This window comes from Streptomyces sp. NPDC006385 (assembly GCF_040612485.1).
GTDB lineage: Bacteria > Actinomycetota > Actinomycetes > Streptomycetales > Streptomycetaceae > Streptomyces.
This window is the reverse complement of sequence record NZ_JBEXQG010000060.1, coordinates 1-55,578: the sequence shown is the minus strand read 5'-3', so window position 1 is coordinate 55,578 and position 55,578 is coordinate 1. Positions and strand designations below refer to the sequence as shown.

46 protein-coding genes are annotated in these 55,578 nt (G+C 71.4%); 29 read left to right on the top strand and 17 right to left on the bottom strand.

Features of this window, described 5'->3' with window-relative positions; genetic code table 11:
- Nucleotides 1-25 precede the first annotated feature (25 nt).
- Genes ABZ078_RS33455 through ABZ078_RS33445 form a run of 3 tightly spaced genes read right to left on the bottom strand, consistent with a single transcriptional unit; the run spans nucleotide 26 to nucleotide 3,099 of the window.
- Entirely contained in the window at nucleotides 26-1,159 is a 1,134-nt protein-coding gene (locus ABZ078_RS33455) for an Mrp/NBP35 family ATP-binding protein (protein ID WP_356581600.1), read from the bottom strand.
- Nucleotides 1,160-1,202: 43 nt separating this feature from the next.
- On the bottom strand, nucleotides 1,203-1,814 hold the full coding sequence (locus ABZ078_RS33450) for a DUF1003 domain-containing protein (protein WP_356581598.1): 612 nt from the start codon (nucleotides 1,812-1,814) through the stop codon (nucleotides 1,203-1,205).
- Complete coding sequence (locus ABZ078_RS33445; RefSeq protein WP_356581596.1) at nucleotides 1,804-3,099, bottom strand: CBS domain-containing protein; 1,296 nt, start codon at nucleotides 3,097-3,099, stop codon at nucleotides 1,804-1,806. The genes ABZ078_RS33450 and ABZ078_RS33445 overlap by 11 nt, the downstream gene beginning before the upstream one ends.
- 234 nt (nucleotides 3,100-3,333) lie before the next feature.
- On the opposite strand from ABZ078_RS33445, the gene ABZ078_RS33440 reads away from it, so the two are divergent.
- Nucleotides 3,334-4,080, top strand: a complete 747-nt coding sequence (locus ABZ078_RS33440; protein ID WP_356581594.1) for a hypothetical protein — start codon at nucleotides 3,334-3,336, stop codon at nucleotides 4,078-4,080.
- Between the two features lie 45 nt (nucleotides 4,081-4,125).
- Here ABZ078_RS33440 and ABZ078_RS33435 read toward each other — a convergent pair whose 3' ends face one another.
- On the bottom strand, nucleotides 4,126-4,638 hold the full coding sequence (locus tag ABZ078_RS33435) for a hypothetical protein (protein WP_356581592.1): 513 nt from the start codon (nucleotides 4,636-4,638) through the stop codon (nucleotides 4,126-4,128).
- Nucleotides 4,639-4,670: 32 nt separating this feature from the next.
- On the bottom strand, nucleotides 4,671-5,786 hold the full coding sequence (locus ABZ078_RS33430; protein WP_356581590.1) for a magnesium and cobalt transport protein CorA: 1,116 nt from the start codon (nucleotides 5,784-5,786) through the stop codon (nucleotides 4,671-4,673).
- Nucleotides 5,787-6,292: 506 nt separating this feature from the next.
- Here ABZ078_RS33430 and ABZ078_RS33425 point away from each other — a divergent pair.
- From ABZ078_RS33425 to ABZ078_RS33410, 4 genes are all read left to right on the top strand, one after another.
- Entirely contained in the window at nucleotides 6,293-6,877 is a 585-nt protein-coding gene (locus ABZ078_RS33425) for a suppressor of fused domain protein (RefSeq protein ID WP_356581588.1), read from the top strand.
- Between the two features lie 208 nt (nucleotides 6,878-7,085).
- Nucleotides 7,086-7,727, top strand: a complete 642-nt coding sequence (locus ABZ078_RS33420) for a DUF6758 family protein (RefSeq protein WP_356581586.1) — start codon at nucleotides 7,086-7,088, stop codon at nucleotides 7,725-7,727.
- 191 nt (nucleotides 7,728-7,918) lie between these two features.
- Nucleotides 7,919-8,776: a PHP domain-containing protein gene (locus ABZ078_RS33415; RefSeq protein ID WP_356581584.1), complete on the top strand. Its 858-nt coding sequence runs from the start codon at nucleotides 7,919-7,921 to the stop codon at nucleotides 8,774-8,776.
- An 88-nt stretch (nucleotides 8,777-8,864) separates the two neighbouring features.
- Nucleotides 8,865-9,470, top strand: a complete 606-nt coding sequence (locus ABZ078_RS33410; RefSeq protein ID WP_356581582.1) for a MarC family protein — start codon at nucleotides 8,865-8,867, stop codon at nucleotides 9,468-9,470.
- A 71-nt stretch (nucleotides 9,471-9,541) separates the two neighbouring features.
- Here ABZ078_RS33410 and ABZ078_RS33405 read toward each other — a convergent pair whose 3' ends face one another.
- The gene (locus tag ABZ078_RS33405; protein ID WP_019757098.1) at nucleotides 9,542-9,694 is read right to left on the bottom strand and encodes a hypothetical protein; all 153 of its coding nucleotides are present in this window, start codon (nucleotides 9,692-9,694) and stop codon (nucleotides 9,542-9,544) included.
- 207 nt (nucleotides 9,695-9,901) lie between these two features.
- Here ABZ078_RS33405 and ABZ078_RS33400 point away from each other — a divergent pair, with 207 nt between their 5' ends.
- On the top strand, nucleotides 9,902-10,795 hold the full coding sequence (locus tag ABZ078_RS33400) for an NYN domain-containing protein (RefSeq protein WP_356581580.1): 894 nt from the start codon (nucleotides 9,902-9,904) through the stop codon (nucleotides 10,793-10,795).
- 9 nt (nucleotides 10,796-10,804) lie between these two features.
- On the opposite strand, the gene ABZ078_RS33395 is transcribed toward ABZ078_RS33400, so the two are convergent.
- Both ABZ078_RS33395 and ABZ078_RS33390 read right to left on the bottom strand, forming a co-directional pair.
- On the bottom strand, nucleotides 10,805-11,704 hold the full coding sequence (locus ABZ078_RS33395; protein WP_356581578.1) for an alpha/beta hydrolase: 900 nt from the start codon (nucleotides 11,702-11,704) through the stop codon (nucleotides 10,805-10,807).
- A gap of 101 nt (nucleotides 11,705-11,805) precedes the next feature.
- A complete protein-coding gene (locus ABZ078_RS33390; protein WP_356581577.1) occupies nucleotides 11,806-14,250 on the bottom strand; it encodes a DEAD/DEAH box helicase in 2,445 nt (814 codons plus the stop codon).
- Between the two features lie 476 nt (nucleotides 14,251-14,726).
- Here ABZ078_RS33390 and ABZ078_RS33385 point away from each other — a divergent pair, with 476 nt between their 5' ends.
- Nucleotides 14,727-15,491: a ferritin-like fold-containing protein gene (locus tag ABZ078_RS33385; protein WP_062155028.1), complete on the top strand. Its 765-nt coding sequence runs from the start codon at nucleotides 14,727-14,729 to the stop codon at nucleotides 15,489-15,491.
- Between the two features lie 107 nt (nucleotides 15,492-15,598).
- Here the strand turns inward: ABZ078_RS33385 and ABZ078_RS33380 are convergent, their stop codons facing one another.
- The 4 genes from ABZ078_RS33380 to ABZ078_RS33365 all read right to left on the bottom strand — a co-directional run bounded on the left by ABZ078_RS33380 (nucleotide 15,599) and on the right by ABZ078_RS33365 (nucleotide 17,672).
- A complete protein-coding gene (locus tag ABZ078_RS33380) occupies nucleotides 15,599-15,868 on the bottom strand; it encodes a hypothetical protein (protein WP_356581576.1) in 270 nt (89 codons plus the stop codon).
- A 226-nt stretch (nucleotides 15,869-16,094) separates the two neighbouring features.
- Nucleotides 16,095-16,322, bottom strand: a complete 228-nt coding sequence (locus tag ABZ078_RS33375; RefSeq protein WP_210577227.1) for a DUF3107 domain-containing protein — start codon at nucleotides 16,320-16,322, stop codon at nucleotides 16,095-16,097.
- 195 nt (nucleotides 16,323-16,517) lie between these two features.
- Nucleotides 16,518-17,159 (bottom strand): TetR/AcrR family transcriptional regulator, encoded by a 642-nt coding sequence (locus ABZ078_RS33370; RefSeq protein WP_356581574.1) that lies wholly within the window; start codon nucleotides 17,157-17,159, stop codon nucleotides 16,518-16,520.
- A gap of 288 nt (nucleotides 17,160-17,447) precedes the next feature.
- The gene (locus tag ABZ078_RS33365) at nucleotides 17,448-17,672 is read right to left on the bottom strand and encodes a hypothetical protein (protein WP_356581572.1); all 225 of its coding nucleotides are present in this window, start codon (nucleotides 17,670-17,672) and stop codon (nucleotides 17,448-17,450) included.
- Nucleotides 17,673-17,946: 274 nt separating this feature from the next.
- Between ABZ078_RS33365 and ABZ078_RS33360 the strand changes: the two genes are divergently transcribed.
- From ABZ078_RS33360 to moeZ, 12 genes are all read left to right on the top strand, one after another.
- On the top strand, nucleotides 17,947-18,987 hold the full coding sequence (locus ABZ078_RS33360) for an alpha/beta hydrolase (RefSeq protein WP_356581570.1): 1,041 nt from the start codon (nucleotides 17,947-17,949) through the stop codon (nucleotides 18,985-18,987).
- Between the two features lie 332 nt (nucleotides 18,988-19,319).
- The gene (locus ABZ078_RS33355) at nucleotides 19,320-20,624 is read left to right on the top strand and encodes a DUF3152 domain-containing protein (protein WP_356581568.1); all 1,305 of its coding nucleotides are present in this window, start codon (nucleotides 19,320-19,322) and stop codon (nucleotides 20,622-20,624) included.
- A gap of 56 nt (nucleotides 20,625-20,680) precedes the next feature.
- Nucleotides 20,681-20,773 carry an Ms4533A family Cys-rich leader peptide gene (locus ABZ078_RS33350; RefSeq protein ID WP_356581566.1) on the top strand — a complete coding sequence of 31 codons (93 nt, stop codon included), beginning with the start codon at nucleotides 20,681-20,683 and terminating at the stop codon, nucleotides 20,771-20,773.
- 189 nt (nucleotides 20,774-20,962) lie between these two features.
- A complete protein-coding gene (locus ABZ078_RS33345; RefSeq protein ID WP_356581564.1) occupies nucleotides 20,963-22,681 on the top strand; it encodes an ABC transporter substrate-binding protein in 1,719 nt (572 codons plus the stop codon).
- A gap of 32 nt (nucleotides 22,682-22,713) precedes the next feature.
- Nucleotides 22,714-23,718, top strand: a complete 1,005-nt coding sequence (locus ABZ078_RS33340) for an ABC transporter permease (RefSeq protein WP_356581562.1) — start codon at nucleotides 22,714-22,716, stop codon at nucleotides 23,716-23,718.
- On the top strand, nucleotides 23,715-24,722 hold the full coding sequence (locus ABZ078_RS33335; protein ID WP_356581561.1) for an ABC transporter permease: 1,008 nt from the start codon (nucleotides 23,715-23,717) through the stop codon (nucleotides 24,720-24,722). Before ABZ078_RS33340 ends, ABZ078_RS33335 begins: the two co-directional genes overlap by 4 nt.
- Nucleotides 24,719-26,386, top strand: a complete 1,668-nt coding sequence (locus ABZ078_RS33330; protein WP_356581559.1) for an ABC transporter ATP-binding protein — start codon at nucleotides 24,719-24,721, stop codon at nucleotides 26,384-26,386. The genes ABZ078_RS33335 and ABZ078_RS33330 overlap by 4 nt, the downstream gene beginning before the upstream one ends.
- A 228-nt stretch (nucleotides 26,387-26,614) precedes the next feature.
- On the top strand, nucleotides 26,615-28,324 hold the full coding sequence (locus ABZ078_RS33325) for a DUF3492 domain-containing protein (RefSeq protein WP_356581557.1): 1,710 nt from the start codon (nucleotides 26,615-26,617) through the stop codon (nucleotides 28,322-28,324).
- On the top strand, nucleotides 28,321-29,598 hold the full coding sequence (locus tag ABZ078_RS33320) for a hypothetical protein (protein WP_356581555.1): 1,278 nt from the start codon (nucleotides 28,321-28,323) through the stop codon (nucleotides 29,596-29,598). Before ABZ078_RS33325 ends, ABZ078_RS33320 begins: the two co-directional genes overlap by 4 nt.
- Nucleotides 29,599-29,830: 232 nt before the next feature.
- A complete protein-coding gene (locus ABZ078_RS33315; RefSeq protein ID WP_356581553.1) occupies nucleotides 29,831-30,808 on the top strand; it encodes an NAD-dependent epimerase/dehydratase in 978 nt (325 codons plus the stop codon).
- Complete coding sequence (locus tag ABZ078_RS33310; protein ID WP_356581551.1) at nucleotides 30,796-31,575, top strand: spherulation-specific family 4 protein; 780 nt, start codon at nucleotides 30,796-30,798, stop codon at nucleotides 31,573-31,575. The genes ABZ078_RS33315 and ABZ078_RS33310 overlap by 13 nt, the downstream gene beginning before the upstream one ends.
- A gap of 63 nt (nucleotides 31,576-31,638) precedes the next feature.
- Nucleotides 31,639-32,817: an adenylyltransferase/sulfurtransferase MoeZ gene (gene moeZ / locus ABZ078_RS33305; protein WP_356581549.1), complete on the top strand. Its 1,179-nt coding sequence runs from the start codon at nucleotides 31,639-31,641 to the stop codon at nucleotides 32,815-32,817.
- 102 nt (nucleotides 32,818-32,919) lie between these two features.
- Here the strand turns inward: moeZ and ABZ078_RS33300 are convergent, their stop codons facing one another.
- From ABZ078_RS33300 to ABZ078_RS33285, 4 genes are all read right to left on the bottom strand, one after another.
- Nucleotides 32,920-33,954 carry a cellulase family glycosylhydrolase gene (locus tag ABZ078_RS33300; RefSeq protein ID WP_356581547.1) on the bottom strand — a complete coding sequence of 345 codons (1,035 nt, stop codon included), beginning with the start codon at nucleotides 33,952-33,954 and terminating at the stop codon, nucleotides 32,920-32,922.
- Nucleotides 33,955-34,109: 155 nt separating this feature from the next.
- Nucleotides 34,110-35,657: an alpha/beta hydrolase gene (locus ABZ078_RS33295; protein WP_356581545.1), complete on the bottom strand. Its 1,548-nt coding sequence runs from the start codon at nucleotides 35,655-35,657 to the stop codon at nucleotides 34,110-34,112.
- Nucleotides 35,658-35,789: 132 nt separating this feature from the next.
- Nucleotides 35,790-37,337 carry an alpha/beta fold hydrolase gene (locus ABZ078_RS33290; protein WP_356581543.1) on the bottom strand — a complete coding sequence of 516 codons (1,548 nt, stop codon included), beginning with the start codon at nucleotides 37,335-37,337 and terminating at the stop codon, nucleotides 35,790-35,792.
- A 105-nt stretch (nucleotides 37,338-37,442) separates the two neighbouring features.
- Nucleotides 37,443-40,304 (bottom strand): lysylphosphatidylglycerol synthase domain-containing protein, encoded by a 2,862-nt coding sequence (locus ABZ078_RS33285; RefSeq protein WP_356581541.1) that lies wholly within the window; start codon nucleotides 40,302-40,304, stop codon nucleotides 37,443-37,445.
- A 185-nt stretch (nucleotides 40,305-40,489) separates the two neighbouring features.
- On the opposite strand from ABZ078_RS33285, the gene ABZ078_RS33280 reads away from it, so the two are divergent.
- From ABZ078_RS33280 to ABZ078_RS33255, 6 genes are all read left to right on the top strand, one after another.
- Nucleotides 40,490-40,894 (top strand): MGMT family protein, encoded by a 405-nt coding sequence (locus tag ABZ078_RS33280; RefSeq protein WP_356581538.1) that lies wholly within the window; start codon nucleotides 40,490-40,492, stop codon nucleotides 40,892-40,894.
- A 257-nt stretch (nucleotides 40,895-41,151) separates the two neighbouring features.
- Nucleotides 41,152-44,526, top strand: a complete 3,375-nt coding sequence (locus tag ABZ078_RS33275) for an ATP-dependent DNA helicase (RefSeq protein WP_356581536.1) — start codon at nucleotides 41,152-41,154, stop codon at nucleotides 44,524-44,526.
- A 213-nt stretch (nucleotides 44,527-44,739) separates the two neighbouring features.
- The gene (locus tag ABZ078_RS33270) at nucleotides 44,740-48,339 is read left to right on the top strand and encodes an ATP-dependent DNA helicase (protein ID WP_356581534.1); all 3,600 of its coding nucleotides are present in this window, start codon (nucleotides 44,740-44,742) and stop codon (nucleotides 48,337-48,339) included.
- Nucleotides 48,340-48,349: 10 nt separating this feature from the next.
- Nucleotides 48,350-49,753 (top strand): dipeptidase, encoded by a 1,404-nt coding sequence (locus ABZ078_RS33265; protein WP_356581532.1) that lies wholly within the window; start codon nucleotides 48,350-48,352, stop codon nucleotides 49,751-49,753.
- 156 nt (nucleotides 49,754-49,909) lie between these two features.
- Nucleotides 49,910-50,851, top strand: coding sequence for an NAD(+) diphosphatase (gene nudC, locus ABZ078_RS33260; RefSeq protein ID WP_356581530.1), 942 nt, complete (start codon nucleotides 49,910-49,912; stop codon nucleotides 50,849-50,851).
- Nucleotides 50,852-50,864: 13 nt separating this feature from the next.
- Entirely contained in the window at nucleotides 50,865-51,476 is a 612-nt protein-coding gene (locus ABZ078_RS33255) for a class I SAM-dependent methyltransferase (RefSeq protein WP_356581528.1), read from the top strand.
- A 39-nt stretch (nucleotides 51,477-51,515) separates the two neighbouring features.
- Here ABZ078_RS33255 and ABZ078_RS33250 read toward each other — a convergent pair whose 3' ends face one another.
- Entirely contained in the window at nucleotides 51,516-51,758 is a 243-nt protein-coding gene (locus ABZ078_RS33250; protein WP_356581526.1) for a mycoredoxin, read from the bottom strand.
- Between the two features lie 185 nt (nucleotides 51,759-51,943).
- Here ABZ078_RS33250 and ABZ078_RS33245 point away from each other — a divergent pair, with 185 nt between their 5' ends.
- The 4 genes from ABZ078_RS33245 to ABZ078_RS33230 all read left to right on the top strand — a co-directional run bounded on the left by ABZ078_RS33245 (nucleotide 51,944) and on the right by ABZ078_RS33230 (nucleotide 55,495).
- On the top strand, nucleotides 51,944-54,139 hold the full coding sequence (locus ABZ078_RS33245) for an ATP-dependent DNA helicase UvrD2 (protein ID WP_356581524.1): 2,196 nt from the start codon (nucleotides 51,944-51,946) through the stop codon (nucleotides 54,137-54,139).
- A gap of 165 nt (nucleotides 54,140-54,304) precedes the next feature.
- Nucleotides 54,305-54,631 (top strand): hypothetical protein, encoded by a 327-nt coding sequence (locus ABZ078_RS33240; RefSeq protein ID WP_356581522.1) that lies wholly within the window; start codon nucleotides 54,305-54,307, stop codon nucleotides 54,629-54,631.
- Nucleotides 54,632-54,806: 175 nt separating this feature from the next.
- Complete coding sequence (locus ABZ078_RS33235) at nucleotides 54,807-55,175, top strand: WhiB family transcriptional regulator (RefSeq protein ID WP_356581520.1); 369 nt, start codon at nucleotides 54,807-54,809, stop codon at nucleotides 55,173-55,175.
- Nucleotides 55,172-55,495: a hypothetical protein gene (locus ABZ078_RS33230; protein WP_356581518.1), complete on the top strand. Its 324-nt coding sequence runs from the start codon at nucleotides 55,172-55,174 to the stop codon at nucleotides 55,493-55,495. Before ABZ078_RS33235 ends, ABZ078_RS33230 begins: the two co-directional genes overlap by 4 nt.
- Nucleotides 55,496-55,578 lie beyond the last annotated feature (83 nt).

The window sequence follows — 55,578 nt, the reverse complement described above, 5'->3', positions numbered from 1 at the left end:
CGGCGCCCCCATCGGCGTCGAGCGATCAGAACTTGTTGCGTGGCGTGATCCCCAGCGACATGCCCGACAGGCCCCGCTGCCGGCCGCCGAGCTTGCCGGCGATCGCCCGCAGGGCCGAGCCCGCCGGGGAGTCCGGGTCGGTCAGGACCACGGGCTTGCCCTCGTCGCCGCCCTCGCGCAGGCGGACGTCGATGGGGATGTTGCCGAGGACCGGGACGTTCGTGCCGGTCGTGCGCGTGAGGCCGTCGGCGACGGCCTGGCCGCCGCCCGTGCCGAACACGTCGACCATCTCGCCGCAGTGCGGGCAGGGCAGGCCGGACATGTTCTCGACCACACCGACGATCTTCTGGTGGGTCTGGACGGCGATGGACCCGGCGCGCTCGGCGACCTCGGCCGCCGCCTGCTGCGGGGTCGTGACGACCAGGATCTCGGCGTTCGGGACCAGCTGGGCGACGGAGATCGCGATGTCGCCGGTGCCCGGCGGGAGGTCCAGGAGCAGGACGTCCAGGTCACCCCAGTACACGTCCGCCAGGAACTGCTGGAGGGCGCGGTGCAGCATCGGGCCGCGCCAGACGACCGGGGCGTTGCCCGGCGTGAACATGCCGATGGAGATGACCTTCACGCCGTTCGCGGACGGCGGCATGATCATGTTCTCGACCTGGGTCGGACGGCCGTCGGCGCCCAGCATGCGCGGCACGCTGTGGCCGTAGATGTCGGCGTCGACGACGCCCACCTTCAGACCGTCGGCCGCCATCCCCGCCGCCAGGTTCACCGTCACCGACGACTTGCCGACGCCGCCCTTGCCGGACGCGACCGCGTACACGCGGGTCAGCGAGCCCGGCTTGGCGAACGGGACCTCCCGCTCGGCCTGGCCGCCGCGCAGGGCGTTCGCCAGCTCCTTGCGCTGCTCGTCGCTCATCACGTCGAGCGTGACGTCGACGCGGGTGACGCCCCCGACCCGGGAGACGGCGTCCGTCACGCGCTGCGTGATCGTCTCGCGCATCGGGCAGCCGGAGACGGTCAGGTACACGGTGACCGCGACCGCACCGTCCGCACCGATCTCCACCGACTTGACCATCCCCAGTTCGGTGATGGGGCGGTTGATCTCGGGGTCGTTCACCGTCGCCAGTGCTTCGCGCACCGCGTCTACCGTAGCCATAAGGACGATGGTACGGCCCGGTAGCCATGCCCCGGAAAGTCTGTCAGCGGTCGTCTACGTCACGTCCGCGCGACCGTTCCGCCGGGAATACGCCGGGCTCGTGGTGGCCGTCCGGGCGGTGGCCGTTCTGCCGCTCCTCCAGCTCCTTCACCACGTCCTGGAGCTCCGAGCGCATCCAGTCGCGGGTGGCGACCTCCCCGAGCCCGATGCGCAGCGCGGCGATCTCGCGGGTCAGGTACTCGGTGTCGGCGATCGACCGCTCGTTCTGCTTGCGGTCCTGTTCGAGCTCGACCCGGGAGCGGTCGTCCTGCCGGTTCTGCGCGAGCAGGATCAGCGGGGCGGCGTAGGAGGCCTGCAGGGACAGGGCCAGGGTCAGGAAGATGAACGGGTACTCGTCGAACCGCAGGTCGCGGGGTGCGGAGATGTTCCACAGCACCCACACGATGATCACGACCGTCATCCAGACGAGGAACCGTCCGGTGCCGATGAAACGGGCGATCCGCTCCGACAGCCGACCGAATGCCTCCGGATCCCACTCGGGCAGGAGCCGGCGGCGCGGCGCCCGGGGCTGGTCGAGACGCGCGCGGGGCCCCCGGGTGGCCGCTGTGGCGCCCGACGCCATCCGCTCGCGCGTGCCCTCGCGCTCAGGAGCCATTCGCCGCCACCCCCTCGCCCGCGTCCTCGTCCAGGTGGAACTCCGTCTCCCGCCAGTCCTCGGGCAGCATGTGGTCCAGCACGTCGTCCACGGTGACCACGCCCAGCAGCGAACCGGACTCGTCGACGACGGGTGCCGCGACCATGTCGTACGTCGCGAAGAACCCGGCGACGACCGGCAGCGCGGCGTCCGGCGCCAGGGCCTCCAGGGCCTCGTCGACGAGCGAGCTGACCAGGGTGTACGGAGGGTCGCGCAGCAGGCGCTGGAAGTGGACCGTGCCGAGGTACTTGCCGGTGGGCGTCTCGTCGGGCGGGCGGCAGACGTAGACCTGGGCGGCGAGGGCGGGGGACAGGTCGGGGTTGCGGACGCGGGCGAGGGCGTCGGCGACGGTGGCGTCCGGGCGCAGCACGATGGGTTCGGTGGTCATCAGACCGCCCGCGGTGTGCTCCTCGTACGCCATCAGGCGGCGCATGTCGGCCGCGTCGGCGGGCTGCATCAGGCTGAGCAGCCGCTCCTGGTCGTCCTCCGGGAGCTCACCGAGCAGGTCGGCCGCGTCGTCCGGGTCCATGGCCTCCAGGACGTCGGCGGCGCGCTCCTCCTTCAGCTTGCCGAGGATCTCGATCTGGTCGTCCTCGGGGAGTTCTTCCAGGACGTCGGCGAGGCGGTCGTCGTCGAGGGCGGCGGCGACCTCGGCGCGGCGCTTGGGGGAGAGGTGGTGCAGGACGTTGGCGAGGTCGGCGGGGCGCAGCTGCTCGAAGGTGGCCAGCAGGCTCTCGGCGCCCTGCCCCTTCTCCTCCGCGGAGAACCCGGTGACGGCGGACCACTCGACGGTCAGCGACTCGCCCTTGGCACGCCTGAAGGCGCCGCTCTTGCCGCCCTTGCGTACGAACACCTTGTCGATCTCCCAGTCCCGCCGGGCCGGCAGTTGCTGCACCGACAGGTCGAGTACGGTGACCTCCTCGCCGGTCTCGACGAGCGTGACGCGCCGGTCGAGCAGTTCGCCGAAGACGAGGCGCTCGGTGGGGCGCTGTTCGAAGCGGCGGACGTTGAGCACGCCGGTGGTGATGACCTGGCCGGACTCGATACTGGTCACGCGGGTCATGGGCAGGAAGATGCGGCGCCGGGTGGCGAGTTCGACGACCAGGCCGAGCAGACGCGGGGGACGCCGGCCGACGCGCAGCATGACGACGAGATCGCGGACGCGGCCGACCTGGTCGCCGTTCGGGTCGAAAACGGCGACGCCGGCGAGGTGCGAGACGAAGATCCGGGGGACGCCGGCTGCCATGGCTGCGGCTCCTTTTCGTACGTGGTGTGCCGTGTTGCTGTTGCTGCTTCTCGTGCCGTTCCGCTGACTGTGCCGCTTACCCGAATTGCCCGCTCGGATGGGCTTCAGGCTAGCCCGTCCGGATCCGATACGCCCTGGTGAGGGGTCCGGACGGACTGGCTCCGCCGCGGCCCCGAGGGGCCGGTACGCTGCGGTACGCCGCTGACGTCACTCGACAGAAAGGCAGTCCCGCCTGTGACTGCGATTCCGCAGGGTCGTGCTCGCCGGGCCGCGCTGATGAGCGCCGTGTGCGCCCTGGTCGTGTCGGGAACGGGACTGACGGGATGCAGTGAGGACCCGGACGAGGGCACCAACGGGGTCGGCAGGTTGTCGGCCGCCGAGATCCAGCGCAAGACCCGTACGGCCGCCGACTCCGCCGAGGCGGTGCGGCTCTCCGGGAACGTGGTCACCAGTGGGCGCACTTACAAACTCGACATGCAACTGAAGTCCGACGGTGCGACGGGGTCGGTCACCGCGCAGGGGTCGACCTTCCAGCTGCTGCGGATCGGCGAGCAGCTGTATCTGAAGGCCGACGCCGGCTTCTGGAGCGATGCGGGCAACGACGGCAAGGCGGATGCGGCGGCCGTGGACAAGCTGGGCGGCAAGTACGTGAAGGTGCCGCAGGGCGATCCGTCGTACAAGAAGTTCAGCGGCTTCACGGACAAGGACGTACTCCTGGACGGCCTGTTGACCCTGCACGGCAACCTGGCCAAGGACGGCCACCACGAGCAGGCGGGCACCCGCAGCATCCGCATCACCGGCGACGCCGGCTCCGGCGGTACCCTCGACGTCTCCCTGGAGGGCACCCCGTACCCCCTCCGCCTGACCCGGGCGGGCGGCGCGGGCACGCTGACGTTCTCCTCGTGGGGCAAGGACTTCCCGCTGGAGAAGCCCGCCAAGGACGACACGGTGGACTACGGCAAAGAGCTGCCGACGTCGTAGGCGACGGAGAGCGGCCCCCGCAGGTTCCGGTTGTCCGCCCCGCCCCTACTTCCGCTTGCGCCTCTTCAGCAGCAACCGCGGCAGCCCCGCCGGAATCGGCTGCCGGGTCGTCGCCGGCGTCGGCAGCGGGGCCTCCGACAGCGACCCCTCCGGCAACGGTGCCGTCCCACCCGTCGGCTCCAGCCGCAGCACCCGGCATTCCCGCGCCCAGCGCCGGGGCATCGCCTCGCCGTCGGGGGCGTTCAGGCGCTTGCCCTTGAGTTCGGCGACCGCGGCCTCCCACGGCTCGGAGCCCGGCGCGAGCTCCACGACCTTCGCCGACCACGAGACCAGCCGGCCGCCCTTGTCCTTGCTGCGGACCGTCACCTCGGCCCCGGCCCCGTCGGCCAGCCCCGGAAGCGGCTGCTCGCCCGGACCGTCGCCCACGACACAGGCCGCACCCTCGTGCCACACGTGCCACAGCGCCCGGGCCGGGGCACCGGGCCCCTTGACCCAGATGAGGCCGGACTTCTTCGTGGCCTCCTCGACGAGGGCCTGGTCGAGCAGCTCGCTTGTCATGGCCCAAGCCTATCCAGCGCTGTCCGGGCTGCTCAGAGCCATCCGTTCCGCTTCAGCGTGCGGTGGATACCGAGGCAGATCATCGCCGTGATCCCGAGCACCATCGGGTACCCGAACTTCCAGCGCAGTTCCGGCATGTAGTCGAAGTTCATCCCGTACACCCCGCACACCATCGTCGGTACGGCGATGATCGCGGCCCAGGAGGTGATCTTCCGCATGTCCTCGTTCTGCGCGACGGACGCCTGCGCCAGGTTGGCCTGGAGGATCGAGTTCAGCAGCTCGTCGAAGCCCATGACCTGCTCCTGCACCCGGGCCAGGTGGTCGGCGACGTCCCGGAAGTACTTCTGGATGTCCGGGTCGATCAGCCGCATGGGCCGCTCGCTCAGCAGCTGCATGGGACGCAGGAGCGGCGACACAGCGCGCTTGAACTCCAGCACCTCGCGCTTGAGTTGGTAGATCCGCCCCGCGTCCGTACCGCGGGGCGTGCCCTTGCGTCCCAGCGAGAAGACCTCGGTCTCGACCTCGTCGATGTCGTCCTGCACCGCGTCGGCGACGGCGATGTACCCGTCGACGACATGGTCGGCGATGGCGTGCAGCACGGCCGACGGGCCCTTGGCGAGCAGCTCGGGGTCGTCCTGGAGACGGTGCCTGAGGGCCCGCAGCGAGCCCTGGCCGCCGTGCCGGACGGTGATGAAGAAGTCCCGGCCGGTGAAGCACATGACCTCGCCGGTCTCGACGATCTCGCTGTTGGCGGTGAGCTCGTCGTGGTCGACGTAGTGGATGGTCTTGAAGACGGTGAAGAGGGAGTCGTCGTACCGCTCCAGCTTCGGGCGCTGGTGGGCCTGCACGGCGTCCTCGACCGCCAGCGGGTGCAGTCCGAACTCGTTTGCGATACCGGCGAACTCGGCCTCGGTCGGCTCGTGCAGACCGATCCAGACGAACCCCCCGTCGCGCCGCACCTGGCGCATCGCCTCGTGCGGGGTCAGCGGCTTGGGGCTCTCGACGCGGGCGCCGTCCCGGTAGACGGCGCAGTCGACGACGGCGGAGGGCGTCGCCGGGTCGCGGGTGGTGTCGTACGTGCCGTTGTCCTTGCGCAGCGAGACGCGGGACGGGCGGACCACGGCACGCAGGTCGCGGATCATCGACATGAGCAGGCTCCTTCGCGACGGGCAACGAAGCGTGGAAGGCCGCAGCCCGGTTGGAACTGCCCGGAATGGGGACGTCCTGACCTCAGGATGTTTGGCACGTCCACAAAGCGGGGAGCACCGCACCGTCGCGGTGATGGGCTTCGTTGCTGATACAGATCGGACCGATCAGGCAAAGCGAAACGAAGTGCTCTTCCGCGTGAGGACACGAGCGTGAAAGGCGGCGGTCAGCCGGAGCCGGAACAGCCGAATCAGCTATATCAGTGGCGGGAAGAGCGAGTGGTACTGCACGGTCGACTTCGATCCATAGCAGCCCCACCTCCTCCGGCCGGTCCCTCGTGAGGGACGTTCCATACCCCGTTCGGGGTTCCCCGTAGGGGTCACAATCCGGCGTCGGGACTCGATCGCGACGCTTCTGCGTGCTGCCCCGAACACCGGGCAAGAGTATCAGCCGACTGAAGTGTCAAGGCGCTGCTTTGCCTGGCGCTGACGAGTTCTATGCTCGCCGCATGGCTGATGTTCTTCCTCTGGTCGAGGCCCGGTTGCGTACCGCGCTGGGTGAGCCGGACGCGCGCGCGGCGGTCACCTTCCTCGGTACGGAACGCATCGAGGTGCTCCGTTTCCAGCAGGGCGACATCGTCCGCTACGCCACGCTCGGGATGTCCGCACAGCCCATGAACGACCCCACGGCGATGGTCGCCGACCCGGTCAAGGGCCCCCGCGCCGAGCTGGTCCTCTCGGTCCGATCCGGACTCGCCGACACCGACAAGGTGCTCCGCCCGCTCGCCGTGCTCGCCGCGTCCCCGCAGGTCGAGGGTGTGATCGTGGCCCCCGGCGCCTCCTTGGACGTGGGCGAACCGCTGTGGCCCGGCGCCCCCTTCACCTCGGTGCTGGTCGCCGAGCCGGGCGGCCTGGTCGAGGACCTGGAACTCGACGAGCCCGCCGACCCCGTGCACTTCCTGCCCTTGCTGCCCATGACTCCGAACGAGGCCGCCTGGAAGCGCGTCCACGGCGCCCAGGCCCTCCAGGAGCGCTGGCTGACGAGCGGAACGGACCTTCGGGATCCCGCCCGCACCTCCGTCCCGCTGGCGTGAGCAACCTCACCAACCGCTGGCCGAAACGCGTCAGTTGGCGAACGCGGTGACACCGTCCTCGATCGCGTCCGGGTTCCGGATCGGGTCGACGAGCGTGTTGGCCCATCTGATCAATGTCGGCTACATCTAAAACTGAGTGGTGAAGGGTTCCGTCCGGACGGGTGATCGTCCTTGACGTGACGCGGAAGGGGTAGGACCGTGGAGCCCTATGAGGGGCGAACCCAGTTGCCCGAAGTGTGGTGGCCGGGTCAGGGCTCCCGGACTCTTCGCCGACACCTGGCAGTGTGATGTGCACGGCACCGTGCATCCGGTGCAGCCCGTGATCCCGCCCAGCGTCGAGGCCCTCGGTGTCGTGGTGCACCGCACGCAGGTGCCGGTGTGGATGCCATGGCCGCTGCCGATCGGCTGGCTGTTCACCGGCGTCGCCAGCGCGGGCGACGACCGCAGCGGCGGCCGTGCGGCGGCCGTGGCCTGCTCCGGACCCGGGCCGCTCGGTGGCATGGGCGAGCTGATCCTGGTCGCGGAGGAACTCGGCGTAGGGCTCGGCGCGCGCTATGCGGGCATGGACGGTCCGGACCCGGGTCCGTACATGAACGTCGAGAAGCCACCCCAGGTCAAGGTCCTCGCCGCCGGCCGCCCGACCCCGCTGTGGCATGTCTCCGGCACCCCCGACGACCGTGCCGTCTTCGCGGGGGAGGCGCTCGGGATGTGGCTCTGGGCGGTCGTGTGGCCCGAGCAGTCGGGGCTGCTGATGTACGACGAGCTGGTGCTGACGGATCTGCGGGACGCGGGGGCCGAGGTGGACCTGGTGCCGTGCGGGGCGTTGTCGCCGCGCCTGCTGGAGCCGTAGCGCTCCGCTGGGTGGGCGCAGGCGCCTATGGAGTGCCTATGGAGTGCCGCTTGGGTGCCGCTGGAGTCCCGCGCCCCGGTAGGTCGGTCGGTGTAAGGGGCGCTCGGCGGTACGGGTGTGACAGGGGTCGTTGAAAACCTGGTTATCCTTGAGCGTCCCCTTCCGTGCCGTCATCGACTGGAGTCCGCGTCGTGCGTATCGATCTGCACACCCACTCCACCGCTTCCGACGGCACCGACACCCCCGCCGAGCTGGTGCGGCGCGCCGCCGCGGCCGGACTGGACGTCGTCGCGCTCACCGACCACGACACCACCCGTGGCCACGCCGAGGCGATCGCCGCGCTGCCGGACGGGCTCACCCTCGTCACCGGCGCCGAGCTCTCCTGCCGTATCGACGGCATCAGCATGCACATGCTGGCCTACCTCTTCGATCCCGAGGAGCCGGCGCTGCTCGCCGAGCGGGAGCTGGTGCGCGACGACCGGGTGCCCCGGGCCAAGGGAATGATCGCCAAGCTCAACGCGCTGGGCGTCCCCGTCACCTGGGAACAGGTGCTGCGGATCGCCGGCGACGGCTCGGTCGGCCGGCCGCACGTCGCCTCCGCGCTGGTCGAGCTCGGTGTCGTACCGACCGTGGGCGACGCCTTCACACAGGACTGGCTGGCCGACGGCGGCCGGGCCTTCGTGGAGAAGCACGAGACCGACCCGTTCGAAGCGATCCGGCTGATCAAGGCCGCGGGCGGCGTCGCCGTCTTCGCGCACCCGGCCGCGAGCAAGCGGGGCCGCACGGTGCCGGAGTCCGCGATCGCGGCGATGGCCGCGGCGGGGCTCGACGGCATCGAGGTCGACCACATGGACCACGATCCCGACGCACGCGCGCGACTGCGCGGGCTCGCCAAGGAGCTCGGGCTGCTGACGACCGGGTCCAGCGACTACCACGGCAGCCGGAAGACGTGCGTGCTCGGCGAGTACACGACGGATCCCGAGGTGTACGGCGAGATCACGCGCCGGGCGACCGGGGCGTTCCCCGTGCCCGGGACCGGCGGGGTCTGAGGTTCACACCCTCCACATCCAGCACACCCCCCCGGCACCTCATGCTCCGGGCCCCGTTCCGTTCGTTTCGTTTCTCCGCAAGGCACTCATGTTCGACCTCGCCGTCTTCGGCTCCCTGTTCCTGACCCTCTTCGTCATCATGGATCCCCCCGGGATCACCCCGATCTTCCTCGCGCTCACCGCCGGCCGGCCCGCCAAGGTGCAGAAGCGGATGGCCTTCCAGGCCGTCTGTGTGGCGGGCGGCGTGATCGCGGTCTTCGGGCTCCTCGGCCACCAGATCCTCGATTACCTGCACGTCTCCGTCCCCGCGCTGATGATCGCGGGCGGGCTGCTGCTCCTGCTGATCGCGCTCGACCTGCTCACCGGCAAGACGGACGAGCCGAAGCAGACCAAGGACGTCAACGTCGCCCTCGTACCGCTGGGCATGCCGCTGCTGGCCGGGCCGGGTGCGATCGTGTCGGTCATCCTCGCCGTGGAGAAGGCCGACAGCGTCGGCACGCAGGTGTCGGTGTGGTCGGCGATCCTCGCCATCCATGTCGTGCTGTGGCTCGTGATGCGGTACTCGCTGCTGATCATCCGGGTCATCAAGGACGGCGGTGTGGTCCTGGTGACGAGGCTCGCCGGCATGATGCTGTCGGCGATCGCCGTGCAGCAGATCATCAACGGCGTCACCCAGGTGATCAAGGGAAGCTGAGGTCGCCTCTCTCATGCACAAGGGCCCCGTACGGCGTCGCTGCCGTACGGGGCCCGGAGGCATCAACGAAATTACGAGGCCGTGGGTTCGGTCGGGCGGATCCAAAGTCGCTGGCCGATCGCGGCGGCCTGCTGAACGATCCGGTTGACGGAGGCGGCGTCCACGACGGTGCTGTCCACGGCCGTGCCGTCGACCTCGTCGAGTCGCATGATCTCGAAGCGCATGGGCTTCTCCCTTCGTCTGGTCATCCTCCTGAGGAGAACTACTGCGTTACACACGTATGCAACGGTCTGCCTGTGACAAACATTCCCTACGCTAAAGAAAATTTTCGAACGACTAACTACTGACCGGTAAGCGGTCGTTGAGTTATCAGTCCGAGACCGACCGGGACCGGTTGTGTTCGCAGCGTGACCGCCGGGACAATGGAATCGATGAACGACGACCTCGCGGCGCTCGCCGCCCGCATCGACCGCACCAACGAGCTGCTGCAACGCATGCTCGCCGAGGTGGCGAAGACGCCCTCCACCCATGCGATCTTCGTCGACGCGGGCTATCTGTACGCCGCCGCGGGACGCCTGGTCGCCGGTACGGAGGACCGCCGGGCCTTCGACCTCGATGCCGAGGGGCTGATCGAGGCGCTCATCGACAGGGCGCGCACGATCTTCGCGGACAGCAGGCTGCTGCGGGTCTACTGGTACGACGGCGCCCGCCGCCGCATCCACACGGCGGAACAGCAGTCGATCGCCGAGCTCCCCGACGTGAAGGTGCGGCTGGGGAACCTCAACGCCAACAACCAGCAAAAGGGCGTCGATTCACTGATCCGGACCGACCTGGAGTCCCTGGCCAGACACCGTGCCATCAGCGACGCGGCACTGCTCGGCGGCGACGAGGACCTGGTGTCGGCGGTCGAGGCGGCGCAGGGGTACGGGGCGCGGGTGCACCTGTGGGGCATCGAGGCGCCGGAGGGCCGCAACCAGGCCGAGCCGCTGCTCTGGGAGGTCGACAGCCAGCGCACGTTCGACCTCGACTTCTTCAAGCCGTACGTCTCCCGGCGCACCGCCGCCGCGTACGAGACGGCGGGCGCTCGGCCGACCCGGGAGGACGTCCGGTTCGTCGGCGCGCAGATCGCGGCGAAGTGGCTCGCGGCGCGGGGGCGGGAGTCGCTCGTGGAACTGCTGCCCGGGCACCCGTACCTGCCCGGCTCGGTGGACCAGGATCTGCTGGTGGAGGCGGAGGGGCTGCTGCAGTACTCGCTGCGCGGGCAGGCGGATCTGCGGCGGGCGCTGCGGGACGGGTTCTGGGAGCACTTGCAGGCGCAGTACTAGCGGGGGCCGCTAGGCGTCCGAGGGCTGTGGTCCGTCGTCGGTGCCGTCGACGCCGTCCCAGAAGTCGGCGACGGCCTGGGCCGTGCGCAGGGGCTGATCGGCGTTGGGAGAGTGCTCGGCGCCGGGGATGATCGTCCGGCGGGCGTTCAGTCGTGCGGCCATGTCGTCGAGGACCGGGATCGGCCAGGTGTCGTCGCTGGCGCCCGACAGGACGTGGAACGGGAGCGGGACGGCGGCGAGTTCCTCGACGCGGTCCGGTTCCGTGCACAACTGACGCCCCGTGGCGAGGAGCTGGGCGGGCTTCGTGCCGAGCCAGCGGCGGCGCAGCAGGTCCTGGCCACCGATGCCGCGGGCCGGTCCGCCGACCTCCTCGGGCGGACCCATGGCGCGGATGGCCTCCCACGTCTCCGCCATGCTCATCACCGAGAGCGCGTCCCGCAGCAGCTTCACGCGTTGCTGCTGGGACTCGGAGATCTGGGCGGGGCCCGACGCCATGAGGGTGAGCGAGCGGAACGGGGAGTGGTCGAGGAGAACGGCGGCCCGGGAGATCTGGCCGCCGAGGGAGTGGCCGAGGAGGTGGAGGGGGCCGCCCACGGCTGCCGCCTGAGCGAGGACGTCCCGGGCCAACTCGCCCTGCGCGTACGGGGACTCGTCGTGCTCGGGTCCGTCCGACTCGTGCTGCCCCCGACCGTCCACGGCGATCGTCCGGTACCCGCGCGCCGCGAGCGGCTGGTGCATGAGCGTGAAGTCCTCCTTGCTGCCGGTGAAGCCGGGGAGCAGCAGGGCGACGCCCCGGGGTTCGACGCCGGGGGCGACGGGGCAGTCGACGACCGCGAAGGTGCCGCGGGAGGTGTGGAGCGGGTAGGCGCGGGCGCTAGGGGGCGGCGTGAAGGCGGGTTGGGTGGTCACGGGGGGAGGGTAGCGGGTGCGCTGGGGCGGGCGTCGGGGTGGGCGGGAATGCCGACGGCCCGGTCCCCCCTCGCGTGGGGGACCGGGCCGTCGTACGGGGATCAGCTCTCCGCGGGCTCCGCGGCGGCCGTGGCCTTGCGGGTACGGCGGCGCGGCGCGGGCGCCTGCGTGGCCGTGGGCTCCTGCGCGGCCTGGGCCGGGATGTCCGCGGCAGGAACGGCGACCGGAGCGGCGGACGCTGCGGTCTTGCGGGTGCGGCGCGGCTTGGTTTCCGTGCCTTCGGCCGTGTCGGCGGCGGCTTCGGCGGTGGCCGCGGTCTTGCGGGTGCGGCGTGCCTTGGGCTTGGCCTCGGTGGCCTCCGGCTCGGCGGCGGATGCCGCGGTCTTGCGGGTGCGGCGCGGCTTGGCTTCTGTGCCTTCGGCCGTGTCGGCGGTGGCTTCGGCGGTGGCCGCGGTCTTGCGGGTGCGGCGTGCCTTGGGCTTGGCCTCGGTGGCCTCGGCTGTGTCGACGGCCGTCTCCGCGGCGGCGGTCGCCTTGCGCGTGCGGCGCGTCTTCGGCTTGGCCTCCTCGGCTTCCGGCTCCTGGGCCGGCTGGGCCGGGGCGGCGGCTTCGGCGGACGCCGCGGTCTTGCGGGTGCGGCGCGGCTTGGCTTCTGTGCCTTCGGCCGTGTCGGCGGCGGCTTCGGCGGTGGCCGCGGTCTTGCGGGTGCGGCGTGCCTTGGGCTTGGCCTCGGTGGCCTCGGCCGTGTCGACAGTCGTCTCCGCCGGGGTCGTCGCCTTACGGGTGCGGCGGCGCGGCTTGGTGGCGGGAGCCTCCTCGGGCTCCGAGACCTGCGTGGCCTCGGCCGCAGGCGCCGTCACAACCTCGGGCGCCGTCACAACCTCGGGCGCCGTCACAGCCTCAGGCGCCGCCACCGCCTCGGCCGAAGTCGCCTTCGGCTCCGCCGACTTGCGCGTCCGGCGGCGGCGCGGCTGGGCCGGGGTCTCCCCGGTGGTGTCCAGGTCCGGGCCCTCGGCCGTCGTGACGGCCGCCTCGGCGGCGTCGGCGGGCTCGGGGGACGTGGCCGTCACGGCCGGAGTCGGCTCCGCCGACGCCCCGCCGCGCGTGCGGCGACGGCGGCGCGGGGTGCGCGGTGCGGTGACCGACTCGGCCGTGGTCGCCTCGGCGGTCTCGGTCTCCTGCGGCACGCCGGAACCGGCGGCGGGTGCCGGCGTCGCGTCCAGCGGTGCACCGCCACGCGTACGGCGACGGCGACGCGGCGTACGCGCCGGGCGCTCACGCTCCGAGGACGAGGAGGACGAGCGGGACTCGTCCCGGCCGCCTCGGCCACCGCGACCGCGCGCACCGCGTCCGCCGGTCTCGCCGAGGTCCTCCAGTTCCTCCGCCCCGAGCCCGGCGCGCGTGCGCTCCGAACGCGGCAGGACACCCTTGGTGCCCGCGGGGATGTTCAGCTCCTCGAAGAGGTGCGGGGAGGTGGAGTACGTCTCCGGCGGGTCGTTGAAGTTCAGTTCCAGCGCCTTGTTGATCAGCTGCCAGCGCGGGATGTCGTCCCAGTCGACGAGAGTGATCGCGATGCCCTTGGCGCCCGCGCGGCCGGTGCGGCCGATGCGGTGCAGGTACGTCTTCTCCTCTTCCGGCGACTGGTAGTTGATGACGTGCGTCACGCCCTCGACGTCGATGCCGCGGGCGGCGACGTCGGTGCAGACGAGGACGTCCACCTTGCCGTTGCGGAAGGCACGCAGCGCCTGCTCACGGGCGCCCTGGCCGAGGTCGCCGTGGACCGCGCCGGCGGCGAAACCGCGCTGCTGGAGCTGGTCGGCGAGGTCGGCCGCGGTGCGCTTCGTCCGGCAGAAGACCATGGCCAGTCCCCGGCCGTCGGCCTGCAGTATGCGCGCGACCATCTCCGGCTTGTCCATGTTGTGCGCGCGGTAGACGAACTGCGCGGTGTTCGCGACCGTCGCGCCCTCGTCGTCCGGCGCGGTGGCGCGGATGTGGGTGGGCTGCGACATGTAACGGCGCGCGAGGCCGATGACCGCGCCCGGCATGGTCGCCGAGAACAGCATGGTCTGGCGCCTGGCCGGCAGCATGTCGATGATCTTCTCGACGTCGGGGAGGAAGCCCAGGTCGAGCATCTCGTCGGCCTCGTCGAGGACGAGCGCCTTGATGTGCTTGAGGTTGAGCTTCTTCTGGCCGGCGAGGTCCAGCAGTCGGCCCGGGGTGCCCACGATCACGTCGACGCCCTTCTTGAGGGCCTCGACCTGGGGCTCGTAGGCCCGGCCGCCGTAGATGGCGAGGACGCGGACGTTGCGCACCTTGCCCGCGGTCAGCAGGTCGTTCGTCACCTGCGTGCACAGCTCGCGGGTGGGGACGACGACGAGCGCCTGCGGGGCGTCGGTGAGGTCCTCGGGCTTGGCGCGCCCGGCCTCCACGTCGGCGGGGACGGTGACGCGCTCCAGGAGCGGGAGACCGAAGCCCAGCGTCTTGCCGGTGCCGGTCTTGGCCTGGCCGATGACGTCCGTGCCGGAGAGGGCGACGGGGAGGGTCATCTCCTGGATGGGGAAGGGGTTGACGATGCCGACGGCCTCAAGGGCCTCGGCGGTCTCGGGAAGGATTCCGAGCTCTCGGAAAGTCGTAGTCAGGGTGCTGCCTCTTCTGTGTGCGCGGTGCGAGGCGAGCGCGGGGGTCGTTGACGGACCGTGCCGGGGGACGTCGGCTGCCGTACGGTCGGGGCCGTAAGGCACGGGACCACTGCCGACGCTCTAGCGCTCGTACCGCTGAGGGTGTCCCCCTCCGGGCTCCGTACGCAGAGTGCCGTACGGCCGTGGAGGGCTGTCGGGTCGGAGCCGATCGGGCCACCGACCGGGCATCCTCATAACGTGCGGCCCGTCGAATACGTCAGAGTACTCAGCGGGCGCATTACCACCATACCCCGGAAACGCGCACATGCGATGGCCGAATTGGTCACGTAGTCGGCGTCACACTGATTGACCAGGGCCTTCCGTGACGCGGTGAGCGGGCTATTGTGCGCTTCATGACGACGCCTGACAACACCCCTGACGCCTCCGACACCGCTGACTCCACCGTCGAACACACCGGGGTAGCCGCCCAGGACTGGGCGCAGGCCTCCGCCGATCCGCAGTACCGGGCCGCTGTCGTGGACCTGCTCGGCGCGCTGGCCTACGGGGAGCTCGCGGCGTTCGAGCGGCTGGCGGAGGACGCCAAGCTGGCGCCGACGCTGGCGGACAAGGCGGAGCTGGCGAAGATGGCGTCGGCCGAGTTCCACCACTACGAGAAGCTGCGGGACCGGCTCACCGAGATCGGCGCCGAGCCGACGCAGGCCATGGAGCCGTTCGTCGCCGCGCTGGACGGGTTCCACAAGCAGACGGCGCCGTCGGACTGGCTGGAAGGGCTGGTCAAGGCGTACGTCGGTGACTCGATCGCCAGTGACTTCTACCGGGAGGTCGCGGCTCGGCTCGACTCGGACACCCGGGGACTGGTGCTGGCCGTCCTCGATGACACCGGGCATGCGTCGTTCGCCGTGGAGAAGGTGCGGGCCGCGATCGATGCCGACCCGCGCGTGGGTGGGCGGCTCGCGTTGTGGGCTCGGCGGCTGATGGGGGAGGCGCTGTCCCAGTCGCAGCGGGTGGTCGCCGACCGGGACGCCCTGTCGACGATGCTCGTGGGCGGGGTCGCGGACGGCTTCGATCTCGCGGAGGTCGGGAAGATGTTCTCGCGGATCACCGAGGCTCACACGAAGCGGATGGCTGCGCTGGGGCTGGCGGCTTAGCGCCGCGCCCGGTACTGGGGGCCTGGGTCCGTGGCCCCCGGACTCCGCTTCGGCCGCCTCGCCCGTGCCAGGCGGTCAGGGGTCCGGCGGCCGCTCCTCCTCGGGGTTCACGCGGTCGCCGAGTGGCGGCGGAGTCTTCCCGAGGGGCGTACCAGCAGGGAGAGCGACGCGGCGGAGACGATCGCGGCGCCGACGAGGACCACGAAGAGGTTGCCGAAGTCCAGCGCGGTGTGCGTGATGAAGGCGCCGAAGAGGCCACCGGCGACACCCGTCGGCAGGACCAGGGAACGGGCGGGCAGACGGTGTGGCAGGCGGTGGGCGGCAGCCCACGCCAAGGCCAGGCCGAGGATCGCGGAGCTGAGCGCTTCCATGAGCATGTTGGGGTCCCTCCCACATGGCCGGCCTGCTCGAAACAGTCGTAGCCCGTCATACCCCTGACCTGCGGAATGCAATCCTCCCCCCGTGATCGACCTGTGCTCCATCCGTGGAGGAGATCCAGCGGAGCGCGCCCATGAGGGAGAAGGCCCATGAGGGAGAAGAAGGAGGGGCCCGGCGAACGCAGTCGCCGGGCCCCTCCTGTCACGCCTGTCTGTCGGCGTCTGCCTACAGCGCGCCGAAGCCCACCTTGCGCGGGGCCGGCTCACCGAGCTCCACGTACGCGAGTCGGTCGGCCGGGACCAGGACCTTGCGGCCGTGCTCGTCCACGAGGCTCAGCAGCGCCGACTTCCCGGCCAGCGCGTCGGACACCGCCCGCTCGACCTCCTCGGCACTCTGACCGCTCTCCAGAACGATCTCGCGGGGCGCGTGCTGCACGCCGATCTTGACCTCCACGGCTATGTCCCTCCGACGGTCAGTGAAGTGCGCGACCTTCCGCGCCGTACCCAGCACACATTAGCCCGGTGAGGGGACGTACATGCTCCGCCCGAGAACGCCAGGAGCGAACAGCGGACGGGAACAAACGCCCCGCACACGCGCGTGCGTGCCGGTAAGGCGTGACGCGCGCGAACGTGTCGCGAACGTGTGACGTCAGTGGTGCTCGGAGCCGTGCAGCGGGAAGCCCGCGATGCCACGCCATGCCAGGGAGGTGATCAGCTGCACCGCCTGGTCGCGCGGAACGCTGCGGTCGCTGTGCAGCCAGGAGCGGGCCACGACCTGGGCGAGGCCGCCGAGACCGGAGGCGAGCAGCATCGACTCCGCGCGCGAGAGGCCGGTGTCCTCGGCGATGACGTCGCAGATCGCCTCGGCGCATTCGTTCGTGACCTTGTCGACGCGCTCGCGTACGGCCGGCTCGTTCGTCAGGTCCGACTCGAAGACCAGACGGAAGGCGCCGCCGTCGTCCTCGACGTACGCGAAGTACGCGTCCATCGTCGCCCGGACGCGCTGCTTGTTGTCGGTCGTCGACGCGAGCGCGTTGCGTACGGCCTGGATCAGCGACTCGCAGTGCTGGTCCAGCAGGGCGAGGTAGAGGTCGAGCTTGCCGGGGAAGTGCTGGTAGAGCACCGGCTTGCTGACGCCGGCGCGCTCGGCGATGTCGTCCATCGCGGCAGCGTGGTAGCCCTGCGCGACGAAGACCTCCTGGGCCGCGCCCAGAAGCTGGTTCCGTCGGGCACGGCGCGGCAGGCGAGTGCCCCGCGGGCGCGCCGCCTCTGTCTGCTCGATGGCTGTCACGCCGCCTCCCAAGATCGTCCACATGCGGTGTGCGCCGCGCCGCCATCGTACTTTTCGGTAACCCGGGTGTGCGCGGTGTGAGCGCAGAATTTCACGTACCGGACAGTGATGAAAGTCGCACAGAAGGTTTGAAACCGGGGTGGAACGGGCAAGAAGTGGCCTCTCTCCTGTTCAGTGGCACTCGATTCCGTGCCACTGTGCTTCCGTCCTTGCGCGTTTTCGTGCTTTCGCGCCCGGTTGCACCTTCGTTCGGCTCATCGGCTCATCGGCTCCCTGAGCGGGCCCATGTCACCGGTAGTCGTCCTCGTCGATGGAGACGACGCGTGTCTGTTCGACAAGATCGGCCTCGTTGGCCCGGTCCGGGTTCACGCCCGTCAGCGGGTCATCGCGGTCCGGTCGGACGTCGGCGTGCTGTTCGGCCGCGTCGGCCGCAGGGGCCTCGACGTCGAACTCCTGGGCTTCCTCGGTGTCGTCGTCCGCGAACGTCTCGGGGTCGGTGGGATCGACGGCCATGGCGGGCTCCCTTCCTAGAACGTCCCCCGGGGGCACAACGTCCCTGGGTGAGCAGGGGTCCTCCTACGGGTGCCCTGCGTATGAGCCTAGGGAACACCGGTTCCGGACGCTATGCGATGTGCGGGGGATCCGTGGGTGATTCGGACATGCGCCGGGCGGCTTCTGTGAGCGCGGCGCCCGTGGCCGGTTCCCTGTCCGGATATCTGCCATGTACGTGTCGACTTGTGACGGCGAACACATGAACCATGGCGTGATCGTCTCGTAACATTGCCGCATGTCTTCGACCGAGCTCCCGTCCGCGCCGGCCGCCAATGTGCTCCCCAAGGTGGCGACCGTCAGGGTCGCGGAGGGCGAGCGGCTGCGGTCGGTGGGACTGCCGGGGATCACGCTGACGGTGCGGTCGAGGCCGCCCGCGCGCGAGGGGCTGCCGCCCGCGCTGTACGTCCACGGACTCGGCGGTTCCTCGCAGAACTGGTCGGCGCTGATGGAGCAACTCGAGGGTGACGTCGACTGCGAGGCCGTCGACCTGCCGGGCTTCGGCGACTCGCCACCACCGGACGACGGCGACTACTCGATCACCGCGCACGCACGCGCGGTGATCCGCTATCTCGACGCCTCGGACCGCGGCCCCGTACACCTCTTCGGCAACTCGCTCGGCGGCGCGGTCACCACGCGCGTCGCCGCGGTGCGCCCCGACCTGGTCCGTACCCTCACCCTCGTGTCGCCCGCGCTGCCAGAACTCCGAGTCCAGCGCACCGCCGTGCCCACCGGGCTGCTGGCGGTGCCCGGGGTGACCGCGCTCTTCACACGGATGACCAGGCAGTGGACGGCGGAGCAGCGGGTCCGTGGCGTGATGCACCTGTGCTACGGCGACCCCGAGCGGGTGACTCCGGAAGGATTCCGCAACGCGGTCGAAGAGATGGAGCGCCGGCTCCAACTGCCGTACTTCTGGGACGCGATGACGCGTTCCGCGCGCGGGCTGGTCAACGCCTACACCCTGGGCGGCCAGCACGCGCTGTGGCGCCAGGCCGAGCGGGTGCTGGCGCCGACGCTGCTCATCTACGGCGGCCGGGACCAGCTCGTGGGCTACCGCATGTGCCGGAAGGCCGCGCGCAGCTTCCGTGACTCCCGTCTGCTGACCCTGCCGGAGGCCGGGCACGTGGCGATGATGGAGTACCCCGAGGTGGTCGCCCGCGCGTTCCGTGAACTGGTCGCGGAGGCGGGGGAGCCGGCGACGGCCGGACGCGTTGTCGGCGAGGGCACGACCGGGAGCGCGGGCAAGGGCGAGGCCGTGACCGAGAACGCGGGGAGCTGAGGCGCGACGTGGGACGCCACAGCCGCCGCGGGCCCGCCAAGCGCGACACCGCGGACACAACCGCACGACAGGGTTCCCGCGGAGCGCAGCCCGAGGCGGGCTCCGCCCAACGGGGGCCGTCCGTGCCGGGGCAGGGACCGGGCAGGGCCCCGGCCGCACGTCCGGGGACGGCGCCGGGCGCGGGCCAGAGCGGTTGGCCGCAGTCCGGTGGTCCTGGTGGTCCCGGCGGCCCCGGTGGCCCTGGCGGTGGGGGTCCTGGTGATCCCGGCGGTGACGGTCGCGGTGGTCCCGGTGGTCGCCGGGTGCCGGTGCCGCCGCCTGGCTGGCAGGGGATGCCGACGGGTGGGACGCCGACTTACGGACGACGAGGCCCTTCGGACGGCACGCCCGCGCAGGGGGTCGCGAGGCTCCCCGACGGCACGCCCGCGCACGGCTTCCCGAGGCTCCCCGACGGCACGCCCGCGCACGGCGTCCCCCACACCCGTGCCGGGCACCCCGAGCAGCGGGAAACCGGGGGCGGCTGGGGCGAGTTGAGGGGGCGGCCGGGGGCCGCGTACGGCGCTCCCGGCGCGGCCGGCGCTCCGCCCACCACCGGCGCACCCCTGCCGCGCCCCCGGCGGGCGTCCCCGTCCGAGGGGCCCCGGCAGGACTACCTCGACGCCTTCGACGAGGATGCCGACGTCGTCGCGCCCCACAGGTCCGACTCCGCGCACGCCTCAGGCCCGTACGCCTCCGTCACCGACTGGGACACCGGTTCCGGCAACGGAGTGGGGAACGGCACCGGCCTCGACGGCGACGCCCCGCCGACCGGCGAACCCGTGGCGGGGAAGGGCGGCAAGAGCCGGACGTTCACCGGCATCGCGGCGGCCGCCGTCGTCACCGTGCTGGCCGTCGTCGTCGCCGGACAGGTCGCGCAGGGGCGGGACGACGGCGACGTGCAGTCGCAGTCCGCCGACGATCAGGCGCGGGACGCCCGCGACTCGGCCACGCGCGGGGACGGGCGGCCGACGCCCTCGGGTTCGCCGAGCGTGGCGCCGCTGACGTACGAGCAGAAGATGGACCGGACGTACGCGCTGAGCGCGACGCTCAAGGGCTCGGGGAAGTTCGACGCGATCCCGGGGATCGACAAGGCGCCCGGCACGGGACAGAAGTTCACCTATCGCGTGGACGTGGAGCAGGGGCTCGGGCTCGACGGCGAACTCTTCGCCGAAGCGGTGCAGAAGACGCTCAACGACGACCGGAGCTGGTCCCACAGCGGCGCCCGCACCTTCGAGCGGATCTACACCGGCAAGCCCGACTTCGTCATCACCCTGGCCAGCCCCGGCACCACCGCCGTCTGGTGCGCCAAGTCCGGACTCGACACCACCGAGGACAACGTCTCGTGCGACTCGGCCGCCACCGAGCGCGTGATGATCAACGCGTACAGATGGGCTCAGGGGGCGGAGACCTACGGTGATCGGATGCACGCGTACCGGCAGATGCTGATCAACCACGAGATCGGCCACCGGCTCGGCTTCAACCACGTCACCTGCGACAAGGACGGCGACCTCGCCCCGGTCATGCAGCAGCAGACCAAGTTCCTCGAACACGACGGGATCCGCTGTCGGCCCAACCCCTGGCCGTATCCCGGGAGTTGACGGGTGGGGTATGCGTCACATTGACATGTGCAGCGACTTCGTACATATTTCTGCACATGTCGTCCCGTCACACCTCCTCCCGCGCCGCCATCGAGCTGGCGCTCCTCGGTGTGACCGCTCTGTGCGTGGCCGACATTCACTGTCGCTGACGCCCGCCTTCAGGCGTTCGCGTCGCGATTGCTTTTCCCTTCTTGCGTGAGTCTCCGGGTTTCCGATCCCCGGCCTTCTCATGTGCTTCCGACGACCCGGCGCCGAGGCAGACGTCTGTCCACTTCCGTCTCACTCTGCGTCAAACTGTCTCGCCCTTCGAGACTCATCACTCCGAGAGGTCGTCTCCGATGCGTCAACCGTCCGTCATAGCGCGCCGCCTGGCCGCGGCATCCGTCAGCCTGGTCGTGGCAGCGGGTGCGGCCGCCTGCGGGCCCGAGGACAACGGTGCCAAGGGCGCCGGCGGCGACTCGACGCCCCACAAGGGCGGCACGCTCACGGTCCTGAACTCCCGCCCGCAGCAGGACTTCGACCCGGCCCGCCTGTACACCTCCGGCGGGGGCAACGTCCCCTCCCTCGTCTTCCGCACCCTCACCACCCGCAACCGCGAGAACGGCGAGGCCGGCGCCAAGGTCGTCCCCGACCTCGCCACCGACACCGGGCGCCCCAACAAGGACGCGACCGTGTGGACGTACACGCTGAAGGAGGGCCTCAAGTACGAGGACGGCACCCCGATCACCTCGGCCGACATCAAGTACGGCATCGAGCGCTCCTTCGCCCCGGAACTGTCCGGTGGCGCCCCGTACCTGAGGGACTGGCTGGTCGGCGGCGCCGACTACCAGGGGCCGTACAAGGACAAGGGCGGGCTCGACTCGATCGAGACGCCGGACCAGCGGACCATCGTCTTCCACCTGAACAAGCCCGAGGGCGAGTTCCCGTACCTGGCCACGCAGACACAGTTCACGCCCGTCCCCAAGGGCAAGGACACCGGCACGAAGTACGAGCAGCACCCGATCTCGTCCGGGCCGTACAAGGTCGTCAGGAACGAGAACGACGGGGAGCGGCTCGTCCTGGAGCGCAACCCGCACTGGTCCGCCTCGACGGACGCCGAGCGCAAGGCGTACCCGGACAGGATCGACGTACGGTCCGGGCTCGACTCCTCCGTGATCAACCAGCGGCTGTCCTCGTCCCAGGGAGCGGACGCGGCCGCGGTCACCACGGACACCAACCTCGGCCCTGCCGAACTGGCCAAGGTGACCGGCGACAAGGAACTCGCTGCTCGCGTCGGCACCGGACACTTCGGCTACACCAACTACCTCGCGTTCAACCCGACGATCAAGCCGTTCGACAACGTCAAGGTGCGGCAGGCGATCTCGTACGCCATCGACCGGTCGTCCGTGGTCAACGCGGCCGGCGGTTCCGCGCTGGCCGAGCCCGCCACCACCTTCCTGCCGGACCAGAAGTCCTTCGGCCACACGCCCTACGACCACTTCCCGGCGGGCAAGGCCGGTGACCCGGCCAAGGCCAAGAAGCTGCTGAAGGAGGCCGGTTACGGGAACGGGCTGACCGTCACCCTGACCCACTCCAACGCCAAGGACTTCGAGACCAGCCCCGAGATCGCGACCGCCGTGCAGGACGCGCTGAAGAAGGCGGGCATCACGGTCGAGCTGGAGGGTCTGGAGGAGAACGACTACTCCGACAAGATCCACGACGTGAAGACCGAGCCCGGTTTCTTCCTCGCCCACTGGGGTGCCGACTGGCCCTCCGGAGGCCCGTTCCTCGCCCCCATCTTCGACGGCCGGCAGATCGTCAAGGACGGCGCCAACTTCAACACGGGCCTGCTGGATGACAAGTCGGTCAATGCGGAGATTGACGCGATCAACAAGTTGACCGATCTTGACGCCGCCGCCAAGAGGTGGGGTGCGCTGGACAAGAAGATCGGCGAGCGGGCGCTGACCGTGCCGCTGTTCCACCCGGTCTACAAGCGGCTGTACGGCAAGGACGTCAAGAACATCGTGATCAGTGACTGGACCGGTGTTCTGGACATCTCCCAGGTCGCGGTCAAGTAGTCCAGACAGTCAATGGATCTGGTCAAGTCATCATGAGTGAGACCTTGTTGGCCTCCCGGACCCCCGGGGCGGACACCGCCGTCCCGGGGGCCTCGGGGGCTCGTCAGTTCTGGCGGCGGCTGCGGACGCAGCGTGCCGCCCTCGTCGCGGCGGTCGTCGTCGCGCTGCTCGTCCTGGTCGCGCTCGCCGCACCCCTGCTCACCGCGATCGAGGGCCAGGACCCGACCACGTACCACCCCTCCCTGGTGGACTCCGCGCGCGGGGGCGTGCCCGTCGGTTCGTTCGGCGGAATGAGCGCCGACCACTGGCTCGGCGTCGAGCCGCAGACCGGCCGGGACCTGTTCGCGCGGCTGGTGTACGGCGCGCGCGTGTCGCTCGGCGTCGCGCTCGCGGCCACGGTCGTACAGCTCGTGCTGGGCGTCGTCGTGGGCGTCGCGGCCGGGCTCGGCAACCGCTGGGTGGACCTGCTCCTGACCCGGGTCGCCGACATCTTCGTGGCCATGCCGCTGATGGTCGTCGCGCTCGCCCTGCTCGCCGTCGTGCCCACGGCCTTCCCGCGCCCCGTCCTGGTGGCGCTGGTCGTGGGCCTGGTCTCCGGCTGGGGCACGCTCGCCAAGATGGTGCGCGCGCAGACGCTCACCCTCAAGGAGCTCGACTACGTCGCCGCCGCCCGGCTCAGTGGCTGGAGCACGGTCCGGATCGCCCGCCGCGAGCTGCTTCCCGGGCTCGCGGCCCCCGTCATCACCTTCGCGGCGATCCTCGTACCGACGAACATCACCGTCGAGGCGGCCCTGTCCTTCCTCGGCGTGGGAGTGAAGCCGCCGACGCCCTCCTGGGGGCAGATGCTGACCTCCGCGGACGTCTGGTACCAGGCGGCACCGCAGTATCTGCTGCTGCCCGCGGGCGCGCTGTTCGTGACCGTCCTCGCCCTCACCGTGCTCGGCGACGGCGTGCGCACCGCACTCGACCCGCGCGCGGCCTCCCGGCTGCGCGTCGGGACGGGCCGCAAGCGGGAGACCCAGGGAGGTGCCCTGTGACCGGCCTCAGTGGACTCGGCGGTTTCGTCCTGCGCCGTGCCGTCGGCGCCCTGGTCACCCTGTTCGCCCTCTCGGTGATCATCTACGTCGTCTTCTACGTCACTCCCGGCAACGTCGCCCAGATCACCTGCGGCCCGCGCTGCTCGCCCGCCCAGGTGCAGCAGGTGGCCGAGCAACTGCACCTGAACGACCCCCTGTACGCGCGCTACTGGCACTTCCTGGAGGGCCTCGTCGCCGGTCAGGATCACTCCACCGGCACCTCGGTCCAGCACTGCTCGGCGCCCTGCCTCGGGCTGTCGTACCAGAGCGACCAGGAGGTCACCGCGCTGATCCTCGCGAAGCTGCCGGTCACGGCTTCCCTCGCGCTCGGCGCGATGGCGCTGTGGCTGGTCATCGGCGTCGGCACGGGTGTGCTGTCGGTGTGGCGGCGCGGGCGGCTCACCGAGCGGCTGCTGACCACGCTGACCCTCGCGGGCATGGCCACTCCCGTCTTCGTCATCGGCCTCGTCCTGATGATCGTCGTCTGCGGGCAGTTGGAGCTGCTGCCCTTCCCGCAGTACGTCGCCTTCACCGACGACCCCGAGCAGTGGGCCTGGAACCTGCTGCTGCCCTGGCTGTCGCTCGCGCTCATCGAGTCCGCGACGTACGCCAGGCTGACCCGGGCCTCGATGCTGGAGACGCTCGCCGAGGACCACGTCCGCACCTTCCGGGCCTACGGCGTCGGGGAGCGGGCGATCATCTGGCGGCACGCCCTGCGCGGTGCGGTGGCCCCGCTCATCGCCGTGAACGCCAACAACATCGGCGTCCTGTTCGGCGGTGCCGTGCTCACCGAGACGCTGTTCGGCCTGCCCGGCATCGGCCGGGAGATGGTCGAGGCGGTCAAGGTCGTCGACCTGCCGGTGGTCGTCGGCATGGTCCTGGTGACCGGCTTTTTCGTTGTTCTCGCCAATGCCGTCGCGGACGTCCTGTACGCGGTGGCCGACCGACGGGTGGTGCCGGCGTGAGCGACGCCGAGAAGATCCCCGCACAGGACGCCGGCAAGGGCTCGCCCACCGGCCTCGTCGAAGTGACCGGCCTGACGGTCGAGTTCGGCGACCTGCGCGCCGTCGACGGGCTCTCCTTCCGGCTGGAGCGCGGCGCCGCCCTCGCCCTCGTCGGTGAGTCCGGCTCCGGCAAGTCCACGGTCGCCGCGGCCCTGCTCGGCCTGCACCGCGGCACGGGCGCGCGGGTCGGCGGCGCCGTCGAGGTGGCCGGTGTGGACGTACGGAAGGCGCCGGAGGAGGCACTGCGGCGGCTGCGCGGCGGGAAGGCCGCGATGGTCTTCCAGGACCCGCTGTCGTCCCTGGACCCGTACTACGCCATCGGGGACCAGATCGCCGAGGTGTACCGCGTGCACACGCGTGCCTCGCGACGAGCGGCACGCGCGCGTGCCGTTCAGGTGCTGGACCGGGTCGGCATCCCGGACGCGGTACGGCGGTCCCGTTCGCGCCCGCACGAGTTCAGCGGCGGCATGCGCCAGCGCGCCCTCATCGCCATGGCGCTGGCCTGCGAGCCCGACCTGCTGATCGCCGACGAGCCGACGACCGCGCTCGACGTGACCGTCCAGGCGCAGATCCTCGACCTGCTGCACACACTCCGCGAGGAGACCGGCACGGGGCTCCTCCTCGTCACGCACGACGTCGGCGTCGCCGCCGAGAGCGTCGACGAGGTGCTCGTCATGCGGCACGGGCGTGCCGTCGAACACGGGCCGGTCACCGCCGTACTGGGATCGCCCGCGCAGCCGTACACACGCGAACTTCTCGGTGCGGTCCCGCGGGTGGACGCGCCGCGCGCCACCGCCGAGGCGTCGCCTGAGCCGCCAGGGGACCGGGCGGCGGACGTCGTCCTGGAGGCGAGCGGCCTGCGGCGTGAGTTCGGACGCGGAAAGCGGGCGTTCGCCGCGGTGGACGACGTGTCGCTGACGATCCACAGAGGCGAGACCGTCGGGATCGTGGGCGAGAGCGGCAGCGGCAAGACGACGCTCGGGCGCATGCTGGTCGGCCTCCTGGAACCGACGGCGGGAGAGGTCCGCTACGAGGGGCACGCACGCGTGGGCGTCGATCCGTCCGTGCAGATGGTCTTCCAGGACCCCGTCTCCTCCCTCAACCCCCGCCGCAGCGTCGGCGAGTCGATCGCCGACCCGCTCCGCGCGCGGGGCGAGGGCGACGAGGGCCGCATCCGGGGGCGCGTGCGGGAACTGCTGGAGCGCGTGGGGCTCGAAGCGGCGCACTACGACCGCTACCCGCACGAGTTCAGCGGCGGTCAGCGCCAGCGCGTGGGCATCGCGCGGGCGCTCGCGGCCGATCCGCGCCTCATCGTCTGCGACGAACCCGTCTCCGCGCTCGACGTCACCACCCAGGCCCAGGTGGTCGCCCTGCTCGGCGAGTTGCAGCGCGAACTCGGGCTCGCGCTCGTCTTCGTCGCGCACGACCTCGCCGTCGTCCGCCAGGTCAGCGACCGGGTGGCGGTGATGCGGCGCGGGCGGATCGTCGAGGAGGGCGCCGTCGACGAGGTGTACGACAACCCGCAGGACCCGTACACCAAGCAGCTCCTGGCCGCCGTACCGGCACTCGATCCGCGGGTCGCGGCCCAGCGTCGCGCCGGGCGACGGGAGTTGGCCGCAGTGTGACCGTGACCGCACCGGCCGTCCGAGCCGTTCAGACGTGACGATCCGTGCGCGCTTGATCTCCTAGCGCGACGGAACGCGACCTGCACGGGAAAGTTACGACCGTTCACCCCTTTTGGTGGTGCGATGGACAACCGTCCGTCGCACCACCGCCTTGTCCGCATACGTTCGTCCCGCTGCGAGCCGCCCGGGGAACGGCGGCTCCCCTTAAGGGAGATCGGGGGTGCACACGTGCGCATCGGACTGATTGCGGAGGGTGGCTATCCGTATGTGAGCGGTGACGCCAGGCTCTGGTGCGACCGGCTCGTGCGCGGGCTCGGACAGCACGAGTTCGACATCTACGCGTTCAGCCGCGGCGAGCACCAGGACAACGAGGGCTGGGTGCCACTGCCGCCGCAGGTCAGCCGGGTGCGCACGGCTCCGCTGTGGACGGCCGAGGAGGACGGGGTGGCCTACGGCCGCCGCGCGCGCCGGCGGTTCGCCGAGTGCTACGGCGAGCTGGCGGCCGTGCTCTGTGCGGGGGGCGCCAGGGACTCCTCCGAAGCGTCGGAGGACACGGCCGCCACTGAGGCGGACCGTTTCGGCAACGCGCTGTACGGGCTCGCCGAACTCGCCCGCGAAGAGGGCGGACTCGTGGGCGCGCTCCGCTCCGAGGCCGCCGTACGCACCCTTGAGCGCGCGTGCCGGGCGCGGGGCGCCCTGCGCACGGCGCGTGAGGCGCGCGTACCTGATCTGCTGGCCGTCGCCGCGCACCTCGAACGCGCCCTGCGCCCCCTCTCGCTCGACTGGTACGAGGACGACGGACTGGGCTCGGCCGACGTGTGCCACGCCACGTCCGGCGGCTCTGCTGCCCTGCCCGGCCTGCTCGCCCGCCACTTCTGCGGCGTACCCCTGCTGCTGACCGAGTACGGAGTCCGGCTCCGCACGCACTATCTGGACACCACCGAGCCCTCGCCCGCCGTACGCGCCCTGCTCGCCGCCTTCCACGGCAGGCTCGCCGCCGAGACCTACGCCCGGGCCGCCCTCGTCACGCCCGGCAATTCCCACGCCCGCCGCTGGCAGGAGCGCTGCGGCGCCGACCGCGCCAAGCTCCGCACGGTCTACCCCGGCATGGACGCCACCCGCTTCGCGGAGGTCGGCGAGGCACCAGAGGGCGCGGACCCGGACACGCTCGTCTGGGTCGGCCGTATCGAACCGGCCAGGGACCTGGTGTCGTTGCTGCACGCCTTCGCCGAGGTCCGCAAGGAGCAGCCGAAGACCCGCCTGCGTGTCATCGGCAGCCCCTCGGGGTCCGAGGGCGCCGCCTACCTCGGCCATTGCCAGGCGCTGGCCGCGCAACTCTTCCCCGACGAGGCGGAGGGCCCGCACACGGTCGGCGACAACCCGGTCTCCTTCGAGGAGCTCGGCGGTCCGGAGCTCCCGACCCTCGCCGAGGCGTACGCCTCAGGTGCCGTCGCCGTCCTGTCCAGCGTCGTCGAGGGTTTCCCGATCAGCCTGATCGAGGCCATGTTCTGCGGCCGCGCGACGGTGTCCACGGACGTCGGCGCGGTGGTGGAGGTCATCGGCGGCACCGGTCTCGTCGTCCCGCCACGCAACCCACGGGCGCTCGCGGAAGCCTGTGTCGCGCTGTTGCGCGACCCCGAGCGCCGGGCACGCCTGGGCGCCGCGGCACGCGCGCGTGCGCTCGAACTGTTCACCGTCGAGCAGAACGTCGCAGCATTTCACAGCATTTACCTGGAGATCGTCTCGCGCACACCGGTCCGCCGCGTCGTCCTCGACGAGGCCGGGGACCCGCTGCCCTTCGCCTTCCCCGCCGAGGCCCGTGTCCCCGGCCGCTGGACCGGGCGCACGGCGCACCTGGTGGGCCGCGGCGGCCCGGACCTGCCGACGGCACGCCCCGCGCGCGCCACCGCGCTGCGGGCGACGGAGGCGGCGCGATGAGCGGCCTGGGAGGACTGGACCGCCCAGGGGCCCCCACCACTCCCGGGGCGCGGGACGAGCGGTCGCAGGAGTGGCCCGTGGCAGAGACGGACGTACAGGACGCACCCGAGGAAGAGAGCGCCGACGCGCCTGCGACCGGCAGCGGCGAACGGACCGCCCCCCGCGCCCCCGCCCGCCGACAGCCCTCCCCCCGCCGCGCCGGCGGCGACCCCGTGAAGGCGCTCATGCACCGCCACCGCGACCTGTGCGCACGCGCGGTGGACCCGCTGGAGATCGCCGCCGGCCTGGAAGCCCACGGCGTCACCGACCGCACCGCGGCACGCTTCCTGCACCGGGACGTCTTCTCCCTCGCGGAGGAGATGTACGCCCGAGCACCCCGCGACGAGGACACGCCCCCCAACTCCCCGGCCGTCACGACGCCCCGCGCGCGAGCCGACTGGCTGGTGCTCACCCTCCTGCCCGGAGCGCTCTGCGCGGCGACGGTGACCGGCCTGCACCTCACCCACGGCCAGTCCCGCCTGATCACGGCCACCGCGGGAGCCCTCGCCGTCGCCCTCGCCCTGCGCGCGGCCGTGGCCCGCGGCCCCCTCGCCGCCAAGGACCGCAGGCACCCGACCGCCACCCGGATGTGCTGGCTCATCGCCTACGCCCTCCTCGGCGACGGACTCCTCAGGGAAGCCGTCGCCGCGGGCCCCGACGCCCTCCCCACCGGCACCGCCGACGGCTCCTGGCCGCTCGCCGCCGCCCCCGTCCTGGCCCTCACCCTGTCCGTCGCCCCGGCGGCCTGGTGCGCCCACCTCCTCGCCGCACGAGCGCGCCGCAAACTGTCGGCCAGCCGAGCCCTGGAGGAGTTCGCCGCCGCCGTGAAGCCTCTGCTCCTCGGCATCTTCGCCCTCCACCTCGGCGCCCTGACGGCCCTGCTGCTCCTGACCGCCACGGTCCTGGAGGAGCCCGCCGCCTACCCCCAGACCCTCACCCTCGGCGCCCTCCTGCTCCTCAGCCGCCTCCTGACGACCCACGGCTTCACCCACGCCCCCGCCCTGGTCCTCACCGCCACAGCAACAGCCGAGGCCACGGCCCTGGCCACCGTCTTCGCCTCCCGCCTCCCCGGCTGCGGCTGGCTGGCGACGCCGTTCCAGACCCTCGTCGACACCTGGGGTCCGGGTGCCGTCCCGACAGCGGCCTGCGGCGCGGGCGCCCTGACGCTCCTGCTCCACGCGATGCGCACCCTCACGAGGGCATCGGCACACGCACCGCGGGACCAGCCGTGGTGACCCGGCGGCAACCGGCGCGGCCCGGCACCGCAACGCGCCACAGGCATTCCACGCGCCCCAGCCTGCGGCACCGGCGCCTCCACCCCGCGGCACCGGCTGCCGCAGGCATACCGCGCCCAGAAACCCGCTGAAGCCCTTCTCCCCGAAAGTCCCCCTGTCTGAAGCCCTCCGAAGGAGACCCCCAAATGATCACCTCCCGACCCGACCACCGCTCGGCCCCGGGAGCCGCCCGATGAGAGTCCTGCTGATCGGAGCCAACGGCTACCTCGGCCGCTTCGTGGCGGACCGCCTCCTCGCCGACCCCGCCGTCCAACTCACCGCCCTGGGCCGCGGCGACGACGCCGACGTCCGCTTCGACCTCGCGTCCGGCAGCCCAGGCGCCCTCACCCGCTTCCTGGACGCGGTCCACCCCGGTGTCGTCATCAACTGCGCCGGCGCCACCCGAGGCGGCGCCCGCGAACTCACCCGCCACAACACCGTCGCCGTCGCCACCGTCTGCGAGGCCCTGCGCCGCAGCGGCTGCGGCGCCCGGCTCGTCCAGATCGGCTGCGGCGCCGAGTACGGCCCGAGCCAGCCCGGCTCGTCGACGGCCGAGGACGCCGTCCCCCGCCCCGGCGGCCCCTACGGCGTCAGCAAACTCGCCGCCACCGAACTCGTCCTGGGCTCCGGCCTGGACGCCGTGGTTCTGCGCGTCTTCTCACCCGCGGGCCCCGGCACCCCCGCCGGCTCCCCGCTCGGCCGCCTCGCCGAGGCCATGCGCCGCGCCATGCAGTCGGGCGACGGCGAGCTCAAGCTCACCGGCCTCGGCGCCCAGCGCGACTTCGTCGACGTCCGGGACGTGGCCCGTGCCGTGCACGCCGCCTCCCTCTCCGCGGCGCAGGGCGTGATCAACATCGGCTCCGGCCGCGCCGTCCGCCTCCGCGACGCCGCCGCCGTCCTCGCCCGCGTGGCCGGCTACGGCGGCGCCCTGCACGAACTCGACGGCCCGCCCGGCCCGTTGCGGCCGTCCATCGGCCACCCCCGCGCCGACTCGGACCACGCGGCCCACGCCGGCCACGCCGCCCCGGTCGCCTACCCGTATCCGGACGGTTGCGGAAGCTGGCAGCAGGCCGACGTGCGCACCGCACGCGACCGGCTCGGCTGGCGTCCCCGGATCAACCTCGAAGAGTCCCTCGGCGACATCTGGATGGAGGCCGCATGCCGTATCTGACCGGCACCAAACCGACCACGTCGAGCACGGACCTCCGCACCGGCCTCGGCGTCCCCGGCTACGCCCACCCCCTGCTCGCACCCACCGAATGGGGCGAACTCACCCGCCCGGGCACCCCCGTGCACTGGGTCGTCCTCAACGTCGCCGACGGCCCCGGCACCCGCCCCGACCCGCACTGCCTGGAGGCCGCCGGACGGCTGCGCAACGCGGGGATCCGTGTCCTCGGCCACTTGGACGCGGCACAGGTCGGCACGGCACAGGGCGGCACGGCACAGGGCGGCGGCGGCTTCGGCGAGATGATCTCCGAGGCGCACCGGTACGTCGACTGGTACCGCGTCGACGGCTTCCTCCTGGACCGCTGCCCGAGCGAACGCGCCGCCCTGCCCGGGATCCGCCGCACGGTCACCACGCTCCGTGCGCTGCGTGACAAGGCCCACATCGTCCTCGGTCACGGCACCCATCCCCACCCCGGCTACGCCGAGTGCGCCGACCAGCTGGTCACCTTCCGGGGGTCGTGGAGCGAGTACCGCTGGTCGCAGGTGGCGGAGTGGACGGCCGACTACCCGCCCGACCGCTTCTGCCACTTCGTCCAGGGGGTGCCCCTCGGCCACCTCGACGAGGCACTGCGCATCGCCCGCTGGCAGGGCGCCGCGACGATCTGGTTCACCGACCACACGGACCGCGGCGGCCGCACCGGCCCCTGGGAGACCATGCCCGGCTACTGGGACGAAATCGTCTCGCGGATCGGAACAGGTGTCTCGGAATGAAAAAGCCCATGGCAGTGTTACGGCAAGTACAACCATAGTGATCGACCGACCAACGGAGTCCCCGTGTCGCTGCCACCCCTGGTCGAGCCGGCCCCCGAGCTCACCGTAGACGAGGTTCGCAGGTACTCCCGCCACCTGATCATCCCGGATGTCGGGATGGACGGGCAGAAGCGGCTGAAGAACGCCAAGGTGCTCTGTGTGGGCGCCGGCGGCCTGGGCTCGCCGGCGCTGATGTACCTCGCCGCCGCGGGCGTCGGCACGCTCGGCATCGTGGAGTTCGACGAGGTCGACGAGTCGAACCTGCAGCGCCAGATCATCCACAGCCAGTCCGACATCGGGCGCTCCAAGGCCGAGTCCGCGCGCGACTCCGTCCTCGGCATCAACCCGTACGTGAACGTGGTCCTTCACGAGGAGCGGCTCGAGGCCGACAACGTGATGGACATCTTCAGCCAGTACGACCTGATCGTCGACGGCACGGACAACTTCGCGACCCGCTACCTGGTCAACGACGCCTGTGTGCTGCTGAACAAGCCGTACGTATGGGGCTCGATCTACCGCTTCGACGGTCAGGCCTCGGTCTTCTGGTCCGAGCACGGCCCTTGCTACCGCTGCCTCTACCCGGAGCCCCCGCCCCCCGGCATGGTTCCGTCCTGCGCCGAGGGCGGCGTGCTGGGCGTGCTGTGCGCGTCCATCGGCTCCATCCAGGTCAACGAGGCCATCAAGCTCCTCGCCGGCATCGGTGAGCCGCTGGTCGGCCGCCTGATGATCTACGACGCCCTGGAGATGCAGTACCGCCAGGTCAAGGTCCGCAAGGACCCGAACTGCGCGGTCTGCGGCGAGAACCCGACCGTCACCGAGCTCATCGACTACGAGGCCTTCTGCGGCGTCGTCTCCGAGGAGGCCCAGGAGGCGGCCGCCGGCTCGACGATCACTCCCAAGCAGCTCAAGGAGTGGATCGACGACGGCGAGAACATCGAGATCATCGACGTCCGCGAGATCAACGAGTACGAGATCGTCTCGATCCCCGGCGCCCGGCTGATCCCGAAGAACGAGTTCCTGATGGGCACCGCCCTGGAGACCCTCCCGCAGGACAAGAAGATCGTCTTGCACTGCAAGACGGGTGTCCGCAGTGCGGAAGTCCTCGCGGTCCTGAAGTCCGCGGGCTTCGCCGACGCCGTCCACGTCGGCGGTGGCGTGATCGGCTGGGTCAACCAGATCGAACCGCACAAGCCGGTCTACTAGACGGCCCCTGCGCCGCCCAGCGGAACGAACGCAAGAAGCCCACGGCTCTGACCGGTTCAGACGCCGTGGGCTTCTCGCGTTTCTGGTCGCTTGCTCCTGTCGCTACTTCCGCCAGGCCCAGTGCAGGCGGTCCAGCCCGCTCTGGTTGTTCACCTTCAGGCTGAGGTTGGTGCCCGTGCCCTGCAGCGTGGTGAGGGAGTAGGTGTCCCCGTTGCGCAGGCCGGGCCAGTAGACCGAACCCAGGCCCAGTTCACGGATGGTGTCGGTCGCCGCCTGGATGTAGGCGATCTCGTGGGAACCGTTGATCGGCCCGTTGTAGTTCAGGCCCGACGTCATGGTGGCGCCGAACTCGTCCAGGATGGTGCGCGAGGCGCAGGTGCCTATGCGCTGCCGGAAGTCCTGCTTCCACTGGTCGTAGCTGGTCCAGTCGGTGTGCCAGAAGCCGTAGTTGTGCAGGGCGAGCCGGGTGCCGTTCAGCCGGCTGTCGGCGCACACGGGCTTGACGTCCTCGCTGTACTTGACCCCTCCGATGAGGATCCGGTCGCGGGGGATGGAGCGGTGGGTCGTCAGCCAGCGGGCGGCGATGTCGCGCCACTCCTGGGAGGTGTAGCCGAACGGCTCGTTCATCGGCTCGAAGTACACCCGGGAGTCGCCCACGTAGGCGGAGGTGATCCGCGCCCACATCTGGTCGTAGGCGGCCTGGTTGTCGATCTTGCCGTCCTTGGCGTTGTCGGCCTCCCAGTAGCCCAGGATGACCTTGAACCCCTGGCCGGTGGCGGCGTCGATCGCGCCCCTGTAGGACTTCCAGAACGGGCCGTTGACGGAGGTGGGGTTGACCGGCAGCCGGACGGTGTTGGCGCCCAGCTTGGCGAACCCGGCGATGATCGCCTTGGACTTGGCGTAGGTGGTGTCGTAGCTGTCGGAGGTGGACAGGCCCGAGGGCACGACCGCGTCATCGGCGTAGTTGTCGCGCGGGTCGGCCCAGTTGACCCCTTGGAAGTCGCTGACGGGCGGCACGGCCGCCTTGCCGGGTGCGGGGGAGGCGGATGCGGGGGAGGCGAGTGCTCCCCCGAATGCCGTGACGCAGGCCAGCAATGCGCCGAGGCAAGCTGTCCGGCGATGGTTCTTTCGTGGCACGGCGTCCCCTTCTGAGCGGTTGCGTTCGCGACGAACCGCAGACACGGGGCCGGCGGCTCGATGGCTCCCGCAAACTAGAAGATGATCCGAACAGGGGTCAACACATCTGCACACAAAGTTTCATCCAGGAGTCTGCCCGCCGCCCACGGCCCTCGTCATGAGCAGACCTTGCCGTCCCTGGGCACCGTCCCCTGCAGCAGATACGCGTTCACCGTGGAGTCGACGCAGTCGCTCCCCTTCCCGTACGAGGCGTGTCCCTCGCCCTTCCAGGTGATCATCACGCCGACGCCCTTGCCCAGCTCGTCCGCCATCCGCCGGGTGCCCTCGTAGGGCGTGGCAGGGTCGCCGGTGTTGCCGACCAGCAGGATCGGTGCCGCGCCCGGCGCACTCACCTCCGGAGTGTCGTACTGCCCGGCCACCGGCCAGTCGTGGCACCAGCCGGCCGTGTCCCAGCCCAGCATGGGTCCGAAGACGGGCGAGATCTTCTTGAACCGCGGCAGCAGCTTCTTCGTCTGCGCGACCGTCGGCCGCTGCTTGTCGTCCAGGCACGATATGACCCGCTGCGAGTGGGTCCCCGTCAGGTAGTGCCCCGAGGAGTCGCGGTCGTTGTAGCCGTCGGCGAGTGCCAGCAGTTCTGTGCCGTCTCCCTGCTCGGCCGCCTTCAGGGCGCTGGTCAGGGTGGGCCAGCTCGTCTCGCTGTACAGCGACCCGAGGAGGCCGGTGAGCGCCAGTGTCTCGGTGAGCTTGCGCCCGGAGGACGTCGGCAGCGGATTCGCGTCTGTCCGCTTCAGCAGGCCGACGATCTTCTGGGTGCCGTCCTCGGCGCCCTGGCCGGTGGACTCGAGGTAGTTGTTCAGGGCGCGCTGGAAGCCTCTGGTCTGGTTCTCGGCGTGGCCTTCCGAGTCGGCGCTCGGGTCGGTGACCGCGTCCAGGATCAGCCGGCCCACCTTTCTGGGGAACAAGTGGGCGTAGACGCCGCCGAGTTCGGTGCCGTAGGAGATGCCGAAGTAGTGCATCTTCGTGTCGCCGAGTATCTGGCGCATGAGGTCCATGTCGCGGGCGGTGTCGGTGGTCGACACATGCGCCAGCAACGTCCCGGCGGACTTCTGGCAGCCCTTGCCGAAGGCGGCGGCGTCCCGGAAGTAGGCCGTCTCCTCGGCGGGGGTGTCGGGTGTGATGTCGACGGACTCGGAGTTCTCGATCTCCTTGTCGCTGCGGCAGCGCACCCCCTCACTGGCGCCCACCCCGCGAGGGTCCCAGCTCACCAGGTCGTACCGCTCGCTCAGCTCGGGCGCGGAGGAGGCGTACCACGGCAGCGTGGACACCCCTGAGCTGCCGGGGCCGCCGAAGTTGAACAGGAGTGAGCCGATGCGGTCGTCGCCGCCGGCCTTGGAACGGATCAGCGCGAGGTCGATCGTCTCGCCGTCCGGTTGCGCCCAGTCCAGCGGCGCCTTGAGTGTCGCGCATTGCCATGCGCCGCCCGGTTCGGGGGAGTCGGCCGTGGCCCTGCAACGTCCCCAGTCGAGCTTCTGCGAGGTCAGCGACGATGGCAGTGGGGTCGCCGGGCCGGCGGACGTGGCCGGAGAGCTCGCTCCGTCGGTCTCCCGGCCGGCCTCGCCGCCGTCGGACGAGCCGCCGCCGCAGCCCGTCACCAGCAGCGCGGCGGCGGCCGTCAGGGCCGTCCACTGTACAAAACGTGCCATGTCACTTCCCCCTCGCAGGCCGTCCGCACTGTGCCGCGGATGGCGGTCAGGCCATGGTAGGCATACCGCGAATGGGTTGCGGTGGCCTGTGGATAACTCTCTGACCTGCGGTTTCAGCTTCCCTGCTCGGTCTCAGGAGCAGACGGTCCCCGCCGCCGGTACCTTCCCGTCGAGCAGATAGCCGTTCACCGCGTCCTGCACGCACTTGTTCCCGGTGTTGTACGCGCCGTGCCCCTGACCCTCGTACGTCAGCTCGACACCCACGCCTTTGCCCAACGCCTCCGCCATCCTCCGCGCGCCCTCGTAGGGCGTGGCCGGGTCGCCCGTGTTGCCCACGACGAGGATCGGCCCCGAGCCGGGCGCGCTGACGTCGGGATGTTCGGCGGCGCCCGGTACGGGCCAGTCGGTGCAGGTGAGCATGGCCCAGGCCAGGGAGTCGCCGAAGAGGTTCGAGGCGGCCCGGAACTCGGGCAGCCTTTGCTCCACGTACGCGGCGGTGTAGCGGGGCTTGTCGTCGGCACAGTTGATCGACACGTTGGCCGCGGTGATATTGCTGTACTCGCCGTTCTCGCGGCGTCCGTTCATCGAGTCGGCCAGCAGCAGCAGGAGCCTGCCGTCACCGTCGTATGCCTGGACCAGGCCCTGGGTGAGGTACTCCCAGAAGTCCTTCGAGTACAGCGCCTGCAGGATGCCGGAGGTGGCGGCCGTCTGGGTCAGCTCGCGCGGGAAGACGCCCGGGATCGGCTTGCTGTCGAGGTCCTTCAGCAGCTTGGCGATGCGGTCCTTGATGTCCTGGGCGGTGTTCCCGATCGGGCAGCCCTCGCTCTTGGCGGCGCAGTCCGCGGCGAAGTTGTCGAGCGCGAGCTGAAAGCCCTCGGCCTGCCCCAGCGCGCTCTGCTCGGGGTTCTCCGTCGGGTCGACCACCGCGTCGAAGACCGCGCGGCCCACGTTCTCGGGGAACAAGTGGGCGTAGACGCCGCCGAGTTCGGTGCCGTAGGAGATGCCGAAGTAGTGCAACTTCCGGTCGCCGAGGAGCTGGCGCATCAGGTCCAGGTCGCGGGCCGCGTCGGTGGTGCGCACATGAGGCAGCACCTTCTTGGAGTTCTTCTCGCAGGCCCTGGTGAACTCCTTGTTGGTGTCCAGCAGTTCGGTGCGCTCGGTGGCGTCGTCCGGTGTCGCGTCCTGCTGGAAGTGGGCGTCGAGCTGCTGGTCGTTCTCGCACAGCACGGGCGCGCTGCGGCCGACCCCGCGCGGATCGAAGCTCACCAGGTCGTAGCGGGTGAGCAACGTCCCATAGCGTTCGCCGACGGAAGGCAGGCTGGTGACGCCCGAGCTGCCCGGGCCGCCGAAGTTGAAGATCAACGAGCCGATGCGCCGCCTCTCGTCGCCGGTGCTCTGTGCCCGGATCAGCGCGATGTCGATCGTGTCGCCCTTGGGTTCGTCCCAGTCGAGGGGCGCCTTCATCGTGGCGCACTGCCATGTGCCGCCGTCCGGCAGGGGCGACGGGCTGCCCCCGCCGCCCTGCGCCTGGGAGGGGGGCGGGCAGTCCTCCCAGTTCAGTTCCTGGGCCGTCAGATCCTGTCCCCCGGAGCCGTCGTCGCTGCAGCCCGCCAGCAGGGAGGACAGCAGCAGGGCGGTGGCGGTCAGGGCAGCGACGCGGATCCGGGGAGGGTTCGGCATGGTCCCATCCTGCGGTCGTACGTGGTGGGGCGCTCGGGGCGCGGGCCGTACGAGCTACCGCGACGCACCATCTCTTCCGTGCCCTCCAACGTAGGACGCCGCCCGCTACAGCGCGCCCTTACGCGTCAGGTGGTTGAAGGCCAGCCATCCGGGCAGCACCGGCAGCCACAGCGTCAGCAGTCGGAACAGCAGCACCGCGGGCGCGGCGACCTCGCTTTCCAGGCCGACGGCGATCAGACCGACCGTCAAGGTCGCCTCCACGGCGCCTACGCCGCCCGGGGTCGGTGCCGCCGAGCCGAGCGCGTTGCCCGCGAGGAAGACGACGGCCACGCTGGCGATGCTGATCGACGTTCCCTCGCTGCCGAAGGCCCGGATCGACGCGTCAAGGCACATCACGAAGCAGGCGGTCAGCAGCAGCATGCCGCCGATGCCGGTGACCAGCTTCTGCGGCCGCTGGAGCACGTCCAGCATGCGCGGCACGACCCCCGCGAACAGCGACCTCACGCGCGTGACGACGAATTTCCGCAGGAACGGCACGGAGGTCACCACGAGCACCAGCACCGCCACCGTCAGCAGGCCCGCGATGACCGTCCGGGACGGCGACAGCGACGGAGTCTTCTCGGTGCCGGTCAGATAGCCGAAAGACAGCAGCATCAGGATGTGGCAGCCGAGCCCGAACAGCTGCGAGGCGCCGACGCTCGCCACCGCGAGCCCCGGCCGCACGCCCGCGCGCTGGAGGAAGCGCGTGTTGAGGGCCACACCGCCCACCGCCGGCGGGGCGACGATCTTCACGAACGACCCGGCGACCTGCGCCGCCACCGTCCGGAGGAACGGCACGCGCTCGGGCACGAACCCCAGCAGCGCCATCGCCGCCGCGAAGTAGCTGGCCGCCGAGAACAGCACGGCCGCGGCCACCCAGCCCCACTGCGCGTTGGAGATGAGCGGGCCGAACTCGATGTGCGTGAGCTGCGTCAGCAGGAAGTACGCGCCGATGGCACCGGCGATGAAGCTGATCAGCGTGCGCGGCCGCACCCGCTCCAGCCTGGCCGGCTCGACCGGCGCCTGCGGCCTGATCCGCAGCACCTCGTGGCGGATCTGCGTGAGCAGATCCTCCTCGCGCGCCTCGTCCAGCGCCTCGTCGATGGCCCGCTTCTCGGCCCGCGCCTGCGCCCGTACGGTCTTCTTGTCCAGTTTGTCGGGTACGGCTCCGGCGTCGCCCGTGGCCTCCTCCTCGCCGCGGGCGTGCTTGGCGTGCCGGGACGCCTCCAGTACCGCCTCGCGCTCGCGCTGGGCACGCTCCCGGGCGAGTCTGCGCAGCGTCGCGCGCGTGGAGCGGCTCAGCGCGATCGGCTGCAGCATCGGCAGGCAGTCGGCCACGGCGTCGGGGCCGAGCACGCTCACCGCCGTGGCCACCGCGCGCTCGGCGCCCACCCGCAGGCCCAGCGTCACCAGTAGCTGGGAGATGTCCATGCGCAGCAGCAGGTTGTTGGCCGCGATCTCACCGATGCGCAGATCTGTGATGATCACTTTGCCGGAACGATCCACCAGAATCGCGTCACCGACCAGCCTGCGGTGCGCGATGCGCCGGGACTGGAGCGCCTTGACCTGGTGCCAGGTGCCGCGCAGCAAGTCGTCCGTGATCTCGAAGTCCGGCAGCGAGTCCAAGGTGCGCCCGCCGGTGTGCTCGTAGACGAGCATCACGGCGTCCGGGCCGAGCTCCGAGGTGGCGATCAGCTTGGGCGCGTTGGCGCCGGCGGCGATGGCGGCGTAGGCGAGCAGTGCCTCCTGCTCCAGGGCCTGGCGCAGCGACTGGAGGCTGCTGCGGGTGGCGAACCCGCGCAGCGTCAGATTGCGCCACGCGCGATAGAAGAAGCCCTGCGCCTGCTGCTCGCGGTCGACGACCGTCACGTCCAGCGGTGGGCCGTCCTCAAGGGTGACGAAGTAGCGCCGACCGCGGTCGGTGGTGGTCTCCTGGGTGTCGGAGACCTCCTCGCGGGCCGCGCTCACCGGGCGGAAGCCGACGTGCCTGAGGCCCGCCATCAGGGTCCGTCCGGTGGGACGGACGTTGGGTGAGCCGACCGCGTACAGCGTGCCGTAGGCGACGGTCCAGCCGATCAGCAGCGTCAGGAGGATCGAGAACGGCGTGGTGTAGCCGGTGACCAGCATGGAGAAGGCGTAGAGGACCAGGACGGCCCAGAGGACCGCACGCCAGCGCGGTCTGCGGGACATGCCCACGGCTGTCATGTATGCGATGACCGGCGCGAGATACCCGTGCACCGGGTCGGTGAGGGAGCCGACGTCGCCGGGCGAGGGCTGGGTGAGTGCGTCCCGGATGGACTCCGGGGCTGCCCGCGCGACCCACAGGTCGGTGGCGAGCGTCACACCGTGCGCGAGGACCGCCGCGAGGACGCCGTCGGCGATGCGCAGCCCGTCCCGCTTGATCAGCCGCTCGATCGCGAAGGCGACGGGCACCAGGAGGATCGCGATGCTGGACACGAGCCCGGCCAGCTTGCTGAACACGTCGGGCGCCTGTCCGGTGCCCTTGTTGATGTCCTGTTCGAGACCTGAGGTGGTGCCGTGCGCGAACGCGGCGATCGCGAGGAGCAGGGCGATGCCCAGCACACCCACCAGGAGCCGCATCAGGTCGGACGGACGGTGCACGCGCGCGGGGAGCAGCGGTTCGTCGCCCTCGACCTCGTCGACGTGCGCCTCGTCGTCCAGGTCGTACGCGGCCTTGCCTTCGACGGCCTTCCGGCCGACGTCGTTCAGTCCGGCGTCCTTGTCGACCTCGGCCTTCTCGACCTTGGCCTTCTCCTCGGCCTTCTTGACGTCGTCCTTCTCGTCCTTCTCGTTCTCGACGTCGCTGCTCTCGCCGGCGTCCTTCTTGTCGGCGTTCGCGGTGCCCGGACGCGACGAAGCGTCAGAGGTGCTCTCCGCGTCCTCCGGGTGCACACCCTGTTGCTTCATCGTCTCTTCTTGATCTCGTATCACCAGTCACCGCCCGCACGATGGTGGCATGCCCCACCGACACACTTGGGCGTCAGGGTGCAATGCGGGGGCGGACAGTCTGCCCGAAGCGTCGCCCCGGGGCGAGGGATACGCACAGTGGCGAGCGCGTCACATTGTCGGTGGCGTGGGGCAGGATGGGGCGGATGAGCGAGGAGAGCCTGCCGGACGACGCCCGCCCGGAGTACGACTACGCCCGCTCGGAGTACGCGGACGCGCTGCCGGAGTACGCCGAGCGGGTGCTCGAGGTCGCCGAACTGATCCCGCCGGGGCGCGTCATGACGTACGGGGACGTCGCGGAGTGGCTGGAGGAGGGCGGCCCGCGCCAGGTCGGCCGGGTGATGGCGCTGTATGGGGGAGCCGTGGCGTGGTGGCGCGTGGTCCGCGCGGACGGGGCCCTGCTGCCGGGTCACGAGCTGAGAGCGCTGGACCACTACCGGACGGAGGGCACGCCTCTGAAGGAGGCGAGCAGGGCCGCCGAGGGCCACCTGCCGCGTCTGGACATGAAGCGGGCGCGGTGGGACGGCGAGCGTGCACAGGGTCACACTTGAAAGCTTCCGCCATCGGGCGGCCCTCCGTGTGACCTCTGATCCGTACGAGGGAAAGAGGGCACATCCGTGGCATGACGTACGTTCGTGAGTCGAGGGACCCACGTGCCAGGAGTGTCCTGAGGGATAAATCGGAAGCCCTGCTTCCGCACCATCCGTCGGCGTAGCGTCGGCTGCACGTGTCGCCCTCATCCCGCGGCCACCACCCTCCACACGCGAGGGGCGACCCACCAGCACACCCACCAGGACCGGCGAACCACGTGAGCTCCTCTTCCTCCACCAGGCGCCTGTCGCACCCCCAGGTGCGACAGGGGACCCGTGGCGCTTACCGGCTGGTGCGTACCCCTCCGGTCCAGGTGGCTCCCCCTCGTCTTGACGCCGCACAGCGCGCCGTGGTTGACCATGCGGCCGGCCCGCTGCTCGTTCTCGCAGGCCCGGGCACCGGGAAGACCACCACGCTCGTCGAGTCGGTGGCGGCGCGCATCGCCCGCGGCGGAGACCCCGAGCGCATCCTGGTGCTGACGTTCAGCCGCAAGGCCGCCGTGGAGCTGCGGGACCGCATGGCGCTGCGCATGGGGGCGGCACGCGCGCCCCAGGCGACCACGTTCCACTCGTTCTGTTACGCCCTGGTCCGCGCTCACCAGGACAGCGACCTGTTCGTGGAGCCGCTGCGGCTGCTGTCCGGCCCCGAGCAGGACGTGACCGTACGGGAACTGCTCGCGGGTCAACCGGACCTGGAACGGCTCGGGCTGGCGCACGTACGCTGGCCGGACGAACTGCGCGCCTGCCTGACCACCCGCGGCTTCGCCGACGAGGTCCGCGCGGTCCTCGCCCGCAGCCGCGAACTGGGTCTCGGCCCCGATGCCCTGGACGCCTTCGCGCGCCGCATCGGCCGCCCCGACTGGCGCGCCGCGGCCGCCTTCCTCGCCGAGTACCTCGACGTGCTCGACATGCAGGGCGTGCTCGACTACGCCGAACTCGTCCACCGCGCGGTGCTCCTCGCTCGCCGTTCAGGGGCCGCCGAGCGGCTCGCCGCGCAGTACGACGCCGTGTATGTCGACGAGTACCAGGACACCGATCCTGCCCAGGTACGGCTGCTGCGCGCCCTCGCCGGCGGCGGCCGCACCCTTGTCGCCTTCGGCGACCCCGACCAGTCGATCTACGCCTTCCGGGGCGCCGACGTGAACGGCATCCTGGAGTTCCCCCAGGCATTCCCCCGCGCGGACGGCCGTCCCGCGCGCGTGGAGGTGCTGCGCACCTCCCGCCGCTCCGGCGCCGCCGTGCTGGCCGCGACGCGGCTGCTGACCCAGCGCATGCCGCTCACCCGGCTCCCGGCTGAGAAGGTACGCGCCCACCGAGAGCTGGCCCCGGTCCGCGAGGGCGGCCGCGTCGAAGTCTTCACATTTCCGACACCCGGTACCGAACTGGACAACATCGCCGACATCCTGCGCAGGGCGCACCTGGAGGACGGTGTGCCCTGGAACGAGATGGCCGTCCTGGTGCGTGCGGGGTCGCGCATGATCCCGACGGTGCGCCGGGCGCTGACGGCCGCCGGGGTGCCCTTGGACATCGACGGCGACGACCTGCCGCTGCGCCATGAGCCCGCCGTAGCGCCCTTGCTGACGGCATTGCGGGCGGTGGCCAACGCGGAGGCGGCGGTGCGGGAGGTCTCCTCCGGCGTGGCGGAGGAGGGAGAACCAGTCTCCGACGAGGAGGGAAGGCCGGTCCCCGACGAGCCGGAGCCGGACGGCTGCTGGCTCGACACCGAGACCGCCCTCACTCTGCTCGCCTCCCCCCTCGCCGGCATGGACGCGGCCGACCTGCGCCGCCTGGGGCGAGCCCTGCGCGACGAGGAGCGGGCCGCGGGCAACCCGCTGCCACCGCCCTCGGACGAGCTGCTCGCGCGGGCACTGGCCGAGCCGGAGCGGCTCGCGGTGCACGACCCCACGTACGCGCGGGGAGCCCAGCGTCTCGGCGCGCTGCTCCGCAAGGCCCGTGAGCGCCTCGCGGGCGGCGGTACCGCCGAGGAGGCGCTGTGGGACCTGTGGGAGGGCACGCCGTGGCCCGGGCGGCTGGAGCGGGCTGCCCGGCGCGGCGGCGCGGCAGGACGCAACGCCGACCGTGACCTCGACGCCGTATGCGCCCTGTTCGCGACCGCGGCCCGCGCGGAGGAGCGCACCGGCGGCCGGGGTGCCCTGAACTTCCTGGCGGAGATCGAGGCCGAGGACATCGCCGCCGACACCCTCACGCGGCGTGCCGTACGCCCGGACGCCGTGCGCCTGATGACCGCGCACCGCTCCAAGGGCCTGGAGTGGCGCCTGGTTGTCGTCGCCGGCGTCCAGGAGGGCCTGTGGCCGGATCTGCGCCGCCGCGGCTCCCTCCTGGAGGCCGACCGCATCGGCCGCGACGGCCTCGCCGAACCGCTCACCCCGGGCGCGCTGCTGGCGGAGGAGCGCCGCCTGTTCTACGTGGCCGCCACGCGCGCGTGTGAACGCCTCGTCGTCACGGCCGTGAAGGCCCCGGCCGACGACGGCGACCAGCCCTCCCGCTTCCTGACCGAACTCGGCGTCGAGCCGAAGGACGTGACGGGCCGCCCCCGCCGCCCCCTGTCCGTCGCCGCGCTCGTCGCCGAGCTCCGGGCGACCACGGTCGACCCGCGCGCGTCGGACACCCTCAGGCAGGCCGCCGCCCGCCGACTGGCCCGGCTCGCCGCACTCGCCGACGAGGACGGCCGCCCGCTGGTCCCCTCCGCCCACCCCTACCGCTGGTGGGGCATGTTCGAGCCGACCGCGTCCAAGGTGCCGCTGCGCAACCGCGACCAGCCCGTCGTGCTCTCCGGAAGCGCCCTCGACCAGCTCGCCAACACCTGTGCGCTGCAATGGTTCCTGGGCCGCGAGGTGAAGGCCGACGCACCGGCCACCGCCGCCCAGGGCTTCGGCAACGTGGTGCATGTCCTCGCCGACGAGGTCGCCTCCGGACACACCCCGGCCGACCTCGCCGTCCTCATGGAGCGCCTCGACTCCGTGTGGAACGCGCTCGCCTTCGACGCGCCGTGGAAGTCGGCGCAGGAGAAGGACAACGCGCGCGTGGCGCTCGAACGCTTCCTGAAGTGGCATGTGACGGACCGCTCCGGACGCACACCGGTGACCAGTGAGCACGACTTCGACGTCACCCTCGAAGCGGGCGACTTCGAGGTGCGCATCCGCGGCCAGATGGACCGCGTCGAGGCCGACGGCGAGGGCCGCGCCTACGTCGTCGACTTCAAGACCGGCAAGCAGGCACCGAGCTCGGCCGAGGTGGCCCGCCACCCACAGCTCGCGGTCTACCAGCTCGCCGTCCGCGAGGGCGCCGTCGACGAGGCCTTCGACGGCATACGTCCCGAGCCGGGCGGCGCGGAACTCGTCCAGCTGCGCCAGGGTGCCGCCAAGCGGGACGGCGGCGAGACGCTGCCGAAGGTGCAGGGACAGGAGCCCCTGGCAGGCCCGGAGGGGGAGTGGGTCGGCGAACTGCTCGCCACGGCGGCGGGCAAGGTCCTCGACGAGCGGTTCACGCCAAGCGCGGGCCAGCACTGCACCCACTGTGCGTTCCGGGCGTCCTGCAGCGCCCGGCCCGAGGGACGACACGTGATCGAGTGACGCCTGGCCGAGCGGACGGCGTGATCGCGGACGGCGTGATCGAGCGGACGGCGTGATCGCGGATGGCGTGATCGACCGAACGGCGTGATCGGGCCACCGGGGTGGGCGCGCGACCAGGGTGATCGATCGCACCTCCTGTGCTGACCTGGGCATATCCAGGCCCGGGCGCCGATCCGGCATCCACTGTCAGTGGCCGCCGCTAGCCTCTCTGAGGTGTCCGCCCGTATCACCGATCCCGAGCAGCTCAAGGAGCTCCTCGGCATCCCGTTCACTCCGGAGCAGACGGCCTGCATCACCGCGCCGCCCGCCCCGCAGGTGATCGTGGCCGGAGCCGGATCGGGCAAGACCACGGTGATGGCGGCGCGCGTGGTGTGGCTGGTCGGCACCGGCCAGGTCGCTCCCGAACAGGTCCTCGGCCTGACCTTCACCAACAAGGCCGCCGGTGAACTCGCCGAGCGCGTCCGCAAGGCGCTCATCAAGGCCGGCGTCACCGACCCCGACGTCATCGACCCGGACAACCCGCCGGGCGAGCCGGTGATCTCGACGTACCACGCCTTCGCCGGCCGCCTGCTGACCGACCACGGCCTGCGCATCGGCCTGGAACCGACCTCCCGCCTGCTCGCCGACGCCACCCGCTACCAGCTCGCCGCCCGCGTGCTGCGCGAGGCCCCGGGGCCGTATCCGGCCCTCACCCGCTCCTTCGCCGACCTGGTGAGCGACCTCCTCACCCTCGACGCCGAACTGGCCGAGCACCTCGTACGCCCCGAGGCCCTGCGCGCGTACGACGCCCAGCTCCTGCTCGGCCTCGAGAGCGCCAAGCTCACCAACGCCGAGCTGCGCAAGGTCCCCGAGGCGGCCGCGGCACGCCGCGAACTCGCCGACCTCGTGGTCCGCTACCGGGCCGCCAAGCGGGAGCGGGACCTGCTCGACTTCGGCGACCAGATCGCCCTGTCGGCACAGCTGGCGGGGATCCCCGAGGTGGGCCGCATCCTGCGCGACGAGTTCCGCGTGGTCCTGCTGGACGAGTACCAGGACACGTCCGTCGCCCAACGCGTCCTCCTGGCGGGCCTGTTCGGGGGCGGCACCGGCCACCCCGTGACCGCCGTCGGTGACCCCTGCCAGGCGATCTACGGCTGGCGCGGCGCCTCCGTCGCCAACCTCGACGACTTCCCCGAGCACTTCGCCCGCGCCGACGGCCGCCCCGCGACCCGCCAGGCGCTCAGCGAGAACCGCCGTAGCGGCGGCCGCCTCCTCGACCTCGCCAATGGCCTCGCCGAGCCACTGCGCGCCATGCACGCGGGCGTGGAGGCGCTGCGCCCGGCCCCCGGAGCCGAGCGCGACGGCATGGTCCGCTGTGCGCTCCTGCCCACCCACGCCGAGGAGATCGACTGGATCGCCGACTCCGTCGCCCATCTCGTACGGACGGGTAAGGCGCCCGGCGAGATCGCCGTCCTGTGCCGCACGGCGACCGACTTCGCCGAGATCCAGGGCGCGCTCGTCGCCCGGGACGTCCCCGTCGAGGTCGTCGGCCTGTCCGGGCTGCTCCATCTGCCGGAGATCGCCGACCTGGTCGCCGTCTGCGAGGTCCTCCAGGACCCGGGCGCCAACGCCTCCCTGGTCCGCCTGCTCACCGGCCCGCGTTGGCGCATCGGCCCCCGCGACCTCGCCCTCCTGGGGCGCCGCGCACGGCTGCTGGTGTCCCACACGCGCGTGGACGGCGACGACCCGGACCGCCGGCTCGCCGAGGCCGTCGAGGGCGTCGACCCCGCCGAGGTGATCTCGCTCGCGGACGCCCTCGACACGTTCCTGGAGACGCCGCTGGACGGCGACGGGGACGACGACGGCCTGCCCTTCTCGCCGGACGCGCGCGTGCGGTTCGCGCGCCTGGCCACCGAACTGCGCGACCTGCGCCGCTCCCTGTCCGACCCGCTGATGGACGTCCTCCACCGTGTCCTCGCCGTCACCGGCCTGGAAGTGGAGCTCTCGGCGTCCCCGCACGCCCTGGCCGCGCGTCGCCGCGAGACCCTGTCCAACTTCCTGGACGTCGCCGCCTCGTTCGCGGCCGGTGACAACGAGGCGACCCTGCTCGCCTTCCTCGGCTTCCTGCGCACCGCCGCCCAGTACGAGAAGGGGCTCGACAACGCCCTGCCCGGCGGCGAGAACACCGTCAAGGTGCTCACCGCGCACAAGTCCAAGGGCCTGGAGTGGGACGTCGTGGCCGTTCCCGGCCTGGTCACCGGTACCTTCCCCAGCACCCAGGGCCGCGAGAAGTGGACCGCTCAGGGCAAGGTCCTCCCGCACGAGCTGCGCGGCGACGCCGACACACTCCCCGACGTCGCCTCCTGGGACTCCCGCGGCCTGAAGGCCTTCCACGAGGCCATGAAGGACCACCAGCACACCGAGGAACTCCGCCTCGGCTACGTCACCTTCACCCGCCCCCGTTCCCTGCTCCTCGGCTCCGGCCACTGGTGGGGTCCCACCCAGAAGAAGCCGCGCGGACCCTCCGACTTCCTGCAGGCTCTGTACGACCACTGCGCGGCCGGCTACGGCGAGATCGAGGCGTGGGCGGACGAGCCGGCCGAGGACGAGGAAAACCCGGCCCTGCACCGGGAGAGCGCCGACCAGGTGTGGCCCCTGCCCCTGGACGAGGCCGCCCTGGCCAGACGCCGCGCGGCCGCCGAGACGGTCCTGGCCCACCTGGAGAGCCTCGCCTCCGGCGAGGGCAGCGACCTCGCCGCTACGCACAACGCGGATGCTTACGAGGATCCGGACTGGCCGCTGCCGCCGGAGGACGACGAAGCGCTCTCCGGGGACCCGGCCGCCGAGGACTACTCCTTCGAAGACGATCCCTTCTTCGAGGAGGACTCCGGCGCCTGGGATTCCTGGACCGCGGACCGCCCGACCGTCCCCCACCAGGCGACCGGACCGGAAGCGACCGAGGCGCCCGGCGCGGCTGACGGCGCGCGCGCCCACCCGTCGGAGCCCGGTCCGCCCCCGGCGCACCCTCGCGCCCCTGAACAACCTCCCGCACCCCCGCACCCCCCCGAGCCCGAGCCTGCCCACACCCGCCTCACCCCGGAGGAGGCCCGCACCATCGCCTCCTGGGACCGCGACCTCGACGCGCTCACCGGGGAGCTCCTGCGTGCCCGCGCGAGCGTCACGGACGTACCCCTGCCCGCGTCGCTCACCGCGTCCCAGCTACTGCGTCTGGCCGCCGACCCGGACGGGTTCGCGCAGGAACTCGCGCGCCCCATGCCGCGCCCCCCACAACCCGCCGCGCGCCGAGGCACCCGGTTCCACGCCTGGGTCGAGGCCCGCTTCGAGGAGCTGACGCTGCCCATGCTGGAGCCGGAGGACCTGCCCGGCAGCGAGGCCGAGATCGCCGACGAGCGCGACCTGGAAGCCCTCAAGGACGCCTTCGAGCGCACCGAGTACGCGCACCGCACGCCGTACCGGGTCGAGGCCCCGTTCCAGCTCACGCTCGCCGGCCGCGTCGTACGGGGCCGTATAGACGCCGTCTACAAGGAGGGCGACGGCGACGGGGCGACGTACGAGATCGTCGACTGGAAGACCAACCGCACCCGCACCGCCGATCCGCTCCAGCTCGCCCTGTACCGGCTCGCCTGGGCCGAGCAGCAGGGTGTCCCGCTGGAGTCGGTCGACGCCGCGTTCCTGTACGTCCGCAGCGGCGCGGTCGTACGCCCGGACGACCTGCCGGACCGGGCCGCACTGGAGCGACTGCTGACCGAGGAGCCGGTCGGGCGGGCGGACTGTGAGGAACCGCCCACCGAGGATGTCGGTGCGGGCCGATAGGCTCGTGACCATGAGCCAGACCCCGGACAGCGCCGTCCGTACGTACATCGAGCAGCACCGTGCCGCCTTCCTCGACGACCTCGCCGAGTGGCTGCGCATCCCGTCCGTGTCGGCCCAGCCCGACCACGCGCCCGACGTACACCGCAGCGCCGACTGGCTCGCCGCCAAGCTCAAGGAGACCGGCTTCCCGACCGCCGAGGTCTGGCAGACCCCGGGCGCGCCCGCCGTCTTCGCCGAGTGGCCCTCGGACGACCCGCAGGCGCCCACGGTCCTCGTCTACGGCCACCACGACGTGCAGCCCGCCGCCCGTGAGGACGGCTGGGACAGCGAGCCCTTCGAGCCCGTCATCCGGGAAGGCCGCCTCTACGCCCGCGGGGCGGCCGACGACAAGGGCCAGGTGTTCTTCCACACACTCGGCGTCCGCGCCCACGTCGCCACCACGGGCCGCGCCACCCCGGCCGTCAACCTGAAGCTGCTGGTCGAGGGCGAGGAGGAGTCCGGCTCCCCGCACTTCCGCGCACTCGTCGAGGAACAGGCCCAACGCCTCGCGGCCGACGCCGTGATCGTGTCCGACACCGGCATGTGGTCCGAGGACACCCCCACCGTGTGCACCGGCATGCGCGGCCTCGCCGAGTGCGAGATCCGGCTGTACGGCCCCGACCAGGACATCCACTCCGGCTCCTTCGGCGGCGCCGTACCCAACCCGGCGACCGCCGCCGCCCGCCTGGTCGCCGCCCTGCACGACGAGCACGCGCGCGTGGCGATCCCCGGCTTCTACGACGGAGTCGTCGAACTGACCGATCGCGAGCGCGAGCTCCTCGCCGAGCTGCCCTTCGACGAGCAGCAGTGGCTGCGTACCGCCAAGTCCTACGCCACCCACGGCGAGGCCGGCCACACCACCCTGGAGCGCATCTGGGCCCGCCCCACCGCCGAGGTCAACGGCATCGGCGGTGGCTACCAAGGCCCCGGGAGCAAGACGATCATCCCGTCCTCCGCCATGGTGAAGCTCTCCTTCCGGTTGGTCGCCGGACAGGACCTCGACCACATCGAGAAGGTGGTCCGCGCCTGGGTCACCGAGCAGACACCCGACGGCATCCGATGCGAGATCACGTTCTCGGCGGGCACGCGCCCGTGCCTGACGCCGCTGGACCACCCGGCCTTGCAGTCGGTCGTACGCGCCATGGGCCGCGCCTTCGAGGGGCCCGTCCGTTTCACCCGCGAAGGCGGCTCGGGACCCGCCGCCGACCTCCAGGACGTCCTCGGCGCACCCGTACTCTTCCTCGGCATCTCCGTGCCTTCCGACGGCTGGCACGCCCCGAACGAGAAGGTCGAGCTCGCCCTGCTCCTCAAAGGCGTCGAGACCACCGCCCACCTGTGGGACGACCTCGCCGCGAACTGGCGCCATGCGCCCTGAGCGCCCCCGGCCGTCCGGAGCGGCGTCGCGCGCGGGGCACACTGAAGAGGCCGTCCCGCACCACCGAACCCTGCCGCATCCGGTCCCCGCCCGTCGTACGTCCCGCCGATCCACCCACCGAAGCAGACCGTTCCACTGGGGGAGTTGGAAGCACCCGTGACCACCTGGACCGACCACACCGCCGACCGACCCATCTCGCTCACCGCCCCCAGCGGCATCGATCGCGCGGCCCACCACCGGCTCGACGAGGCATGGCTCGCGGCGGCGTGGAGCCACCCCACGACCCGCTGCTTCGTGGTCTCCGGCGGCCAGGTCCTCATCGACGAGACGGCGGACGGGTGCACCGAACTCGTCATGACCCCCTCCTTCGAGGCACCCCTGACCGAGGCGCACCGCTATTTCCTCGGCATCGACGAGGACGGCGTCAGCTACTTCGCCCTCCAGAAGGACGCGCTGCCCGGCCGCATCGACCAGTCCGCGCGCCCGGCCGGTCTGCGCGAGGCGGGCCTGCTGCTGTCGCCGCGCGACGCCGGCCTGATGGTGCACGCCGTCGGCCTGGAGAACTGGCAGCGCACCCACCGCTTCTGCTCCCGCTGCGGCGAACGCACCGTGATCGCCGCGGCCGGCCACATCCGCCGCTGCCCCGCCTGCGGCGCCGAGCACTACCCGCGCACCGACCCCGCCGTGATCATGGCCGTCACCGACGAGGACGACCGCATCCTCCTCGGCCGCCAGGTCCACTGGCCCGAGGGGCGCTTCTCGACGCTCGCCGGCTTCGTCGAGCCCGGCGAGTCCATCGAGCAGACGGTGCGGCGCGAGGTCTACGAGGAGGCCGGTATCACCGTCGGCCAGGTCGAGTACGTCGCCAGCCAGCCCTGGCCCTTCCCGTCCAGCCTGATGCTGGGCTTCATGGCCCGCGCCACCACCACCGAGGTCGACGTCGACGGCGACGAGATCCACGAGGCTCGCTGGTTCTCCCGCGAGGAACTGCGCGCCGCCTTCGACTCCGGCGATGTCATGCCGCCCTACGGCATCTCGATCGCGGCCCGCCTGATCGAGCTCTGGTACGGCAAGCCGCTGCCCACGAGGAGCGTCTGAGGCAGCCCCGCCCATGCCCGACCCGTACTGGAACCACAACGTCCACTACCACCCGGTGGTGCTGGCCGCCGTCCCCGAAGGCTGCGGCGCGGCCCTGGACGTCGGGTGCGGGGACGGGCTGCTCGCACGGAAGCTGGCGACCAAGGCGGCCTCGGTGACCGGCGTCGACCGTTCGCCGCAGATGATCCGGCTGGCGACCAAGGACCCCGTCGGCAACGTCACGTACCTGGAGGGTGACTACCTTGAGGACGCCACCCTTCCCGACGGCACATACGACTTCGTCAGCGCGGTGGCCGTGGTCCACCACGCGCCGTTCGAGAAGGCCGTCGGCCGCCTGGTACGACTGCTGGCCCCCGGTGGACGCCTGGTGATCGTCGGCATGGCGTACAACAAGACGCCGCTGGACTGGGTGATCAGCGGCTGCGGCGTACCCGCGAGCCTGCTGAACGCCCGTTTCCGCGGCGGCAAGGCAGGCCCGGTCGGCATGCCCGTCGAGGACGCGAGCGTGCACTGGGGCGAAGCCCGGCGGACGGCACTGCGGCTCCTGCCCGGCTGCCGGTTCCGTCGGCGGCTGCTGTGGCGCTACACCGTCGTGTGGGACAAACCACAAGAAGGCGGCCCCTGAGCGCACCCAGGGACCGCCTTCCGCGCAACAGCGGAGCGCTTACGCGCCGATCTTCTGCTTCACCTGAGCCAGCGACGGGTTCGTCAGCGTCGAACCGTCCGCGAACAGCACGGTCGGGACCGTCTGGTTTCCGCCATTCGCCTTCTCGACGAACGCCGCGGACGCGGGGTCCTGCTCGATGTTGATCTCGGTGTACGCGATGCCCTCGCGTTCCAGCTGCTTCTTCAGCCGCTGGCAGTAGCCGCACCAGGTGGTGCTGTACATCGTCACAGTGCCCTGCATGTCTCGCGCGCTCCTCGGGTGGCTCGGGGGAACAGGTCGTCCGGAGAGGGAACGTACGCGACCGGGGCGCCATTCCCGCCCGGGGTATGGCCTGCCACGTGATGCCTGCCGCATTCATATGACTATCGGTGCCTGCCTGTGGACAACCGGCACAGCCGTCTCCGGCGACCTGGCAGCATGGCCGTGTGACAGCAGCAACGCACTCCCCCCTCTTCCCGCAGGCACCGGAATCTGCCGACGCGGTGCTCGAAGGGCTCGACCCCGAGCAGCGCGAGGTCGCCACCGCCCTGCACGGCCCGGTGTGCGTGCTCGCGGGCGCCGGCACGGGCAAGACCCGGGCGATCACCCACCGCATCGCCTACGGGGTACGCGCGGGGATCCTCCAGCCGTCCAGCGTGCTCGCCGTCACCTTCACCAACCGCGCCGCCGGAGAGATGCGCGGCCGGCTGCGCCAGCTCGGAGCCGCCGGCGTCCAGGCCCGCACCTTCCACTCGGCGGCCATCCGTCAGCTCCAGTACTTCTGGCCGAAAGCGATCGGCGGCTCCATGCCCCGGCTCGTCGACCGCAAGATCCAGCTCGTCGCCGACGCGGCCGCCGCCTGCCGCATCCGCCTGGACCGGAACGAGCTGCGGGACGTCACCGCCGAGATCGAGTGGTCCAAGGTCACTCAGACCGTCCCCGCCGACTACGCGTCGGCCGCCGCCAAGGCGGACCGCGTCGCCTCACGCGACCCGGCCGAGATCGCCCAGCTCTACAACGTCTACGAGGACCTCAAGCGGGACCGCTCGCTCATCGACTTCGAGGACGTCCTGCTGCTCACCGTCGGCATCCTCCAGGACCGGCACGACATCGCCGACCAGGTCCGCTCCCAGTACCAGCACTTCGTGGTCGACGAGTACCAGGACGTCAGCCCGCTCCAGCAGCGCCTGTTGGAGCTGTGGCTCGGCGACCGCGACAACCTGTGCGTGGTCGGCGACGCCAGCCAGACGATCTACTCCTTCACGGGAGCAACCCCCGACCACCTGCTCGACTTCCGCACCCGCCACCCCGGTGCCACCGTCGTCAAGCTGGTCCGCGACTACCGCTCCACCCCGCAGGTCGTCCACCTCGCCAACGGCCTGCTGGCCCAGGCCCGGGGCCGGGCCGCCGACCACCGCCTGGAACTGGTCTCCCAGCGAGACCCGGGCCCCGAACCCGTCTACACCGAGTACACCGACGAGCCCGCCGAGGCCGAGGGCGCCGCCCGTCGCATCCGGGAACTCATGGACGCGGGCGTCCCGGCCAGCGAGATCGCCGTCCTGTTCCGCACGAACTCCCAGTCCGAGACCTACGAACAGGCCCTCGCCGACGCGGGCGTCCCCTACCAGCTGCGGGGCGCCGAGCGCTTCTTCGACCGTCCCGAGGTGCGCAAGGCGGGCATCGCCCTGCGCGGCGCGGCCCGCTTCGGCGGCAACGACTCGCTTCTCGACGACGCCGTCGACCTTCCCTCCCAGGTACGTGCCGTGCTGTCGGGGGAGGGCTGGACGACCGAGCCCCCGGCCGGCTCCGGCGCCGTCAGAGAGCGCTGGGAGTCGCTGGCCGCCCTGGTGAACCTCGCCCAGGACTTCGCCGCGGCCAGACCGGGCGCCACCCTCGCCGACCTCGTCGCGGAACTCGACGAACGGGCCAACGCCCAGCACGCCCCGACCGTCCAGGGCGTCACCCTTGCCTCCCTGCACTCGGCCAAGGGCCTGGAGTGGGACGTCGTCTTCCTGGTCGGTGTCGCCGAGGGCATGATGCCGATCACCTACGCGAAGACCGACGAGCAGATCGAGGAGGAACGCCGCCTCCTCTACGTAGGTGTCACCCGTGCCCGGCAGCACCTCCATGTCTCCTGGGCGCTCACCCGCGCACCCGGGGGCCGGCCCCACCGGCGCCCGAGTCGCTTTCTCGACGGCTTGCGGCCCGGTTCGACCGCCACCACCGGTCGCACCGCCTCCGGCGGCGCCGGCGGTGTCGAGCGCGGCTTCACGAGCAGGCCGGACGTCGCCCCGCGACGAACCCAGCGCACCCCGGCCCGCTGCCGCGTCTGCGGGCGCACCCTCACCGACGCCGGCGAGATGAAGCTGATGCGTTGTGAGGACTGCCCCTCCGACATGGACGAAGGTCTCTACGAGCGCCTCCGCGAGTGGCGCGCGGTCCAGGCCCGGCTCAGCGGGCAGCCGGACTTCTGCGTCTTCACGGACAGGACCCTGATGGCCATCGCCGAGGCGGAGCCGACCACTCCGGTCGAGCTGTCCGGCATCCCCGGTGTCCTCAAACGGAAGCTGGACCGCTACGGAGCCGATGTGCTGGCCATCTGCGCAGGCCAGGAGCTTGAGGACCGCGCTGTCGGGGAATGACGCGAACTCGTCGAAAAAATAGTTTGCGCATGCCCCAGCAATCCCCATAGGTTCTTAGCCACGGGAACGGAGGCCTTCTCCAAGGCCCCAATTCCGTGATGTACTTGCATACCCGTCGGACTGGTTCACCCCAGTCCCCCGAGACGCCGAGAGGAGGCGAGTCCAGTGATCAGCATCAACAGCAGCTTCATCAGCACCGTCAAAATGACCGATCGCTCGGTCGTCGCCTCCCTGTGCATGCTCAGCGCCTCGGACCAGGGCACCGGTCTGTCCGGCATTCGTGCCGTCCGTCCGGCGTCCTCCGTGTCCCTCGCGGGCCTTCCCGTCCGTGAGCGCAATGAGCGACCGACCAAGGCACTGGAAGCGGCAGTAGTGGCAAAGGCGCAGGCCTATGCCTTTACGGCGACCGGTGCCGGATTCCGGAAGCAGACGACGCAGCACCACCTGATGTGGGCCTTCCGTGGGCCAGAACCCTGGAGTGATCCAGCCTGATCGTCGATCAGGCCGGCGCCTTCAGGGCCGCGGAACCCCATCCGGGATCCGCGGCCCTTCTGTTTGTCCTCCAACGGGGATGACGGAGCGAAGGGGCCCCGGGACAAAAAAAGACCCGGTACCAGCCGCCACCCGGTCCAACAGGGCCGGAACGACCAGACGAGGAAGACGATCCGTGCAACTCGAAGCGCACGCCCCGTCCGTACCGCCTTCAGACACGATCCCCAAGCCCGGCCCCACGGAGGACTCCACCTTGACCCCGCTCACCGCGCTCACCGCGCTCGACGACGCCATCGAGAACCTCGGCGTACCCGTCCCCTGCCGTTCCTACGACCCGGAGGTCTTCTTCGCCGAGTCGCCGGCGGACGTCGAGTACGCCAAGTCCCTCTGCCGCACCTGCCCGCTGATGGAGGCTTGCCTCGCCGGCGCCAAGGAGCGGCGTGAGCCCTGGGGCGTCTGGGGTGGCGAGCTGTTCGTCCAGGGTGTTGTCGTCGCCCGGAAGCGGCCGCGTGGCCGCCCGCGCAAGAACCCGGTCACGGCATGAACACCGCAGGCACGATCGACCGTCCCCTCACGCACGACCCCCAGAAGCAGGCCCCGATGAAGCCGTCCACCCACGAACCAGCAGGCTCCGCGCCCGAAGACTTCACCAGCAGTGGCGCGAACGACTCGCGTCAGAACAGGAACCGAGAGATGCAACTCATCCAAGAAGCCCTGGCACGTGCGCATATGCACGAGCGACAGCATGAGGCCGATCGGGAACGCCGGGCCGTGCGCCTGGCGTCCGCTCGCCGCATGCAGCGCCGGGCCGAGCGCGCTTCGATGCGCGCCCGCCGTGCGCTCGCCATGGCGGTCATGCAGTAATCGACCACACCACCAGTCGGTGACCTCCCGGCCTCGAAGGCCGTGGCTCCTCGCGGGGGCCGGTCCGTGCGAACGGACCGGCC

Bases quoted from the DNA above. Each gene is read 5' to 3' on its own strand.
- ABZ078_RS33360 (WP_356581570.1), top strand. From the start codon at position 17,947: ATGTCTTCGACCGAGCTCCCGTCCGCGCCGGCCGCCAATGTGCTCCCC.
- ABZ078_RS33320 (WP_356581555.1), top strand. From the start codon at position 28,321: ATGAGCGGCCTGGGAGGACTGGACCGCCCAGGGGCCCCCACCACTCCC.
- ABZ078_RS33435 (WP_356581592.1), bottom strand. From the start codon at position 4,638: ATGACAAGCGAGCTGCTCGACCAGGCCCTCGTCGAGGAGGCCACGAAG.
- ABZ078_RS33400 (WP_356581580.1), top strand. From the start codon at position 9,902: ATGAACGACGACCTCGCGGCGCTCGCCGCCCGCATCGACCGCACCAAC.
- ABZ078_RS33430 (WP_356581590.1), bottom strand. From the start codon at position 5,786: ATGTCGATGATCCGCGACCTGCGTGCCGTGGTCCGCCCGTCCCGCGTC.
- ABZ078_RS33285 (WP_356581541.1), bottom strand. From the start codon at position 40,304: ATGAAGCAACAGGGTGTGCACCCGGAGGACGCGGAGAGCACCTCTGAC.
- ABZ078_RS33310 (WP_356581551.1), top strand. From the start codon at position 30,796: ATGCCGTATCTGACCGGCACCAAACCGACCACGTCGAGCACGGACCTC.
- ABZ078_RS33255 (WP_356581528.1), top strand. From the start codon at position 50,865: ATGCCCGACCCGTACTGGAACCACAACGTCCACTACCACCCGGTGGTG.
- ABZ078_RS33345 (WP_356581564.1), top strand. From the start codon at position 20,963: ATGCGTCAACCGTCCGTCATAGCGCGCCGCCTGGCCGCGGCATCCGTC.
- ABZ078_RS33230 (WP_356581518.1), top strand. From the start codon at position 55,172: ATGAACACCGCAGGCACGATCGACCGTCCCCTCACGCACGACCCCCAG.
- ABZ078_RS33420 (WP_356581586.1), top strand. From the start codon at position 7,086: ATGAGGGGCGAACCCAGTTGCCCGAAGTGTGGTGGCCGGGTCAGGGCT.
- ABZ078_RS33290 (WP_356581543.1), bottom strand. From the start codon at position 37,337: ATGCCGAACCCTCCCCGGATCCGCGTCGCTGCCCTGACCGCCACCGCC.
- ABZ078_RS33425 (WP_356581588.1), top strand. From the start codon at position 6,293: ATGGCTGATGTTCTTCCTCTGGTCGAGGCCCGGTTGCGTACCGCGCTG.
- ABZ078_RS33455 (WP_356581600.1), bottom strand. From the start codon at position 1,159: ATGGCTACGGTAGACGCGGTGCGCGAAGCACTGGCGACGGTGAACGAC.
- ABZ078_RS33450 (WP_356581598.1), bottom strand. From the start codon at position 1,814: ATGGCTCCTGAGCGCGAGGGCACGCGCGAGCGGATGGCGTCGGGCGCC.
- ABZ078_RS33315 (WP_356581553.1), top strand. From the start codon at position 29,831: ATGAGAGTCCTGCTGATCGGAGCCAACGGCTACCTCGGCCGCTTCGTG.
- ABZ078_RS33265 (WP_356581532.1), top strand. From the start codon at position 48,350: ATGAGCCAGACCCCGGACAGCGCCGTCCGTACGTACATCGAGCAGCAC.
- ABZ078_RS33355 (WP_356581568.1), top strand. From the start codon at position 19,320: ATGCCGACGGGTGGGACGCCGACTTACGGACGACGAGGCCCTTCGGAC.
- ABZ078_RS33445 (WP_356581596.1), bottom strand. From the start codon at position 3,099: ATGGCAGCCGGCGTCCCCCGGATCTTCGTCTCGCACCTCGCCGGCGTC.
- ABZ078_RS33390 (WP_356581577.1), bottom strand. From the start codon at position 14,250: ATGACCCTCCCCGTCGCCCTCTCCGGCACGGACGTCATCGGCCAGGCC.
- ABZ078_RS33350 (WP_356581566.1), top strand. From the start codon at position 20,681: ATGTCGTCCCGTCACACCTCCTCCCGCGCCGCCATCGAGCTGGCGCTC.
- ABZ078_RS33405 (WP_019757098.1), bottom strand. From the start codon at position 9,694: ATGCGCTTCGAGATCATGCGACTCGACGAGGTCGACGGCACGGCCGTG.
- ABZ078_RS33365 (WP_356581572.1), bottom strand. From the start codon at position 17,672: ATGGCCGTCGATCCCACCGACCCCGAGACGTTCGCGGACGACGACACC.
- ABZ078_RS33380 (WP_356581576.1), bottom strand. From the start codon at position 15,868: ATGCTCATGGAAGCGCTCAGCTCCGCGATCCTCGGCCTGGCCTTGGCG.
- ABZ078_RS33340 (WP_356581562.1), top strand. From the start codon at position 22,714: ATGAGTGAGACCTTGTTGGCCTCCCGGACCCCCGGGGCGGACACCGCC.
- ABZ078_RS33280 (WP_356581538.1), top strand. From the start codon at position 40,490: ATGAGCGAGGAGAGCCTGCCGGACGACGCCCGCCCGGAGTACGACTAC.
- ABZ078_RS33295 (WP_356581545.1), bottom strand. From the start codon at position 35,657: ATGGCACGTTTTGTACAGTGGACGGCCCTGACGGCCGCCGCCGCGCTG.
- ABZ078_RS33250 (WP_356581526.1), bottom strand. From the start codon at position 51,758: ATGCAGGGCACTGTGACGATGTACAGCACCACCTGGTGCGGCTACTGC.
- ABZ078_RS33410 (WP_356581582.1), top strand. From the start codon at position 8,865: ATGTTCGACCTCGCCGTCTTCGGCTCCCTGTTCCTGACCCTCTTCGTC.